A 57,032-nucleotide genomic window follows, 5' to 3' on the forward strand; every position below is an offset into this window, starting at 1 on the left:
CCGGAAATGATGCCCTTGTCGTTCACGTGCACGAGCGGGCGTATCTGCGGATCGCAGCCGGGCGCATCGAGGTAAAGCTGCTGCATGTAACCGGCAAGTGCCGACGGCGGCGTGCTCTGGTCGTTGCGGAACACCCGCTGGAACATGCCTGCGATCGCTGGGATGTCCGCGCGTTCAAGCGAACGGATTTCGCTCATTTGGGTAAGCTTCCGTCCCGGTCGTCGATTTTCCTGACGATTGCGACGCGCGGCTTGCCGTCGCGGTCGGTTGCGAACGTCACAGGCTCATAGGTCTTGATGCGCGATAGGAGGGCGGCCGCCTGTCGATCCTGGCCCTCGCCAAACTCGAAGAGCAGCCAGCCACCCGGCTTCAGAAAGGCCACGGCGTCGCGGATCAGGCGCTGGTGAATGGATATGCCGTAGGGGCCGCCATCAAAGGCTTCGCGCGGCTCGCTTTCAAGCAGGTGCGCCCGGTCTCCCTCCAGCCGTCCGGTCGAGATGTAAGGCGGATTGCAAACGATCATATCGACCGCGCCTTCGAGATTATCGCCTTCGAAGGCGGCGAAGAGATCCCCCTGCCGGATGGAAACGCGTGCGCCGGTCTCGAGCCGGTCGACGTTGCGGCGCGCCAGCGCAACGGTGCTGTCCGTGAGGTCGGCGCCCCAGACGCGGGCAGACGGGACATCGTTGGCGATACCGAGTGCGAGATTTCCAGAGCCGCAGCACATGTCGATGACGGTCGGTGCCGAAGGGCCATCCGCGAGGATCGACACGGCTTTTCTTCCGAGGAGCTCCGTTTCCTCGCGCGGGACGAGAACGTCGGGTGCCAGTTCAAGCTCCACGCCCATGAAGCGATGCAGACGGATATGATTGTCGTTGTGCGGCACGGTCACCCCCTCATGTCCTCGGTCGAATTGTTCCTGGATAAATCTGTAAACGCGCAGTGCTGCAGACTATTGTAATCGGGTAAATGAAGCTCAAATGCAATTGCGGCGCATGTGTTAACCGCGCAATCATCTCTACCTGCTACCTTGCGCAGCGATCAAAGGCGATTGCTCGCTGTCATTGAGTGCGCTTTTGCGCAATGAACGGCTGGTTGGTGTCAAAGGCAGATCGGAATGGCTTCGGAAGGTGTGAAGGAACGCGCGCACAGACCGTTCCTCTCGATGATCATGTCCTATGCTGCATCCGGCGGTAGCCTCGTCATCGGGTCCGCCGCCCAGCTTCTGACGTTTGCTATCCTGGCGCGCTGGCTCGGCGTGCATGAGTTCAGCATTTTCGTCGCAATTACCGCTGTCGCCAACATCGCAGTGCACCTGTGCGGTCTTGGCGCGATGGAGTGCCTGGTGCGCCGCGTGGCGCGCGATCGCAGCATGTACGCGCGCATGCTCGGGCACAATATTCTGCTGACCGCCGTGAGCGGCGTGATCCTGGTTCTGCTTGGCGCTGCCGTCCTGCCATTCTTCTTCACGTTGTCACCGGATCCCGCGACCAATGTCGCGTTGATCACGCTTATGCTCATCACCAACATCGTCTTCGTTCGCATCATCGTGCTGGCGGAGCAGATCTTCCTCGCGCATTCGAATTTTGCCTCGGCAAACAAGGTCGTCGTCGGCTTTGCCGTGGCGCGCACCATTGCTGCCGCGCTCGCCTGTATCGCGTTCGGAGTTGCGACGGTCGCCTCCTGGGCGGTGTGGCAGTTCATCTGTCATGTGCTCGTGGCTGTCGGTTGCTTACGTGCCGTCAAGGTGCTGGGGCGTCCGACCTATGGCATCGTCCGTGAAGAGCTGCCGCTGGGGCTCTATTTCAGCATCCCGTTCATCCTGCGTGCCGTCAGGCAGAATGCTGACCTCTTGGTTTTGAGCCTGGTGGCGACTGCCGAGGTCATGTCGAGCTACAGTGTCGCGCGGCGTATGCTGGAGAGCAGCTATCTGTCGGTCGAAGCGCTGAACCGGTTGATCTATCCCGGCTCCGCGAAAGCGACTGCAACCGGGCTGCACCATGCGTTCGAACGTGTGCGCAAGGTGCTAATTGCCGCCACGTTGATCAGTATCGCCGCCGCTATTGCGGTCTTTGTACTCGCGCCAGTCCTGCCTTATCTTTTCGGCAAGGATTACGTGTCGCTCGTTTCCTTCGTCCGCATCCTCTGCTGGGTCGTGGTGCCGCTTGCCATGTGGACGGTTGCAATGGAGGCGCTCGGCGCATCGGGTCACCATCCGGCGCGCGCCTCGGTCATGGGCCTCGGCAGCGTGCTCGGCGCCGCGCTTACGGCCTGGGCCACCTGGTATGCGCCGCCGACCGGAACGTTCGTCTCCTTCTATGTCATCGAAATTGCGATGGTCTTCGTGTCCTGGACCGTCTTCTTGCGCTTCGTGCGGAATGATCGGGAGCAGGCCGCTGGCGGCGCGTCTCTGGCGACGAGGATGGCCCATGAAGCTTGAGGCCGAAAACATCCAGGCAGCAAGGCCGCTCGGCCGGGAAGTGCCGCGCCTGGGCAACGTCCGGGCCATGGAGCCGCGGGATATTCCCGTCGTCAGCAGCATGTTCACCCGGATCTTTCGCAAGCGCCAACCGGCGGCGAGCGAAGAGCTTCAGCGGTATCTCGAGACCACCTTCTTCGGCAGCCCGCTTTATTCCCCGGAAAACGGTAGCATCGTCTATGACGATGGGACCGGCGGCATCGGCAGCGCCATACTGGCGCTGCCGATGGAGTTCACGGTCAATGGCCGACATACGGTAGCGAAACTGCTTTGCGCCTTCATGTCCGAAGGCAAGGCCGGTGCAGTCGGCGCAGCCTGCCTTGCCCGCGCCATGCGCGCCGCCAAACAGGATATGTGCTTCTCGGACAATTCGTCGCCGGTCAGTGCGGACCACTGGGTGGCAGGCGGGGGCGTCGTACTTCCGATACAGAGCCTCGATTGGCGCCGTTCCTTTCGGCCGCTCAAAGCCTGGGCTCTGACGATTGGCCGACAGGCGCCGCTCCTTCGATCGCGCGTTGTCATCGGCCCACTCACGGTCGCCGATCGAATTTTGCGCCGCCGTCGCCCCAGGACGAAGCCGGATGCCGCAGCCGGTTGCACAACGCGTGCCATCGACCTCGCGGCTTTTGTCGAGTGCGCCGAGCCGATGCTTAAGCGCTTTGCGGTCAGACCCGTCTGGTCCCGCAGTGAATTCGACTGGCTGACGGCCGTCGCCGGTTTGAACAACACGCTGGGTGAACTCCTGAGCCGGGAGATCGTGGATGAGCGCGGGCGCGTGATCGGCGCCTATCTCTATTTCGGCAAGGCCGGTGAGACGGCGACGGTGCTCAACATCGTCTGCGAGGCCGGCCGTGAGTTCGACGTCACCGCGCAAATGTTCCATTCGCTTGATGCGGAGGGCTACGCGCTTGCCACCGGCAGCGCGCAGCCTTTCCTGATGAACGCGATCTCTCGCCAGAGATGGCTCTCCTTCCATCATCGCGGCTACTTCTGCATGGTGACCCGGCACGCGGATCTCAAGGATGCCGCCCAGCGCAACGATATCTATGTCGGCGGACTGGCGTCCGAGAGCTGGAGCCGGTTGCTGACCGACTTCTGACGCCGTGCGTTAAGTGGCAATCCCTGCCGTTTAACGGAATATTCACCCTAGAACCTTAATTCTGCGATAGAAGGCGGCTCGCGGGGTCACGATCTTCGCGTCTTGATGGGCGTGCGTGAGGGATGCTTATGTACAGGCCGGACGAGGCCGAAAAACGGGGGCCCAGCCAGCCGGCGCACGATCAGCGTGCACCGGCCGCGAGAGGGTCGTTGCTCGATCTGCTGTCGTCTGACTTGCCGGAAGCGGAGCAGGTGGCCGAGAAGCTCGCAAATTCGCGGTTGCAACCCGACGAGCCCTCGGAAGTCCCAAGGCGCCAGGTCAAGGCGGCTGTGTCACCCCCACCGGTGCGTCGCGACAGGTATCTCCCCGGATTGAACGACCTCGGCAACGTCGGCGTCGATGATATCATCGGCTGGCTGCGCGACGGGCTCCTCTGGGTCGTCGTCGCAGTGATGCTCTGTGTGGCCGCCGCGCTTGCCTATGCGATGACGGCGACGCCGCGCTACAATGTCTACACCGACATCGTTGTCGACCCCTCCAACCTGAATGTCGTCAGCGACGACGTTTTCACCTCCAACCCGCAGCGCGATGCGCAGTTGCTGGAAGTCGAAAGCAAGCTTCGCATTCTCACATCGCGCAACGTGCTGTCGCGCGTGATCGACCAGTTGCGCCTTGCCGAGGATCCGGAGTTCGTGAAGCCCTCGGCCTTCGATTCACTGAAGAGCCTCTTTTCGACGAAGGCGGAGCAGCAGGCAGGAAATGCGCTTGCCGCGATGCGGGCGCTGTCGGAGCGCGTCGAAGCCCGGCGCGAGGAGCGTTCCTTCGTCGTGGTGATGAAGGTGTGGAGCGAAGAGGCGGCGAAGGCGGTGACGCTGTCCAACGCGATCGTCGCGGCCTTTGAGCAGGAGCTGTTTCAATCTGCCGCCGAGAGCGCTGGCCGTGTTGCCCAGAACCTCAATGCGCGCCTCGACGAATTGCGCCACAATGTCACCGAGGCTGAACGCGCCGTCGAGGATTTCCGCCGCAAGAATGGTCTGCAGTCGACCAACGACGGCCAGCTCGTCAGCAATCAGCTTTCGAACGAACTCAATACCCAGGTTCTCGACGCCCAGCAGCGCTTCATCCAGGCGGATACGCGCTACCGGCAGATGAACGATGCCATCGCTCAGGGCCGAACCGCGAGCGCCTCGGAGTTCGAATCCGTCAACATGACGAACCTGCGCGAGCAATATAACGTGCTGCAACAGCAGATCGCCTCGATGCAGCGCACCTATGGTGAGCGCCATCCGCGTCTCGTCAATGCCCGCTCCGAGCGCGCGACGCTGGAAGGGGCAATGACCGACGAAGCGCGCCGGATCCTCGATCGCGCCAAGGCAGATACGGATCGTGAGCAGCAGGCATTTGCCGCCTTGCGGGCCAAGGCGAGCGACGAGAAGTCGAATGTATTTTCCGACAACGAGGCTCAGGTGCAACTTCGGGATCTCGAGAGAGATGCCCGCGCCAAGGCCACCATCTACGAGACCCACCTGGCGCGCGCCCAGCAGATCACCGAGCGCCAGCAGATCGACACGACCAATGTCCGCGTCATCTCGCGCGCTTTGCCGCCGAATGCGCGGAGCTGGCCGCCGCGGACATTGATCCTGCTCGCGGGCGGCGCGATTTTCGGTCTCGCACTTGGTATCGGCCTGGCCCTAACGCTGGGGCTCTGGCGTTTCCTGCGCGGACGCCGGCCCGCAGTGGCCTGAGAGAGGGGACGGCATGACGAGCGCCGTCTATCGTGAGGAGAGCCCGGCGGACCTGCTCCGCATCCGTATAGGAACCGTGCTCTTCATGGCGACGTTCCTGTTTTTCTGGATAACAACCACGCCCTTTATCGATCTAACCGGGGCGGCGGTGTTGGATCCTTCGGCCGGCAATTCCAATCGCTTGAACCAGATCGTATCGCTTGCACTCTTTGCGGGCATGTTCGCCTATGGGCTGGCGCATCCGATGCGGCGCATCATCCTACAGCCGCGGCCATTGTTGGCCGTGCTCTACATCTGGTTCCTGTTCGTCTCGGCCATATCGGCCTATCCGATGTTTGGCATCAAGGGGACCGTGCTCGCCGTCATGGTGACGATCAACGCGAGCATTTACCTGCTGCTGCCGGCTTCGGAGCGACATTTCGCCAAGATGCTCGGTATCGGCACCCTGTTCATGCTGTCGGTCGCCTATTACGGGATTCTCTTCAAGCCGACGCTTGCAATCCACCAGGCCTCCGAACTGCGCGAACCGATGAACGCCGGCCTTTGGCGTGGTCATTTCCCCCACAAGAACAGCGCTGCGGCGGCCATGGTGATTGCCGCCTTCTTTGGCCTTTTCGTCATGAACGTCTGGTCACGACTGGCCGGGCTGGTTATCGTCGTTCTATCGTTCAACTTCCTGCTCCACACGGGCGGCAAGACTTCGACCGCCATGCTGCCGGCGATTGTGCTGCTTGCCTGGGTTTTCGAGCGGTTGCGCTACCTGCGTATCCCGATCGTTATCGGCGGGGTCGGTCTGTTCAATCTCTTCGCCGTCGGCTCCGCGGTGTTCAAGCCACTCAGCGACTTCGTCACCGAGCTTGGCATCGATGCGACCTTTACCAACCGCGCCGATATCTGGCGCTTCGCCTTCACGGCGCTCGCCGAACAACCGATCACCGGCTACGGCTTCAAGGCTTTCTGGCAGACGTCGGAACTGGTCAACAGCGGTGGCTCGATCGAGACCTGGGCTGTGGCGGCCGCAAATGGTCACAACTCCTATCTCGACATCGCCCTAACGACGGGTTTTCCCGGATTGTTGCTGACGGTGATCTGGCTTTTGGTTCTGCCTCTCCGCAACATCGCGCGCCTGGCACCGGCCGTGGAGCATTCGCATCTGACCCGGCTTTACATCCGCGTCTGGCTCTACACGATCTTCAATGCCGGCCTCGAGAGCCTGTTTTTCGAGGGCGGCAACCTCTTATGGTTCACCTTCCTCTTTTCCCTTTACGGCCTGCACCTACAATCGCGCGCGGTTCTTTCGGTGGCCCCGCAGCAGGTTAAATCCGGAGCCGTCTATGCCTGATCTCCTGCAAACCGTCGACGGCCTTGTCGATCGCGTCGCCAACCGGTTGATCTGGCGCTTCGCGGCCAAGCCGCGCGACGTTGTGACCGATGTGCCGCTCGTTTCCTTCACCTTCGATGACGTGCCGGATACTGCGCTTCATAATGGGGCTGCGATCCTCGAACGCCACGGTGCACGGGGGACATTCTACATCGCTGGCGGATTGGCCGATCGCGTCGAGGTTGATCGCACTCTGATCTCAGCGGAGGGATGCGCCGATCTGGCCGACCGCGGCCACGAAGTCGGCTGCCATACCTTTTCACATAGCAAGATCAGGCGCCTGGGTGCTGCTGGTCTTGCTCGGGATCTCGACCGCAATGCCGATTATCTGAAGCGCAGCGGTGTCGGGTCGGTAGCGACGAATTTCGCCTTTCCCTACAATGCCGCCTGGCCGCTGTCGCGCCGGGAACTGGGGCGGCGTTACCGCACCTGCCGCGCCGCTGGCGAAAGCATCAATCGCACCACCGTCGACCCGTTGATGCTCAAGGCAGTGGAGATCCGTCAGCCGGAAGCGGATGCGCGCGCACTGAGTGGTTGGATCGACGATGTGGTCGCCCGCCCCGGCTGGCTCGTGTTTTTTACCCACGACATCGCCGCGCGTCCGACGCCCTATGGCTGCACGCCGGAGACCTTCGAACGCCTCGTCGAATACGCGGTCGGGAAGGGATGCGTGGTCCTGCCCGTCGAGCGGGTGCTCGACAGGCTTGGCTGGTAGGAGAGCGCCATGTCTGGCCAACGAAACGGCAACAACAGGCTGCTCGCCATCAATAACTACTTCTATCGCCGCGGCGGCGCCGAAGCGGTTTTCTTCGACCATATGAAGATGTTCGGCGACATCGGCTGGGACGTGGTGCCCTTTGCCATGGAGCATGAGGACAATGAGCCTTCGCCATGGTCCGACTATTTCGTCTCCGAGATCGAATACGGCCGGCGCACCAATCTGCTGCGCAAGGTCGTGCAGGCGGCGAGCGTGATCTATTCGCGCGAGGCGCAGCGCAACATCGACCGGCTGATCCGGAGTGCCCGGCCCTCGATCGCCCATGCGCACAATGTTTACCATCATCTGTCGCCAGCGATCTTCTCGACGCTGAAGCAAGCCGGCATCCCCGTCGTCATGACGGCGCACGATCTGAAGCTTGCCTGTCCCTCCTACAAGATGCTGCGCGAAGGCGCCGTCTGCGAGGACTGTCGCGGCGGGCACGTCTACAACGTGTTGCGCCACCGCTGCATCAAGGGAGAGGTGACGCTGAGCGCGGTGGTGCTTGCGGAAACCCTGGTGCACCGCGCTCTCGGTCTCTACCGCAACCAGGTGGACCGCATCGTCGTGCCAAGCAAGTTCTATGTCGGCAAGCTGGTCGAGTGGGGATGGCCGCGTGAGCGCATGGTCCACATTCCGAACTTCGTCGACGTCGAGGACTATTCCGACCAATGGACAGAGGGCGACTATTTCGTCTTCGCCGGACGTCTGGCGCCGGAGAAGGGGTTGGAGACGTTGATACGAGCGGCGGCATCGTCGCGCCAGCGCCTGGTGATTGCCGGAACCGGGCCCGAGGAAGCGATGCTTCGCGCGCTCGTCGAGCAGACGGGGGCCGATGTCACATTCGCCGGTTATCTCTCGGGTCAGGCCCTGCACCGTCTGATTGGGGAAGCACGCGCCCTGGTCCTGCCGTCTGAATGGTACGAGAACGCACCGATCAGCGTGCTTGAAGCCTATGCGTTGGGACGACCCGTCATCGGCGCATCGATCGGCGGTATTCCCGAAATGATCCGGGAAGGTGAGACCGGGATGACGGCAAAACCCGGTGATGCTGACGATCTCGCGCGCGCACTGACGGGGATGGCGGCGCTGCCTTCCTCCGAACGTGCGGCCAGGGGGGCATCGGGCCGGCGCTGGGTCGCCAGTGAATTCTCGGCTGCCGCCTATCGCGACAGAACCCTGGACCTCTATGCATCGCTCGGGGCGGGGGAGGGCCGGCGCCGTTAACCGTCGCGCGCAATTTGTAGTAAAGTGGGCTCGCCGTACGGTTTCTGGTCAGTTATATAAGTGGTCAATGAAATATTTACTTGGTTGATAAGTATTTTGCCGTGAAATGCGGTACGGACAACTTTCGAGGCGACGCATGAGCAGTAACTCTGATGTCTCGCGAAGTCACCGCCAGCAGCCGGTGATTGCACAGGAGATGGCACAATCCGGGCTGTCCGAGGGACGGGCGCAGATGCCCCGGCGCGGCGCGGCTCTGTCTGGGAGGCAGCGGGCTGCGGCCGTCCAGAGTGGCGCTGTTGCCGCCAGAGGCGAGCGCAAGCGCGTGATGATGCTGGGCTTGCGCGGTATTCCGAACGTCCAAGGCGGTGTCGAGAAACACGTTGAAATGCTCGCCAGCAAACTCCTGGGCTACGGCTGGGATGTCGAGGTCGTCGGGCGTCGGCGCTATCTTCAGGAAAGCGACTGCTACGCCTGGAACGGGGTCGAGGTCATCCCTCTCTGGTCGCCGCGCCGCATGGCGCTGGAGGCGCTGGTTCACACGTTCCTCGGCGTATGTCTTGCCGCCTGGCGGCGGCCGGACGTATTGCATATCCACGCCATCGGCCCGGCATTGATGACGCCGCTTGCACGCGTTTTCGGACTGAAGGTTGTCGTCACCCATCATGGCTACGACTACGACCGGCAGAAGTGGGGCGCCTTTGCCAGGCGCACGCTCAAGCTCGGCGAGTTCTTCGGCATGCGGTTCTCGAACGGGCGCGTGGCGATATCGCAGGATATCGTCCAAACCATGCGCGCGCGCCACCATGTGTCGATGACGCTGGTCCCAAATGGTGTCGCGATTACGCTGCCCTCCGGCAACGCCGGTATCCTGCGTGAATTTGGCCTGGCGCCGCGACGCTACATCCTGCTCGCCGCACGATTGGTTCCGGAGAAGCGGCAGCTCGATCTCATCAGGGCCTTCGCGAAATGTAGGCTGACGGATGTCCGGCTCGTCATCGTCGGCGACGCGGAGTTCGAGACGCCCTATGTCCGAGAGATGAGAACCCTCGCCTCCGAGGTGCCGGGGGTGGTGCTTACCGGATTCCAGTCCGGCGATAGACTGGCAGAACTCTTCGCCAATGCCGCCCTGTTCGTGCTGCCTTCAAGCCATGAGGGCATGCCGATCGCGCTGCTGGAGGCGATGGCCTACGGCCTGCCCTTGCTGGCAAGCGATATCATTCCCAACCGGGAACTGGACCTTGCGCCCGACGAGTACTTTCCGCTGGGCGATATCGATGCGCTTGCAGCCGGCATCACCGCAAAGCTTGCTGCGCCACTCAGCGATGACGACGTGCGGGAGCGCGCGGCCCACGCGGAAGCTACCTACAGTTGGACAAACGTGGCGCAAAAGACTGCTTCGGTGTATAGCGCATTGCTGGCGAAATAGGCCGACGTTCGCGTCTGCCCGTGTCTTCGCCAATCAAGTACGACAGCGCGCCTTGCACGTTTGGATGGGCAGGCGGTCGCTGTCGTGGTCCGTTCGACGATTGCCGTGCCTTGCACGCCGCCTGGAAGACAAGCTGACAATGAACCTCAAACGCGCCGCCGGCCTTTTCGCATGGCTCCTTTTTGCCGTGATCGCCTATTCGACGATGTCTCCCCTCGAATTGCGTCCCCGCATCGGGCATCTCGTCCATCTCGAGCGGTTCGGCGCTTTCGGCCTGCTGGGGCTGCTGTTCGCGATCGCCTATCCGAAGCACCTCGTGCGTGTCTTGGTTCTCGTGCTTGCCGCCGCGATCGGCTTCGAACTTTTGCAGATGATTTCGGCGGATCGCCATGCGCGGGCGGCGGATGTCTCCGTCAAGCTTCTCGGTGGTGCCTGCGGCGTCTTCGGCGGCTGGTTCCTCTTTCGCTATCGGTTGCCATTTCTGCGCTTGCTGGGGCGGTAAACCAAAACGCAAAATATCGCGGGTAAGATCGCCGGCGACTTAGGCGCGGTTGTCGACGCGCTGCTGATATGGGGGGAATGCGTGGCAGTATCCGTCATCATCAAGACGCTGAACGAAGAAAAGCGCATCGCCGCGAACATCGAGAGTGCGCTTGTCGCGCTCAAGACGGTCGGCGGTGAGGTCATCGTCGCCGATAGCGGTTCCTCCGATAGAACCATAGAGATTGCCTCCCTCTATCCGGTCGTCATCGCCCAGATCAGCCCGCCGGCGCTTCCAAGTTGCGGGATCGGTCCGCAGCTCGGTTTCCAGTATTCCCGCCACGACCACGTCTGCCTGCTCGATGGCGACATGCTTCTGGACAGCGATTTCCTTGAGGTTGCCGAGGCGTTCCTGGCCGACAATCCTAAGGTCGGCGGCGTCACCGGTCATGTGCAGGAGATGCTGACCTCCAACCTCGAATTCGCCCGGCGGGTCACGCGCAATGCGCCGGAGAACCGCATCGGCGCAATCGACCGCATGAACGGCGGCGGCCTGTATCGCCGCTCGGCGATCCAGGCGGTCGGTTATCTCTCCGATCGCAATCTCCATGGCTACGAGGAGTTCGACCTCGGTATCCGGCTGCGCAGTGCCGGCTGGAAGCTGCATCGTCTCGACCGTCGCTTCGTCCAGCATTTTGGCCACACGGACAATTCCTACCGGCTGCTCGTCCGCCGTTGGAAGAGCAAATATCTGTTCGGCATTGGCGAGCTGCTGCGCGCATCGCTTGGCCGGCCCTATTTCCTGCAGCTCATCAGGGAGCTGCCGGAGCTCAAGCTCTGGGCGCTGGTCTATCTCTGGTGGGCGGTTTCGCTCGGCATGCTGCTTTTCATGCCCAACAGGGCGCTCGCGCTCGGCGTGGTCCTTGCGATCCTCGCCGGCGTCGTCGGGCTCATGAGCCTGCGCAAGGGAGGCATCAGCATGGGGCTCTACACCGTCGTCGCCTGGTTCTTCCATGCGGCCGCCCTGCCGGTCGGCTTCTTCCGGGCGCGCCGGAAGCCCGATGCGCCGATCGAGAGCAAGCTGCTCGGAGCCCCGGCGTGATGGGGCGTCGGCTGTTCGCTGTTGCGGCAATGCTTCTCGCATTCGGTTCGCCCATGCGCGCATCCGATCAGTGGCTTCCGGTGCGCGAAGTCTCGCTCGAACTGCGGACAGGCAGTCCGCTCGACTTCTCGTCTTTCCTGCCGAACGGGACGATCGATGCGGATCGTCGCATGGTCGCAGGCGCCAATGGCCGGCTCGCGTTCGCGAGCTCACCCGAAAAACCTGAAAGGATGCTCTGCGCTTCGCTTGCCTGGAGCCCGGCTTCTGGAGGATTCCCCGATCACGAAACGGCCGACCGCTACGCCCGGCAGTTGGCGATGCATGGCTACAATCTCTCTCGACTGCATTTCGTCGATGCAAGCCTGATGTTCGGCCGTGACCGGGATTTCGACTACGACCCCGAGACACTTGACCGCATTCACTATCTGCTGGCGGCGCTGAAGCGCAACGGCATCTACTGGATGATTGACGGCCTCTCGTCGCCGCGCGGCGTCTATGGCGGCTTTGACGACCGTTGGGACAATGGAGGAAACCTCAAGCTCGACCTGTTTGTGGATGACCGGGCGTTCGAGCACTGGAAGCGCATGCAGGAAACGATCCTTGCGCGCGTGAACCCCTATACGGGCGTCGCGCCCATCCGCGACGATGCCCTGGCTGTCGTCATTCTCGCCAACGAGAACGGGATGGAGTTCGACACTGTCGTGCACGATCGGCCGGGAAAAGCGCCTTACGATCCGTTGCTCGCCAAGCCGTTCAACAACTGGCTGGCGAAACGCTATGGTTCCACCGAAGCTTTGGCCAAGGCTTGGCCCGATCTTCGCTCCGATGAGATGATCGAGGCGAGATCGGTCGAGCTTCCCGCAGACCGCTACGGCGACAGCGCGCGTCTGCGGGAACTGCAGGCTTTCTTCATCGAGACGGAACGGGCCACAACTGCACGTATGAGCGAGGTGCTGCGCGGGCTTGGCTACCGCGGCCTGATCAGCAACTACAACAATTGGCCGACGGTCCAGGCGTCGCTCAGCCGACGCGACCTCGAAGCCGTGACCATGAATACCTATCACGACTGGGTCAGCGGCTACGCGCCGGGCAGCAAAACCACCCAGGCGAGCTCGATTGCCGACGGGGTGAACTATATCCGGATGATCGCCGCAGCGCGCTGGCTCGGCAGGCCCTTCGTGGTCAGCGAGTACGATCATCTCTTCTGGAACCGCTACCGCTACGAGGCGGGGCTGGCGATGCCGGCCTATGCGGCACTGCAAGGTTGGGACGCGCTTTGCCGCCATGGTCACGGCCCGATCGTTCTTACCTATGGCGAGCCCTTCGCACACAAGAAGGCAATGCTTCCCTATGCGATCGCGCTCGATCCTGTTGCGCGAGCCGGCGAGACGCTGGCAGCGCTGCTTTACCGCCGCGGGGACGTTGCGACATCGGACGTAACCGTTCCGTTTGCCGTGCGTGGTGAAGAGGATCTCTCCGACGACATGCAGGCGCGGGAACCGGAGCATCTGACGGATCTTGCACTCATCGGGCGGATTGGACTTGAGGATGGAAAGGATCTCGGCAAAACACCGGCCGTACTGCAACCACGCCAGCAAAGCAGCGAAGCGCTCCTCGAAAGCCTGCGCCAAGGCGGCGCGCTTCCGCGGGACAATGGCACGAATATCGATGCCGGCATCTATCAGAGCAGCACAGGCGAGATCGTGCTGAACCGCTTTGCCGGGCAATTGCGCGTTGCAACGACCGCAACCGAAGCCGCAGCCTTCTCGTCGTTGCGGGCGCCTATCGATCTCGGCGTCCTGCGCATCGAAGGGGCCGATGGCAATGGGCTCGTCGCCGTCTCGGCGCTCGATGGCGAAGCATCTCTGAGCAAGAGCCGCCGCTTCCTCTTGATCTTTGCGACCGATGCGCAGAACACCGGCATGACATTTCGCGACACCGAAGAGAAGGTGATCGAGGATTTCGGGCGTTTGCCTGTCCTGATCCGGGAAGGCTATGTGGACATTTCGATGGATCGAAGCGTTCCGAGCTGGAGCGTTTCGCCTGTTGGTCTCGATGGGACTGCGCATGCGCCCGTCTTGAAGGGGAAGGGCGCGGTGGCCTTCCGTCTCTCAAACGACGTTCCCTCCGGTCCGACGACCTATTTCCTTCTCGAGCTGCAATAGAAATCGTCTGTCGCCAGTGGATCAATGAATGGCCACGATGTCAGCTTATTCTCCGCCGCTTTCAAGCACAGGAGGATACGATGAGAATATCGGAAGCCATGCATCCCGGCGCTCGCTGGATCTCTCCCGAAACAGATATCAAGACGATCGCGCGCATCATGCGGGATGAGGACATCGGCGCCTTGCCCGTCGGCGAAAACGACCGCCTGATCGGCATGGTCACGGATCGCGACATCGCCTTGCGTGCCTTTGCCAATGGGCGCGATCCCGCTTCGATGACGGCACGCGACTTGATGACCAGGGATATTGTTTACTGCCGCACCGGTGAGACGATCGAACACGCCGTCCACCTGATGGAAGCGAAACAGGTCCGGCGTCTGCCTGTAATCGACGAGGACAAGCGCATGGTCGGCATGCTGTCACTGGGCGACATATCCCATGCCAGCAGCAGGCAGTTGTCGGGTGAACTCGCGCGGGCGGTCACCGCCCATCACCTCTGAGCTCCAACTGTTACAATTGCGGCGCCGTGAAAGGCGCCGCAAACGGTCTCGATGGATCGATGCGAGGTGGATCAGAACCGGTAGCTGATACCGGTGCCGATCAGCCACGGGTCGAGCTTGACCTTGCCGCTGACCGCGCCGGCGCCAGGCAGCGTTGCGTTGACCTCAGGCTCAAGGAACAACTTCTTGACGTCGAAGTTCAGACCCCAATGGTCGTCGAGCTTGATGTCGACGCCCGCCTGCAGCGCCACGCCGAAGGTGTTCTTCATGTTGAAGCTCGAGAAATCACCGCGGGGCTTCTCGTTGTAGAACACCGTGTAGTTCACGCCGGCGCCGACATAGGGCTTGATCTCGTCGGTGACATTGAAGTGGTACTGCAATGTCAGCGTCGGCGGCAGAAGCCATGCCTTACCGATTTCGCCGAGGCCGGCGATCGAGCCGCTGCCGCGCGCCGTGTGCGGCGTCGTGCCGAGGACCAGTTCAGCCGCGATGTTGTCGGTGAAGAAGTAGGTGATGTCCAGTTCCGGCACGACGGAATTGCTGACGCCGACCTTTTCGCCGTCAAGTGCTGCGCCGTTCAGGGAGAGCGAGGCTTTGTCGTCGGGCAGGACGGCCAGCGCGCGGGCACGGATCATCCATGGGCCGGGCTCGCTGGCGAGGGGCATTTCCGGTGCCGCGACCGCGCTCGGCTCGGAGAGATCTGCCGCCGTCGCGATCGCGAGCGGCGCCGCGAGTACGGCAAAGAAGACGGCAGATGGCAAGATGGCGCGAGTAGGCATGATTTCCGGACCCCCAGAAGAAATTGAACATCGCCGGTCAGGGCGTTCGGCCACAGGGTATCTGCGGCCGGCGGCACTATGCTCAAGATGTGCGTCTCAGGGGTTGTCCTGGATCAATGCGGCCACGAATCACCAAGTCCTTGGGGATAAAGGCGGATTCGTCTGAACCCACGAACTTCGTTCAATCCCTTGTCAGGCCGGCATGCGCGGAATGCTGGCAAGCAGCCGCTGCGTATAGGGGTGCTTGGGTGCAGCCAAAATGTCGCGGGTCTTGCCGCTTTCGACCACTTTGCCGCGCTCCAGGATGACCATTTCCTCACAAAGTGCTGCGACGACGCCGAGATCGTGGGAGACGAACACCAGCGTCAGCTTTTCCGAAAGCGTCTTAAAGAGCTCGACGATGCGGATGCGGGTCGAAAGATCGAGCGCACTGACCGCTTCGTCGGCGAGCACGATCTGCGGACGGGCGACGATCGCACGGGCAATAGCGATGCGCTGGCGCTGGCCGCCCGAGAATTCGTGCGGATAGCGGCGCATCGCGTCAAGCGGCAGGCCTACCGCTTCGAGCGCTTCGGCGACCGTCTGCGTGCGATCGCCCGGGATCCGCAACGACCTGAGCGGCTCGCCGATGATGTCGATCACCCGCTGGCGCGGGTCGAGGGACGAATAGGGATCCTGGAAGACCGGCTGCACCGCGCGTCGATAGCGCTGCATGAAGGCACTGTTGCCAGTATCGAGGCTCTCCTCGCCGAAGCGGATGATGCCGCTGGTCGGGCGAATGAGCCCGAGCATCAGCCGCAGAAGCGTCGTCTTGCCGGAGCCGGATTCGCCGACGAGGCCGACGCTGACACCGGCGCGGACAGACAGCGAGACGTCGTTGAGCGTGGTCTGCTCCCGGGAATAGCCGAAGCTGACGTTTTGAAGATCGAGCATCATGATCCGGTTGCCCCGAGCGCTTCGTCGAACAGGCGGGCGGCCTCAACTAGGGTTTTGGTGTAGTCGTCTTGCGGGTTGCCGAAGACCGTCTTGACGGGCCCTTCCTCGACAGCAACGCCGTTCTTCAGCACGATCACGCGTTCCACCACCTGGGCAACGACGGGCAGGTCGTGGCTGATGAACAAAAGCGCCATGCCGGTCTCGCGCACCAACTGGTCCAGTAGCTTGAGGATTTCTGCCTGCGTCGTGACGTCGAGCGCGGTCGTCGGCTCGTCGGCAATCAAGAGCTTCGGGCGGCAGGCGAGCGCCATGGCGATGGCGACGCGCTGGCGCTGGCCGCCCGACACTTCGTGCGGATAGGAGTTGATGATGCGTTCCGGCTGCGGCAGCGTCACCTTGTCGATGAGGTCGCGGACTTCACGGCTGACGGCATCCTTCGATGCCTTGCCGCTCTCCAGCTCCAGTCGGCGGCGAACCGGTTCGGCGATCTGCCGGCCGATCTTCATCAGCGGGTCGAGTGCTGTCAGCGGCTCCTGAAAGACGACGGCGGCGGCAGCGCCGCGCAGACGGTTCATGACCCTGTCGGTGGCGCCGACCACCTGCTGGCTGTCAAGCTCGATCGAGCCGGTGACGCTGATCGACGGGGGCAGCAGGCCGGTCGCTGCCATGGCGGTCATCGACTTGCCGGAACCGGACTCGCCGATCAGGCCGATGCGCTCGCCGGATCGGATCGAGAAGGAGAGATCGGATACCAGCGGCTTGTCGCCGGTGCGAATGTTGAGGCCCTGGATGTTGAGAAGCGCTGTCATCGCGATCTCGCGCGTGTCGGATCGGCGATGTCGCGCAGGCCGTCGGCGAGAAGGTTCATGCCGATGACAAGGGCGACCAGTGCGATGCCGGGAGCGATCGCGCCGATCGGCGCCGTATAGACGGTCCCCTGCGCTTCCTGCAGCAGCCGTCCCCAGGAAGCGTTTGGCGGCGGTGCGCCGAGGCCGAGATAGGAGAGCGACGCCTCGGCGATGACGGCAAGGCCGAACTGCAAAGCGAAATTGACCGAGAGCGTCGGCCAGATATTGGGAAGCACGTGGCGAAGGACGACGCCCGCCCAAGAGGTTCCCGATGTTCGCGAGGCGACGATATAGTCCTGGCGAAGTACCCGTTTGGCAAGGATGCGGGTCAGCCGCGCAACGATGGCGGAGATTGCAAGCCCGAGCGCCAGGATCGCCGTCCAGAGGCTGGCGCTGTCGCTTGCCGCGACCACCAGCATTGCTAGAAGCAGGGTCGGGAAGGCGATCAGGATATCGAGCGTCGCGGCCATCACGTCGTCGGCAAGGCGTGTTGCAAAAGCGGCGAGAACGCCGAGACTGACGCCGATCGTCGCGCCGATCGCCACCGCACCGGTGCCGACGAGCAGCGCGGTGCGCGCGCCGATCATCAGTTGCGTGAGCAGGTCACGCCCCAGCCGGTCGGTCCCGAGCCAATGTAGGAGCGATGGCGCTTCCAGCCGGCCGCCGGAGGCATTCAAAGGATCGTACGGCGTCCAGAACAGCGTGAGCAGGGCGACGAGCAGATTGATGCCGACGAGTGCGAGCCCGACGGTGAGTGCCAGCGAGTGTCGACGCTTCCGCGTGGAAACGGATGCTTCGACCGGGCTCATGCACTGCCTCCGACGGCGCGTTCGCGCAGGCGCGGATCGATCAGCCGCTGGGTAAGATCGGCGGCAAAGCCGATCAGCAGCACCAGCAGCGTCGAGATGAACAGCACGCCCTGGACGTTGGGATAGTCACGCTGCTCGATCGCGAGCAGCAGCATCGAACCGAGACCCGGCAGCGCGAAGACACGCTCGATGACGACGGCGCCGAGCAGGGTCGTCGCAAGCTCGATGCCGAGAATGGAGACGATCGGCACGGCGCCGTTGCGGATGCCGTGGCGGATGAGGGCTTCCGGAAAACTGGCGCCAAGGGCGCGCGCGGTGCGCAGGTAATCGCTGCCGAGAACATCCTGTGTCGCCGAACGCACGTAGCGCAGCAGCGATGCGCCCATGACGAGCCCGATCGTCAGAACAGGGAGTGCCAGCGCATAGAGCACCTGTCCCTCATTCTGCCAGCCGCGGCGGGGGAAGCCACCGGAGGGAAACAGGCGGAAGGTGACGGCAAAGATAGTGACGAGCAGGATGCCGACCCAGAAGACCGGAATGGCGATGCCGAACTGCGAGACCGTCGAGATCAATCCGCCATACCAGCGGTCGGCCTTGACGGCGGAGAGGATGCCGAGCGGCACGGCAATCAGAATGGAAAGCAGGAAGCCCATCAGCGCCAGCGGTACGGTGACCGTCAGCCGCGCGGCGATCTCCTCGATCACGGGCTTGCCACTGACGAAGGACGTGCCGAGATCGAAGCGGGCGAGGCTGCCGGCAAAACGAAGGAACTGCTGCCAGAGCGGCAGGTTCGAACCGACCTGTTCGCGGGCCTTTTCGATCTGCGCGGCATCGGCGCCGACGGACAGAAGCGCATTGGCCGGGTCGCCCGGGAGCAGGCGCAACAGCACGAACAGCACCACCGCCGCGATCAGCAGCGACAGGATGAGGATGGCCAAACGGCGGACGAGATAGGTGAGAATGGTTGCATTCCTTTCTTCTCACGGGGTGCCGTGATCAGAGAAGTTGGCTTTTGCATCAAAACAGAGAGGGAGGCTAGAGCGAAGGCCTTACTTTAGCGGGACCTGTGCGTGGCCTGGCCGAAACGGCGCGGACAGAGCCAACCACGATCGCGAAACGCAAAAGCCCCTGGATCCGATCCAGGGGCTCTCAGAGCGCCGTGCGTTCATATGAACGCACAAAGGACGCTCTGGCACTTGGTTATAGAGCATCCGGCCTCAAGTGCTTCCGCTTGAGGACGGATGCTCCAGTGCCGCGAATAGCGGAAGTCGTTTCGCTTACTGCTCGCTCTTCTTGATGCCGTTGGCAAAGAACTGCGAGTTCAGACCATTCACCGGGTAGCCGGTCACGGCCGAGCTCGAAACGACGATCTGTGGATAGAGGTAGAGCCAGTTGCTGGCAGCATCCTCGGCGATGATCGTGTTGGCTTGCTTGAGCTTGGCGGTCTGCTCGTCGGTGTTGGCGGCGGCTTCCGAGGCCTTGATCAGGTCGACGACCTTGGGGTTGTTGTAACCCCAGTAGAAGTCCGGATTGCCGTAAAAGACGATATCGCGGTGGTTGACGTGCTCCTGCAGCGTCGCCTGGAAATCATGTGCCTTGTAGACCTTCGTGTACCACTCGTTGGCGGTGATCACGTTGATCTCGACCTTGATGTTGACCTTGGCGAGTTCGCTCTGGATGAACTGCGCGACGATCGGATGCGGATCGTAGTTCGGCGTGTCGAGCTTGAACGTGAAGCCATCGGCAAAGCCCGCTTCCTTCAGCAGCGCCTTGGCACTTTCGACGTCATAGGCGTCGACGGCGGTCAGATCCACGTACCACGGATCCGTCGGCGGCACGAAAGAGCCGATCAGCGTGCCGTATTCGCCCCAGATCGAGGTCAGCAGCTTCTTGTCGTCGATCGCGCGTGCAATCGCCTTGCGAACCTTCACATTGTCGAAGGGGGCGACGCGATCGTTGAAGGCAAGCAGTTCCTTTGTGGTCGACTGGCCTGCCGTGACGGTGAAGTCGGGATTGTCCTTGAACTGGGCGATCGAATCCGGGCTCTGGACGCTGGTGATGATGTCGACGGCGCCGGTCAGAAGCGCATTGTTGAGCGCGGTCGCATCGGTGAAGTACTGGAAGACGACTTCGCTGTTGGTGGGAGCGGTGCCCCAGTATTTGTCGTTGCGGGTCAGCGCCAGCGACGAGCCGCGGCGCCATTCGTCGAGGCGATAGGGGCCGGTGCCGTCTTCGCTCGCGTTCAGGTCCTTCGCCGCGTCGTTGACGATCCAGACATAGCTCAGATTGTAGGGAAGCGAGATCGAGCGCGCCGACAGCTTGACGACGACCGTCTGATCATCGGGGGTCTCGATCGCGCTGATCGTCGCGAGACTCTTCTTGCGCGAACTCTTGGATTGCTCGGCGGTCACGCGCTCGATGCTGTACTTCACGTCGGCTGCGGTGAGCGGATCGCCGGAATGGAAGGTAACGCCGGGGCGAAGCTTGAAGGTATGGGTAAGGCCATCTTCGCTGACGCTCTGCTCGGCAACGAGACCCGGCTGCACGTCACCGGCATCAGTCAACGTAAACAGCGCCTCGTAGACATTGCCGTTGAAGGCTTCGTTGATACCCTGGCCGGCGCCGGCGGTGTTATCGAGGTTCTGCGGCTCATAGAGCGAGCCGATCGTGATCGAGGCGTTGGGGTCAAACTTGGCGTCCTCGGCGAAGACGGCTGTGCTCATCGACAGAGCGAGCGCCAGTGTGGCGGCAGCCAGAGTTGCCCCTCGTGCGCGGCGGGCTTGCCCCGCGGTCTTGCTAAAGCCGATGATAGTGCCAGTCATGTCCCAAACTCCTGCATTGTGCCTGTCACGCGGATCGCGTCGTCACCCGAATGTACGCACCGGATGATTGCGATGCATCATACTTATTCCCTAGTAATTTAGTGGGAAAATTGGTTTCTTTTGTCCCTCGAAGTTGAAAATTGTACCCGCGGCCGTGGCGGATGGGGCATACGCGTATTTCGGCCTTCCGTCGTCCGGCGCACTATCGAGATATATCAGGGAACCTTCACGGACCTGCTTGGTCCGGCGAATTGGCGCCGCCCCCAAACTCTGATTCTTGAACGGTCTTCTCCATAAGCTTGATGCAGGATTGCCGGCTTGAAATAAGGGGGCGTCGATTGTTATTCACGACCATGTTCCCTCGAAAATTGCAAAATGAAACGAGTCGACAAAAGGATTCGACACCCAGGAGATTCTGATATATCGCATGATTAATCGTTTAATCACGCGATAGCGGAAACCACTGATTTGGCGCGTTCCGGACCAAAACTGACGAGGATTGCCAGAACGCTCGGCGTGTCCGCGGCCACGGTTTCGAACGCGCTCTCCGGCAAGGGCCGCGTGTCGGTCGAAATGGTGGAAAAGATCCGCGCGACCGCTGCAGAGCTCGGTTATGTGCCGAGCCAGGCGGGGAGGGCGCTGCGCACCGGACGCACCGGTGTTCTCGGCCTCGTTCTTCCCGATATTGCCAATCCGCTCTTCCCGCAGATCGCCCAGGCGATCGAGCTTGCTGCCTCGTCGGCCGGCTACGGCGTGCTGATCGCGGACTCGCGCGGTGACGTCTCGACCCAGACCAAGGCGATCGAGCGGCTAATCGACCGCGATGTCGACGGCCTGGTGATTGTGCCGCGGCGCGGCACTCGCATTGCCGATGTCGGTTGTCCCGTCGCCGTCATCGATACCCCCTCGACACCCGGCAATACGGTTGCCGCCGACCATTGGGGCGGCGGCCAGCAGATCGCCGCGCATCTGAAGGCGCTCGGTCACCGCCGTGTGCTGATCATCGGCAACAACCCCGCCTCCAATGTGCAGAACGACCGCGCCGGCGGTATCCGTTCGGTCTTCGGCGAGGGCTGTCACACAGATACGCTCTGGATCGAGCCACTGGAAAGAGTTTCCGGCAAGGGCTGTCCGCTCGGGCTCGCCGAAAAGGTGGCGGAGGGTTACACCGCCTTTGCCTGCATTTCCGATCTCCATGCACTCAGGGCGCTGACCGAACTGCAGCGCGCCGGCATCAAAGTGCCGGAGAAGGCGAGTGTCACCGGTTTCGACGACCTGATCTGGTCGCCGGTCATCACGCCGGCACTGACCACGGCCCGCATGGACATGACCGAGATTGCCGCGATTGCCGTTGCCGCGCTCGTCAAGGCGATACGCGAGCGCGATCCGTTCGATCCCCAGATCGGCGCACCGGTCACGGCCGAGAAGTCGAAAGTGCCGATGCATCTCATCGTCAGGCAATCGGCCGCCGCACCGCCCGTGCTTCAACCCGTTCATACCACTGCCACCGCAGCCACATCCGTCACCGAAGGAGGACACCAGCCATGAAGAAATTCCTGCTTGCCTCGAGCGCGCTCTTGCTCGTCGCCCCTGCCGCGTCTGCTCAGGAAAAGACGCTCACAATTTCCGTCTACGGCTTTGCCCAGGACGCATTCAAGGAGCTGGTCTATACGCCGTTTGAACAGAAGTGCGGATGCAAGCTGGTGGTCGAAACCGGCAACAGCGTCGAGCGCCTGGCAAAGATGGAAGCCAACAAGGCAAGCCCGGTTGTCGACATGGCTGTGGTTTCGATGGCCGACGCGCTCTCGGCTTCGCGTGCTGACCTGATCGAAAAGATCGACACCTCGAAGCTCCAGAACTTCAACAAGCTCTACGACCTCGCCAAGGATCCGAACGGCGACGGCATGAGCGTCGGCTACACCTTCTACGCAACCTCGATCGTTTATCGCTCGGACAAGATGGAAGTGAACTCCTGGGCCGATCTTCTCGACGAGAAGAACGCCAGCCACGTCGCCTTCCCGAACGTCACCACCAACCAGGGCCCGCCGGCGCTCTACATGGTCGGCGAAGCCATCGGCAAGAACACGCCGGATCTCAAGGAGGCGATCGCCGCCGTCGGCGCCAAGAAGGACGAGATCGTCACCTTCTACGTCAAGTCTTCGCAGCTCGTGCAGTTGATGCAGCAGGAAGAGATCTGGGCCGCACCGATCGGCCGCTTCTCCTGGGAAGGCTTCACCAAGCTCGGCCTGCCGATCAAGTGGGCAACGCCGAAGGAAGGCCAGACCGGTGGCATGAACGTCATGGTTCTGACGAAGGGTGGCAAGAACCAGGATCTCGCGCTTGAGTTCATGGACTTCTGGCTCTCGACCGAAATCCAGACGGCGCTTGCCGAAAAGCTCGTCGACAGCCCGGCCAACAAGGACGTCAAGGTTTCGCCGGAGATCGCCGAAAATCTCACCTACGGCGAAGAGACGGTGAAGAACCTGAAGCTGATCCCGTCGGCCGTCGCCCTCGACAACCGCGAAGCGTGGCTGTCGGAGTGGAATGCGCAGGTCGGCCAGTAAGCCAAACGACTAGAACTCCACCGGCCGGCCCTGTCGGCTGGTGGACGCTGCGCGCCTGCGACGGGTAGGCCGTGCCAACGAATGCCTTGAAAGGAAGAAGGATGTTCCAGAACCGCGCCGAAGCCCTGGCGCTCGCTCTGCCCGCAGCGGTCTTTGCGGCGATCGTCTTTCTGGCGCCGGTGGTGATCCTGCTGGCGGAAGGCTTTCGCAGCGCCGACAGTTGGTCGCTCTCCGCCTATACGACCTTCTTTTCCGATCCGCTGAACCGCACGGTTTTCCTGCGCACGTTCCGGCTCGGCCTGATGGTCACCGCCGTCTCGGCGGTCATCGGCTACGCTGCAGCATTTGCCATCGTCAATCTTTCGCCGCGCAGCAAGGGACAGATGATCGGCCTCGTCGTACTGCCGCTGATGATCTCGTCGGTCGCCCGCACCTATGCCTGGATTGTCATCCTCGGCCGCACCGGCATCGTCAATCAGGCGCTGCAGCTCGTCGGCCTTTCGGACGAGCCGATCCGCTTCCTCTTCACTGAGACAGCCGTGTTCATCGGCCTGCTGCAGCTATTCCTGCCGCTGATGATCCTGTCGCTGATCAGCGCGCTTGAAAACATGCCGAAGGATGCGATCCCCGCCGCACGCGTTCTCGGCGCCAACTGGTTCCAGGTGTTCTTTAAGGTGATTCTGCCGCTCACCAAGGAGGGCCTGGTGATCGGCGGAACACTGGTCTTCACCGGTTCGCTCACCGCCTACATCACGCCGGCGATCCTCGGCGGCTCCAAGGTGCTGATGCTCGAAACGCTGCTCTACCAGCGTGTCACCGTTGCCAATGATTTCGTCTCGGCCAGCGTCATAGCCTTCATCCTGATCGTCATGAGCTTTGCCGCCAATCTGCTCTTGAAACGGCTCGCCACCGCGAGGAACAAGCGATGACCCCTCGTATTTTTTCGCCCGTCGTCCTGTTTTTGGTGATCGGCTTCCTGATCGGGCCGTTCTTCATCATTGTTGCTGCGTCGCTTTCCGGCGGCGAGACGCTGGCCTTCCCGCCGCAGGGTTTCTCGCTGCAGTGGGTCGCCAAGGTCTTCACGGTCGAGAGCTTCCGCGAGAGCTTCGCGATCTCGATGCTTTTGGCGATTGGCGGCACCGCCGCAGCGCTTGTGCTTGGTGTCCCCGCCTCCTATGCTCTTTCGCGCTACAAGCTGCCCTTCGGCGAAACCATCCGCACGATCGTGTCGCTGCCGATCATCGTGCCGGGCATCATCGTCGGCCTGGCGCTGCTGCGCTACATCGTCGTGCCGTTCGGCATCAACATCACGTTGACCCTCTTCCTCGCACATACCGCGCTGGTGCTCCCCTATGCGGTGCGGGTGGTCTCGGCGAGCCTCAACAACCTGCGCTCCGATATCGAGGAGGCGGCGGTATTGCTCGGCTCTTCGCGCGCCGGCGCTTTCTTCCGGGTGGTGATGCCGAACATCCGCAGCGGCATTCTTGCCGCCTTCATTCTCGGCTTCGTCACGAGCTTCAACCAGGTGCCGGTGTCGCTTTTCCTTTCCGGCCCCGGCGTGCGCACGCTGCCGATCGACATGCTCTCCTACATGGAGATCACCTACGATCCATCGGTCGCCGCTCTCTCCGCGCTGCTCGCCTTCATGTCCATCGGCATCGTCTTCCTTGCCGAACGCTTCCTGGGATTCTCACGCTATGTCTGACGCCGCCTTCCTCAGCCTCGAAAAACTCACGCTCGCCTATGGCGACACCGTTGCGGTAAAGGATCTCGACCTGTCGATCCGCAAGGGCGAACTGGTGGCGTTCCTCGGGCCCTCGGGTTGCGGCAAGACGACGACGATGCGCTCGATCGCCGGCCTCTTGTCGCCCGCTTCCGGCGCGATCAGGCTCGACGGCGCCGATATCACTCGCGTGTCCGCCAACAAGCGCTCCGTCGGTCTTGTCTTCCAGTCCTATGCGCTGTTCCCGCACCTAACCGTGTTCGAGAACGTCGCTTTCGGCCTGCGTCTGAAGAAGCTGCCGGCGACCGAAATCGAGAGCAAGGTAACGACCGGCCTGAAGTCGGTCGGCCTTTCAAAGTTCTCTGCCCGCAAGCCGGGGGAACTCTCCGGCGGCCAACAACAGCGCGTGGCGCTGGCACGCTCGATGGTCATGGAGCCGAAGGTGCTTTTGCTCGACGAGCCGCTGTCGAACCTCGACGCCCGCCTGCGTCTCGAGATGCGCACGGAGCTGCAGCGGGTGCAAAAAGAAACCGGCGTGACGATGATCTTCGTCACCCACGACCAGGGCGAAGCGCTGTCGCTCGCCGACCGCATCGTCGTGATGCTGAACGGCGCGATCGAGCAGATCGGCACGCCCGAGGATATCTACAACCGCCCGCTCTCGCATTTCGTTGCCGATTTCGTCGGTTTCGAGAACATCTTTGCCGTCGAGGGCGGCAAGCTTAAGGCCGGCAACGGCCCGATCGAACTTTCCGGATCCCTGCCGCCTGACACGGCAGGGCTTGCGTGGCGTCCGCGCATGGTGACCCTGGGCTCAGGTCCTTTCCAGGGCACCGTGCGCGGAGCCTCTTTCTCCGGCAGCACACGGGAGTATCTGCTCGATACGCTGCTCGGCGCCATCAAGGCGGAAGAAGATGCTGCGTGGGCAGCGCGTGAAACCGGTTCTACGATCGCCTTCGACCTGCCGGTTGAAAAGGCTGCGCGCCTGAAGAAGTTCGGTTGACGTCAGATGGGTGTCTGGATCGATACGGACATGGGGTTCGACGACATTGCCGCGGTGCTCGTCGTCCTTCATGCCGGTGAAGAAATCGACGGTGTTTCCCTCGTCTTCGGCAACACGCCGATCGATCAGGTGAAACGCAACGCCGCCGGTGCCGCGCTTGCCTTCGGCTGGGAGTTCCCCATCCATGAAGGGCGGGCCCTGCCGGTGCTCGGCAAGCTCGAGACCGCCGAACGCATCCTTGGCGAAGCCGGCATGCCGACCGCCGGGCTGACGCTGCCGGATGCCGAGCCGTTGCCGCCAGGCGATGCCTTTGCAGCACTTTGTGCCTGGCTGGATCAGCAAGGGCCGAAGCGCATCCTGGCGCTCGGGCCGCTCACCAACCTTGCGGCCCTTTGCCTTGCCCGCCCGGATCTTGCGGCGCGCATCACCGATCTCACCTGGATGGGGGGCGGCGTCACTAGCGGCAACCACACGGCGTCCGCGGAATTCAACGCCTTCGCCGATCCGGAAGCGCTCGCCATCGTTCTCGCGCACGGTTTGCCGCTGCGCATGGTCGACCTCGATCTCTGCCGCAAGGTCTTCGCCTATCCGGATGACGTCGCGCCGATCCGCTCTGCGGGTGGCGCGAATGCGGCGCTGATCGCCGATCTGCTTGCCGGATACATCTCGATCGGCACCAGCCGTGGCCGGCCGGGCATGGCGATCTATGACCCTTCAGCCGCCGTCGCTTTCGTCAATCTCGGCGCTGTCGCGTTCCGCAAGGCGCGCATTGATGTCGAGCTCGGCGGATCGCTCACCCGTGGGCGCACCGTCGTCGAAACGCGCGAAAGCCATGCGATCTTCAATGCCGAATACGCTGTCGACGCCCTTGTGGAGACGACGCGTGCGCAGATTCTGGGCGCCCTGATGAAGGAGGCTCAAAAGTGAGTTTTGTAGAGCAGCCTCAAGACTTGATGGATACGGCGCTCCGTACCCGCGCTGTGGCCGCGGCGCGTGGAGGCGAACCGTTCGACATGCTGATTGTTGGCGGTACGCTGGTCGACGTGGTGACGGGTGAACTCCGCCCGGCAGATGTCGGTGTTGTTGGGCCGCTAATCGCGAGCGTTCATGCGCCGGGGGTACGCAAGGATGCCGCGACCATCATCGACGCGACCGGTGCCTTTGTTTCTCCCGGCCTGATCGACACCCATATGCATGTCGAAAGCTCGATGGTGACGCCGGCGACCTATGCCAACGCGGTGTTGCCGCGCGGCGTGACGACAATCGTCTGGGATCCGCACGAGTTCGGCAATGTCAACGGCATTGCCGGCGTGCGCTGGGCTACGGATTCCATTGCCGGGCTGCCCTTGCGCACGGTGCTTTTGGCGCCGTCCAGCGTGCCCTCCGCACCCGGCCTGGAGGTCGCCGGCGCAGATTTCGACGCCGATGTGATTGCCGACATCCTGAGTTGGCCGGAAATCGGCGGCGTCGCCGAAATGATGAACATGCGCGGCGTCATCGACGGCGAAGCGCGGATCAGCGCAATCGTTCAAGCCGGGCTTGCCGCCGGCAAGCCGGTCAACGGCCATGCGCGGGGTCTCGCCGGCGCCGACCTCCAGGCTTTCGTCACTGCGGGCGTCAGTTCCGACCACGAGCTCGTTTCGGGTGACGATCTGATGGCCAAGCTGAGAGCCGGTCTGTCGATCGAATTGCGCGGGTCGCACGACCATCTGCTGCCGGAATTCGTCAATACCCTCAATGCTCTCGGCCATCTTCCTCAGACGGTGACGCTCTGCACCGACGATGTCTTTCCCGACGATCTCGATCGCTCGGGCGGACTCGACGATGTGGTGCGGCGGCTGGTGCGCTACGGGCTGAAACCTGAATGGGCGCTTCGCGCTGCGACGCTGAACGCCGCCACCCGTCTCGGTCGTCCTGACCTTGGCCTCGTTGCCTCCGGGCGGCGGGCGGATATCGTGATCTTCGAAAATCTTCATGGCTTTCGCGCCCGTACGGTAATCGCCGGCGGCAAGCAGGTGGCCCGGGCGGGGGAGATGATCGACGCCGTGCCGAAGGCCGACGTCGAGGCGCTTGCCGGTACGATGAAGATCGAGCCATTGCGCGAGACGGACTTCGCCATTCCCGCAACCGGTTCGAAGGTGCGTGTCGCCACGATCGACCGACCGCGTTTCACTCAATGGGACGAGGTTGTAGCCGAGGTCGAGAATGGCTTCGTCGTTCCGCCGCAGGGCGCGACGCTGATTGCCGTTGCTCACCGCCATGGCCGCGCCGACAGCAAGCCGCGCGTCGGCCTGCTGACCGGCTGGGGAGAGTGGCGCGGCGCCTTCGCGACCACCGTTTCCCACGACAGCCACAACCTCACGGTTTTCGGAGGCAATGCCCATGACATGATGGTGGCGGCCAATGCCGTCATCGCGGCCGGCGGCGGCATGGCGGTCGCATCCGCAGGCAAGATCGATGCCATCCTGCCTTTGCCGTTGTGCGGCCTGGTCTCCGATTCGCCTTTGGCCAATGTGTCATCCGGCTTTGCCGCGCTGCGTGATGCTGTCGGACGGATCGTTGATTGGCAGCCGCCCTATCTCGTCTTCAAGGCTTGTTTCGGAGCGACGCTTGCCTGCAACGCGGGCCCGCACCAGACCGATCGCGGCATTGCCGACGTGTTGACGGGAAAGATTCTCGAAAACCCGGTGCTCGAAGTGATCTGACAGGTCGAGCGGGGCGACGCTTGCCGCCCTGCCTGTGTTTGCGCTCACCGGGAAAGGCTAGCGCAGTGGCTGCTGGATATCCAAGGCGGTTGCGAGAAAGCCCGCGATCACCTCTGCCGTGTTCCGGTGAATGGTCGCTCTGTCTCGACCGCCACCATCGTCGCACACCACCCCATCACCCGGCGTTTCCGCCTCGATCAATGCTCTGGCGCCGGGCTTGCATAATTGCATGAAGGTGAAATGCGCCGCATCTGCGATCTCGAGATAGCGCGACGTACCCTGCGGCAGATGGCTTGCGGGCGCCAACCTCCACGCCGGCACCGACGACGAGCACCGGGATATGCACTGCCGCAAGACTTGCCGGCGTAAATCCGCGTGATCGAGAGAAACGACCACTTTGAACGCGTTGGCCGGTCAGTTGTCGGCCGAAGTACTCAGTTCTTGCTCCACCAATGTCGTCCAGAAGGTGACACCGGGGCCGATCGCTGCGTCGTTGAAGTCATAGGCCGTATTATGATGAAGAGCGCCATCGACGGCGGGGCCGTTGCCGAGCCAGACGTAGCAGCCGGGGGCTTCTAGTCCGAAGAAGGCGAAATCGTCGCCGGCGGTTGAAGGCGGAAACTGTGTGCGGGTTTTTTCTCCGAAGACGGCGCGGGCAGCCGAAAGCGCGCGTTCGCTTGCGTCGGCGTCATTGACGACCGGCGGAATGCGACGTTCGAACTCATAGTCTACCTTGATACCGTACATCTCGGCCGTACCGCGTGCCAGCCGGCCGATCTCCTCCTCGAGTTGATTGCGCACATGAGGTGTGTAGGCGCGAGCCGTGCCGCCGATCTCGACCGTATCAGGGATGACATTGAGCGCCTTCGGGTCGCCGGCGCGCACCGAACAGGCGCTGACGACGGCCGGCTGCAAGGGATCGACGACGCGGCCGACGATCGATTGCAGCGAGGCGAGGAAGGTGCCGGCAGCGGTCACTGGATCGCGACCGAGATGCGGTTTGGCGCCGTGGGTGCCGACGCCGCGGAAGGTCAGCCGCCAGCTGTCGGACGAGGCAAGCTGGGGGCCGGCAACGACGGCCATCTCGTCCGGATCAAGGCCGGGCATGTTGTGCAGGCCATAAACGGCGTCGCAGGGAAAAAGTTTGAACAGCCCGTCCTCGACCATGCGCTTTGCGCCGCCGCGTCCTTCTTCCGCAGGCTGGAAGATGAAATGCACGGTGCCGGAGAAATTGCGGGTCTTTGCCAGATGGCGGGCGGCGCCGAGCAGCATCGCGGTGTGGCCATCATGGCCGCAGGCATGCATCTTGCCGGCTTCGCGGGACTTGTAGGGACGGTCGGCGATTTCAGGCATGGCGAGTGCGTCCATGTCGGCACGAAGACCGATCGAGCGCGTGCCGTTGCCCACCTGCAGGGTGCCGACGACGCCGGTTTTTCCAAGGCCGCGGTGTACTTTTAGTCCAGCTTCCTCGAGCCATTTGGCAACGAGGTCGCTGGTGCGCTCCTCCTCGAAGCCGAGTTCCGGATGAGCATGCAGATCGCGACGGAAGTCGGTGAGAAAGGCGAGGTCGTCAGCAATTCCGTCTGGCAGGCGCATCTTCTGGCATTCCCGTGGTTCATCTGGCGAAGGGCTTGTGAATTCCGCGCGCTTTGCTCGCTGCGCGGTGCCCTTTCGGTTTGATCGAAGTCGCAAACGGTATAGACGAAAACCACCGGGATCAGAACAGCGAACCGGCTTTTTTGGTCGCCTTTCAATCCGGGCGAAATGCGCAGACGAGGACGGTACCGATGCAGCCTCACGACTTCTGGCAGGAGGTCTACCCGCCGAAAAGTTTCGACATTCAGGTGGGTTATCGCGATTTCTTCCCGGCAACGCTCGGCGATGGCCGCCAGATATTGCTGCCGGTCCGTCCGCTCTCGGATGGCAGGCACGCGCTCGCCTCGCTGATCGTCAACCAGGCGAGCTTTGCGGTCGAAGATGCGCTGGCAACCGAACTAGCGGCAAAGCTTGCCGCCTTCGAGCCCGAAGTCGTTGCCGGTCTCCCGACATTGGGCCTGACGCTTGCTTCTGCCGTTGCGCGCAAACTCGGCCATAGCCGCTACGTGCCGCTCGGTACTTCAAGAAAATTCTGGTACGTCGACGACCTGTCGGTGCCGCTGTCCTCGATCACAACGCCGGACCAGAAGAAGCGGCTCTATGTCGACCCACGCATGCTGCCGTTGCTTGAAGGGCGGCGCGTAGCGCTGGTCGACGACGTCATTTCGAGTGGTACATCTATCCTTGCGGGCCTAACGCTGATGAACACCTGCGGCATCGAGCCGGTCGCGATCGGCGCCGCCATGCTGCAGACCGAGCGCTGGCGGCAGCCGCTAGCCAATCTAGCGCCGAGTTGGCCCGAGCGCGTCGTCGGCGTGTTCCAAACGCCGATGCTTCAGCGTGATGAATACGGCAGTTGGCACGCCGCCTGAATTCCTTTGCGTCGTGCGTCGGCCGCGATAGGTTTTGCGACAAAGCGTCACGAAAGGAATTCCATGCGATTTACTAATCCAATCCCTTTCGTCCGAGACATCAGCCGATCCAAGGAATTCTACGAGGAAAGGCTTGGCCTTACGGTGCTGGAGGACTTCGGAAATTTCGTCCTCTTCGAAGGCGGTTTCGCCATCCACGAAGGACGATCGCTGCAACAAACGGTCTGGCGAGAAGAACTGGCTTCGGCGGAACCCTACGGGCGGCGAAACTTGCTGCTCTACTTCGAGCACGAGGATGTCGACGCGGTCTTTGAACGCATCGCGCCGCATATGGAGTGTCAGGCATGGGGCCAGCGCGTGTTCCGCTTCTACGATCCGGACGGACATGCGATCGAAATCGGGGAGCCGCTGGACTTCGGATCCTCGAGCAAGGGAGAAGCCTAGCTTTCTTGATTGGATACTTCAGCTCGGAAGGCACCTCCACACCGTAGAAGCGCCTTCGATCTCCTGGCCCCGAACCACGCCCTGGGGCCGAAGTGCTACTTTGTCATTGCGCTACTTCACCGGCCGGACCTGATAGTAAACCGTCGACTTCGCGCCAGTTGCCTTGGCGATCGTATAGACGTCGTACGACGCCTGCGGGTCGTTGCCCATGCCGAGCGAGCCTGAAGGCATGCCGGGCACGGCGATCCCGGCGATATCGGGCCGCTCAGAGAGAAGCTTGCGGACCGCCTCCAGCGGCACATGCCCCTCGATGACATAGCCGTCGATGACGGCGGTATGGCAGCCTTCCACGTCGGCCGGCACCGCGAAGAGGGTCTTGATCACCGACATGTCGGCCTCGTCGTGCACCTCGACCTTGTAGCCGGCTGCCTCCATCGCCTCGGCCCATTGCTCGCAGCAGCCGCATTGCGGATCCTTGTAGATGGCCATGGTGCCTGCCGCAGCCGCGGCGGCTGTCGCAAAGAGGGTGATGCCTGCGATTGCGCCTACAACGAAATGTCTGCGTAACACGTCCATTGGACGCTCCTTTCCGGTTCTGCCTGACTATAGCATCGTGACGGCCCGGGCGGCGTGATTTCGACCCGGGCCGTTTGTCGCAGCTTACTTGACTTCGGTCACGGTCAGCTTGCCGTTGACCCGGTCGGCGACGAATTCGATCGACGCACCCTCCCTGAGCTTGGCGAGCAGGGCGTCGTCGCCGACGCGAAACACCATGGTCATGGCCGGCATCTCGAGGTTTTTCAGATCCTCGTGGTCGATCGTCACCTTTTTGGCCTTGGTGTCGATCTTCTTGACGACGCCCTTGGTGAACTCCGCCGCCTGGGCGGGAAGCGCGAACGGGACGGCGGTGACAGCGAGCGCAAGCGTTGCGAAGAGGGTACCTATAGTCTTCATGGTTTCATCCTTTGCTGTGATCGGGGAGTTACTTCTTCACGACGTCGAGCGGGCCATGCATGCCGGCGTCGTAGTGGCCGGGCACCAGGCAGGCGAACTCGAAGGTGCCGTCATTGGTGAAGGTCCAGTAGATGTCGCCGAACTTGCCCGGCTCGAGCCGGATCGCGTTCGGATCGTCGTGCTCCATATCCGGGAACTTCTCCATGGTGACCTTGTGCTCCTGGATCGTCGCCTTGTCGTCTAGGACGAATTCATGCGCGAGCTCGCCGGCGTTCTTGATCGCGAAGTGGACCGTCTGGCCCTGGCGGACTTTGATGATCGCCGGCGTGAAGATCATCTTGCCATCGTCGGTTTCCTTCATGGTGACGCGGATCGTCTGCGTCGACTTGTTCTTGTCGCCGGGCTCGCCGACGGAAACCTTGTCGTGGCCGCCGGCATGGCTGCCGCTGGCAAGCGCCTGGGAGGAAAGGGCAGAGGCGGCAACGAGCGCCAGAGCGAATGCTGTTTTCTTCATCGTATGTTTCCTGGTGGATTTGAGAGAGTTCATAACAATCAGTCGTGTCGTCATGGTTTGGGCGTGATCACGGTCTTGGCATCCTTTGCCCGCGTCGCTTCCGGCAGTTCGCCGGTCCACTCCCAGGCCTGCGTTCCTGGTGGGTTCTCGTACCAACCGGGATCGCTGTAATCGCCGGCGGAGATGCCTTCGCGCACCTTCACCACCGAGAACATACCGCCCATCTCCAGAGCACCGTGCGGACCCCAGCCCGTCATCATCGGGATCGTGTTGTCGGGGAGCGGCATTTCCATTTCGCCCATGTCGGCCATGCCGGCGGTTCCCATTGGCATGTAGTCGGGCTTGACCTTGCGGATCTTCGCCGCGACCGATTCTTTGTCGGCGCCGATGACGGTCGGGATATCGTGGCCCATCGCATTCATCGTGTGATGCGACTTGTGGCAATGGATCGCCCAGTCACCCTCATATTTGGCGTCGAACTCGTAGGCGCGCATGGCGCCGACGGGAATGTCGATCGTCACCTCCGGCCAGCGCGCCTCTGGTCTGACCCAGCCGCCATCGGTGCAGGTTACCTCGAAGTCGTAGCCGTGCATGTGAATCGGATGGTTGGTCATCGTGAGGTTTCCGACCCGCACCCGCACCCGGTCGTTCTTGGACACGACCAGCGGGTCGATGTCCGGAAAGATCCGGCTGTTCCAGCACCACATGTTGAAGTCGGTCATTTCCATGATGCGCGGAACGTAGGTGCCGGGATCGATGTCGTAGGCATTGAGCAGGAACACGAAGTCGCGGTCGACGCGCATGAAGTCCGGGTCCTTCGGATGCACCACGAAGAAGCCCATCATGCCCATGGCCATCTGCACCATCTCGTCGGCGTGCGGGTGGTACATGAAGGTACCCGACTTCACGAGGTCGAACTCGTAGACGTAGGTCTTGCCCGAGGGGATGTGCGGCTGCGACAGGCCGCCCACGCCATCCATGCCCGAAGGCAGGATCATGCCGTGCCAGTGAATGGTGGTGTGTTCCGGCAGCTTGTTGGTGACGAAGATCCTGACGCGGTCGCCTTCCACCGCCTCGATCGTCGGGCCCGGCGATTGGCCGTTGTAACCCCAGAGATAGGCGGTCATGCCGTCGGCCATTTCGCGTTCGACCGGCTCGGCGACGAGGTGGAACTCCTTGACGCCGTTGTTCATGCGGTGTGGCAGGGTCCAGCCGTTGAGGGTGGCGACCGGGTTGTAGTCGGGTCCACTCGTCGGCACCAGCGGCTTCTGCGTCTTGGCGTTGTCCATGCTTGCCGCTTCGGGCAGGCTGGAGTTGGAGGTCTGCGCCCAGGCGGCGGTCGAAACGAGAGCCGCGCCGGCACCGAGGAAGTGTCTTCTGTTGAACATCTTCTGCAATCCTTCTTAGTGTCCTGCGCCGCTGGCTTCGGCCGCTGCCGGTGCCGCCGCTGCTTCGGCCGATCCACCGGATCCGCCGCCGTTGATCGCCGTCACCAGGTCGGCATCGGCCAGCCAGAAATCACGCTTCGCGTTAACGGAAAGCACGGTCGAATTGACCTTGGCCCTGACGTCGGCGAGCAGTTCGAAGGTGCTGGTGATCATGCCGTTGTAGCTGAGCGTCGTTTCCTCCTCGATCTTGGTGCGCAGCGGCACGACGTTGTTGCGATAGTGCCGGGCGATCTCGTGGCGCGAGCGATAGGCTTCATAGGCTGAGCGCGCTTCCGAGCGGATGTTGACCGCCTTTTCCGCAAGCAGGTTTGCCGAGCGCATGTGGGCGAGCTCGGCCTTGCGCATGCGCGCGCTGCCGCTGTCGAAGATCGGGATGACGAATTCGAGCTCGAACTGGCCCGTCGTCTCGACCTTGGTGCCGTGATCCTCTTGCTCCCGCTCCGCTTCCGCACCAGCGACGAGTTCCAGATCGGTGACAAGGCGGGTCGCCTCGGTCAGCTTGTAAGATTTCGCCACCGCTTCCAGATCGAGGCGGGCGATCTGGAGATCGACGCGGCGTTTCAGCGCTTCCGCTTCGATGCTGTCCTTGCGGGCGAGCGCCTTCGGCAGGTCCGGCAGACGGTTCGGGACCTGATAGTCCACATCGGCGCCCCACAGACCCATCAGCCGCGTGAGGTTTTCCTTGGCAAGCCGTGCGGAAAGCCGCGCCTCGGCCGCCTGTCCGGCAAGTTCCGCATTGAAGACATGCTCGCGCGCCTGGTTGCCCTTGCCCATGGCACCGGTCTCACCGAGCTTTGCGGCGAGTTCGGAGGAGGCATCCGCCGCCGCCTGAGCCTGGTTGAGCTGTCCGACGGTTTCCCATGCGGCGACCGCTTCGATCCAGGCGCGGCGGGTTTCGGCGGCCAGCTGCAGGGTGCTGAGAGCCGCTGAAAGCTGCGCCTGGCGGAACCTTGCGTCAGCAATGGCGATGGTCTTGTCGCGCGTCAGGAGCGCCAGGATGTTGGTGGTGACCAGGCCCTCGATCGCGCGATAGGCTTCGAGTTCCGGCGCGCCGATCCCGGTCGTTCCGATCGATACCGTCGGATTGAGGAACAAAGTCGCCTGCCAGGCGTCCGCCGAGGCATCGCCAAGATCGGCGTAGGCCGCTTGAAGACCCTTGTTGTTGAGAAGCGCGATCTGGACGGCGGTATCGGCGTCGATCGTCTTGCGCTTCAACAGCGCCTTGACCTCGGCATTGACCTTGTCGGCCTGCGCGCGGTTCTGGATCCAGACGCTTTTCTTGGCCGCGGCGGTAGAGACCTTGGCATCCACGGTCGCAAAGCCGGCGACCTTGGTCGAATATTCGGCATTGGTTGCGCAGCCGGCGAGTACGAGCGGCAGGCCGACCGCCGCCGCGAGATTGAAACTGCGGAGCCTCATGACGCGTCTTCCTTGGCGGTCGACTGTGCGTCGTTGAGTGGGCCCCAGGGCTTCGGACCTGTCGGCTCGCGGTGCGTGTAGCCCGAGATGGGGCTCCGGTATTGCATGCCGCGAAGTTCGCTTGCGCTGTCAGCGGGATCGCCAAGGCCTGAGACCTCGGCAGGCAAGGTGGCAGCGCATCCGCCCAGGATCATGGGCAGGAGCGCCATGGAAAGCAATCGTTTCATGGTCAAACCTGAAATGTGAATGGCAGAGGTCGGCGACCGACCGGCAGTGGTCCGGGCGGGCCTCATCGCTGACCGTGCTATGGTGCCTAGCGTTTCAGTTGACGCGCAAAAGGCGGCCACAGCGCTTTGCTCTGCTGCGTGGTTTTGCTCTTCAATCGGCGACGATCAAAGGCAACATGCAGCAGCGGTCACGGCTTCACAAAGTCAGGCTTTTGGAGGGCGATGCAGCCCGTCAAGCTCGCCGGGCGCGAGTTGCGACTGTGGCCTGAAGGGGAGGGTCGAACGCAGGACGACAGGGTGGTTACTGCCGGTATCGGCAAGAACGGCCACAGCGGCGCAGAAGGTCTTGCAGCAATCCTTCTTGTCGGCCTTGCCGCTTTCCTGGGTCGGCTTCACCTTGCCCTTGTCGAGGCTCGGGCAATGCTCGGCCGCTGCTTGGATCGGGTTGTCTGAGGACACCTCGATCTGCATCGAGCCGTGCGCGGCCGCGTGCGTCATGCCGGATGCGGTGGAATAGGGCAGCAGGGCAAGCGACATCGCAATCGCCAGCTTCAACACAATCAGCAAACGCAGATATGTGGTTCGCACCTTTTCCATGATCGATCCGTAGAAACGCTGCCGATTCCTGTCAATGCCGCGTGCGCTGCGCAACGTCACGAATGCGTGAGAGTTTGCCAGGCGCATGGAGCCACGTCATCCGTGACGCCGGTTGCGAACCGGATCGATGCCGCCGGCACCGAAACGGGCCGGCTCGGCCTGCTTCGCCGGAGCGTTCCCGGCATCGGCCAGATCGTCGAGGATGGGACAGTCCGGGCGCCCGTCGCCATGACAATGGGCGGCGAGATGCTTGAGCGTCCGGCTCATCGCTTTCAGCTCCTCGGCCTTGCGCTCCAGGATCTCAACATGTTCGAGCGCGATCTTTTTGACTTCGCCGCTTGCCCGCGACCGGTCGCGCCAGAGCGCCAAAAGATCGGTCATCTGCTCGACGGTGAAGCCGAGATCGCGCGACCGGCGGATGAAGCGCAGCGTATGGACGTCGTTGTCTCCGTAGTTGCGGTAGCCCGACCCGCTGCGATCTGCCGGTGGAATGAGGCCGATGGTCTCGTAATAGCGGATCATTTTCGTCGAGACGCCGGAGGCGCGTGAGGCTTCGCCGATGTTCATGATTTCATCCTTGTTAACGCGTTGCGGCCATTCCCTGCGAATATAAGGGCTCTCCCGGGCCTCTGCCATGCCGACGCGAGGCGGGGAGAATGCCGAACCTAGGCAGCCCGTGCCGCGGCCACCGGGCGAAATGCTCTCAACCGCAAGGCGTTGCCGAGCACGAAGACGCTCGATAGCGCCATGGCGCCGGCCGCAAAGATCGGCGACAGCAGCAGACCATAGGCCGGGTAGAGCGCGCCGGCGGCAACCGGGATCAGCACCGCATTATAGGCGAAGGCCCAGAACAGGTTCTCCTTGATGTTGCGGATCGTCGCCTTGGACAGTGCGATCGCGTTCGGAACACCGAGAAGGTCGCCGGACATCAGCACCACGTCGGCGCTTTCGATGGCGACGTCCGTACCGGTGCCGATCGCAAGCCCGACATCGGCTTCGGCCAGCGCTGGCGCGTCATTGATGCCGTCGCCGACAAAGGCGACCGCGCGTCCGCCTTGCTTCAGCTTCTTCAGCGCTGCGACCTTGCCGTCGGGAAGGACCTCGGCGATGACCTCGTCGATGCCGAGCTTGGCGGCGATGGCGTCTGCGGCGCGGCGGTTGTCGCCGGTGATCATCGCGACCTTCAGGCCGAGATCGTGCAGCATACGGATCGCCTGCGGCGTCGTTTCCTTGATCGGGTCGGCAACGGCGATGATCGCCGCGAGCTGGCCGTCGATCGCTGCATAGAGTGGGCTCTTGCCTTCCGAGCCGAGGCGGGCCGCCTGCTCGGCGAAAGCGGAAACGTCGAGCTTCAGCTGCGCCATCAGCCGGTCTGCGCCGACATGGACGGTGCGGNCCGAAGCCGGGGATGGCCTCGAACTTTGCCGGTTCAGATATCGACAGGCCTTTTGCCTTAGCCGCCTGGACGATTGCCTCGGCGATCGGGTGCTCGGAGCGGGTTTCGACGGCGGCGACCAGTGCCAAAACGGTGTCACGATCGAAGCTTGCGGCGGTTTCAAGGTCGGTGAGCTCCGGCCGTCCCTTGGTCAAGGTACCGGTCTTGTCGACGGCGATGACGGCGGCATTGCGCAGCGTCTGCAGTGCCTCGCCCTTGCGGAAGAGCACGCCCATTTCGGCGGCGCGGCCGGTGCCGACCATGATGGAGGTCGGGGTGGCGAGGCCCATGGCGCAGGGGCAGGCGATAATCAGAACTGCGACGCCGTTGACCAGAGCGAAGGTCAGGGCCGGATCGGGGCCGAAGACCAGCCAGATGACGAAGGTCAAAAACGCAATGGCGATGACGGCGGGCACGAACCAGGCGGTGACGCGGTCGACCAACGATTGGATCGGCAGCTTCGCGCCCTGGGCCTGCTCGACCATGCGGATGATCTGCGCCAGCACCGTGTCGGCGCCGACCTTGGTTGCACGGAAGGTGAAGGAGCCGGTCTTGTTGATCGTGCCGCCGACCACCTCGCTGCCGGCGGTCTTTTCGACTGGAACCGGTTCGCCCGTGATCATCGATTCGTCGACATAGGAGTTGCCGTCGATGACGCTGCCGTCGACCGGTACCCGGTCGCCCGGGCGTACGAGTACGGTGTCGCCGGTGGTGACGTCGGAAAGCGAGACTTCGATCGTCTCGCCGTTACGGACGACGCGGGCGGTCTTTGCCTGCAGGCCCACCAGATGCTTGATCGCTTCTGATGTCCGGCCTTTGGCGCGCGCTTCGAGCAAGCGGCCGAGCAGGATCAGGGTGATGATGACGGCCGCCGCCTCGTAGTAGACGTTGGCAGTGCCGTCAGGCACCAGGTCCGGTGCAAAGGTTGCTACGACCGAATAGATCCAGGCGGCGGACGTGCCGATCGCGACCAGCGAATTCATGTCCGGCGCCAGGCGGAAAAGGGCGGGAACGCCCTTTTGGTAGAAGCGCAGGCCTGGGCCGAAGAGCACCAGCGTCGTCAGCACGAACTGCAGATACCAGCTTTCCTGCATGCCGATATTGTTCATGACAAAGTCATGCACGGCCGGGATGAGGTGCGAGCCCATCTCGAGCACGAAGATCGGCAGCGTCAGGACGCCGGCGATCAGCAGGGAGCGTGCGAGGTTGCGGGTCTCCTGTTCACGCTTCTCGCCCTCGCGGTCGACGCTTTCGTCACCGGTGATGTGCTTGGCAGCATAGCCGGCAACGCGGACCGCCTCTTCGAGCGCCGCGGCCGTGGCGATGCCCTTCGTCACGCGGACCGACGCGCGCTCGGTCGCCAGGTTGACATTGGCCTCCGTGACGCCCGGCACGGTCTTCAGCGCCTTCTCGATGCGCGCGACGCAGGAGGCGCAGGTCATGCCTTCGATGGTGAGTTCGATCGTATCTTCGGCGGCGCCGTACCCTGCATTTTCGATCGCCTTGACGATGTCGGCGGGCTTGGTGCTGGCATCGAAGCGAACATCGGCGCGTTCCGTTGCGAGGTTGACCGAGGCTTCGGTGACACCGGGTACGGCGCGGATCGCCTTTTCAACGCGGGAGACGCAGGACGCACACGTCATGCCCTCGACGGGTATGCTCGCACTCAGCGCGGCGGCGGAAATCGCTTCAAGATTGTTCGTTCTAATGGGGGTCACAGATCCCATGATCGTGCTCCTTTCGTTGTCTTTTGTCACAAGATGGAGCTTCCAACGATGGGAAGGTCAAGGGCGCTGCCGAACTTTCTGTGCGATGAAGTGAGATGATGGGCCAAAACTAATTTGAAGCGGCGCCAAAAAACACACGACACAAACCCAAAAAATCTTGGTGTTTCCGTTCGCCATTCCGACCTCGCGGGCCGCCGCTGGGTGCAAGGGCGCTAGTAAGACTTCGGGGTAAGAGAGGGATGGATCCCAGAGCGCTTCTTCGCTTGGGGCTGGGAGCGCGCTCTGGGATCACTAGCGCAAACGGTGGTTGGGCCAATGCCAGTTGATGCTTCAGTACCATGGCGGCGGAACGTAGATTCGGCAATGCAACTAGGACCTTTGTCACTCTACTTCAGACCAAAGCCCAGGTTGAATCGTCCTGCCGTCTCATTCCTTCCCATCGACGATAATCCGAAGGATCCGGATCATATCGGCCGCGTCGAGGAGCGCGGCTTTCACGTGGTCATCGGTTCGCCTTTCGATGCCCACCGCGGTGGTCTGCGGATCGATCACAGGATCGGCTGCTATGCGGCTCGGAGGGATTCCGACTTGGGCGAGCATCTGCCGCATGGTGACCACGGCACGCTCGATCAGCCGGCGCTTTTCCAGGGCGGTACCGCCCCGCCTGGCGCTCGGCAATTAGGCTTGCTTTGAGGGTGGCCAGATCGCGGGCCGATGCTCAAAGCAGAACCGATCACGTTCTGGGCTAAAAGGATTGCATAAGGCATCGTCATGAACTCTGATGGCGAAATTGGTTCGGGTCGCTTCCGCTGTGTTCAATGGAAGTCCCGATGCGGGCGCTTTTCTCGCACCTTCGAGAAGGAACCGTCTTGGCAATGCTTCAGACGTCCTACCCTAGGGAGCCAGCAACAGCTTGCCGGTGGTCCCCCGGTTTTCCAAGTCGGCATGCGCACGGGCGGCATCAGAAAGCGGGTAGGTTCCGCCGACGTGCAGCTTGAGAGACCCATCCTCAATCCACCGGAACAGTTGTCTGCTACGGGCGCGAAGAAGGTCCGGAGTGCTGATGTGATCGAAAAATGTCGCGTAACCGATCTTGATGCTCTTCGGCAGGCTCATGATGTCGAGCGGCCCCGGACCGCCAAGCACCGGTCCGTACCAGCAGAACGTGCCGGAGCGACGAAGCGCGGCGAGCGACCCCTGAAACGTCTTGGGGCCTGAACCGTCATAAACAACGCTTACACCTTGTCCGCCTGTGAGATGCAATACCTCATCGGCGAAGGCTCCCTCCATGTCGACGATAACGTGGCTCGCGCCAACTGCCTTTGCGATTTCAACCTTGTCGGTGGACGAAACGCGTCCAATCACCGTTCCGCCCCTCAGCCGGATGATCTGTGTCAGAAGCAAGCCGACACCACCGGCCGCCGCATGGACGAGCGCGGTGTCTCCAGGCTGGACCGAGTAGAAATCGGTGGCGAAGTGGCTCGCAGTCAGTCCTTGCATCATGACGGAGGCCGCCGTCTGGTCATCAACCGTGCCGGGAAGTCGTACGAGCGCGTCCGCTGAAATCAGGACGTGCGAAGCGTAGCTTCCAGGCGCGTAAACCCAGGCGACCCGGTCTCCGATGGCGAAATCACCTACCCCATCGCCAAGCGCAACGATGCGTCCCGCACCTTCGACGCCGAGGACTTTCGGGTTCGGCCTGTCTGTCCATGCCATACCCTCGCGTACTCCGATATCCATGAAGTTCACGCCTGCTGCGGCGACTTCGACCACCACATGGCCCGGTGTGGCGACCGGGTCGGGAAGATCGACAAATTCCATCACATCGGTGCCACCGATTCCATTCATAACCACGGCTTTCATGGTCTTCCTTTCTTGACTAATCATTCCAGAAATGAGCAAAAAATTTTGCCTTATGTCAGCGCCTGAAGCGCGAGGTGGGCGAGGGTCTTGAGCGCTCCAGGGTCCGCGCCGCCGCGCGCTGCGACGCGCATACCGGCGATGTTCGCGAAGAGGAAATTGGCGGCTTCCCCCGTGGAAAGCGTCGCATTCAAATCCCCGTCCGCTTGAGCCTCGCTGATGCGTTGCTTGGCAGCATGCTTCAGTCGTCGGTCAGCGACCTGATGAATTGCTGTAAGATCAGGACGGCTCTGACCGAACTCGCAGATTGAGCTCACGCCAAGACACGGCTGGGAGGCATTCTCAGCCACTCGCTCCATCATCTCCCGGATTCCGTCCCGGGCACGCGGCGCGCCATGCAGCATCGCGATGTGGGCGTCCGTTTCCGCGGCGGCGTAGCGCTCCACGGCAAGGCAATAAAGCCTCCATTTGTCGCCGAACGTATCATAGAGACTCTGCCGGCCAATCTTCATTGCCCGTACGAGCATTTCGGTGGACGTGCCCTCGAAGCCATGTTCGCGAAACACCTGGATGGCGTCGTCCAGGGCCTGTGTCCTATCGAATTCCTTTGTCCTTGCCATGTGCGTGATTTAGGTATTCTGGAACGAGCTGTCAAGAAAAACATCGCGAACCGTCGAACCAATATGAGAGCTCAGTGAAGGGATGCTCCGTTTGGGATAATCCTCAACATCAGGATGGAATGTTGCTCAATCGCTTTCGCCGGGGACGAGAGTCATGGGCCAGAGGATACGCGCCGACGTCGACGGGTAGATGTCTGCAAAGGCAGGCATCGTTGCGAGCAGAGACTCGGCAAGCGCAATCCCGACGTCGCGTAGCGACAGGCTGAAGGATGTCAGGCGGGGCGACAGGAATTGCGAATGCGGGCTTTGGCGGCCTATGATCGCCATGTCTCGCCCGGGTCTTATCCCGGCTTCCACAAGCCCCCGATAAAGGCCAACCGTGATCGCTTCGTTGATGAGCACGATTGCCGTTGGTCGGTTCGCAAGCGCGCTCAGTTGGCGCGCGATCTGGTATCCTCCCGCCTCGTTCGGGGTTGAACGAAAAACGTGACGCTCGTCGAGGTGAAGCCCGTGTCGGGCTAGGGTCACCCGGCACTGATCCTCGAAAACGTAGCCGAGATTCATGTCGTCGTGTGGTCGTGTAACGGCGATGTGCTTGTGGCCGCGGGAGACGAGCCGATCGATAGACGCCTCGGCCATGCCCTCGAAATCCAGATCGAGCCAGGGCTGACCAACATCGGTCAGGCTTCGTCCCAGTGTGATGAAAGGGATCTTGCGCTTGGCCAACAGTTCGAAGCGAGCGTCGTGGCGCCGGGTCGCCGAAAGGATAATGCCGTCGGCAAACCCACGCGCAACGACGCGTTTCAAATAGTCGTTCGGATCCTCCTCGGAGGAGCACAGCAGGGCGACAAGATCGAGCTTGTGACGGGCAAAGACGGTCTGAACACCGTCGAAGACGCTCATGAAGAACGTGTCGCCCTGACCGGTAATTTCGGAGCCGGTCTGCATCATGAAGCCGATGACGCCAGTCGCACCCTTCCTGAGCGCACGCCCCGATTGATTGGCGACATAACCAAGGGATTCTGCTGCTTCAAGAACCCTTTTTCTCGTCTCCTCGTTGACGTCGGGCTTGCCGTTCAGCGCGCGCGACACCGTACCGATCGAAATATCGAGGTGTTGGGCAAGTTCGCGAATTCCTTTCATTTTTCCGCGTTCCTCCCCAGACCCGCGACTGGTCATATTCACACCTCTTGACATAAAAACCCGTTGCCGCATAGTATCGTAAACGTTTACGGAAGCCAATTGAGGAGTTGGTACTTCCGCGTCTTGGAGGAAATCACGTGAGACACAGGGCCGTTTTGTGCGGGTGCGGAGCTATGGCCAAAGGCTGGCTGAGAGCTCTGACTGAGAGCAGTGTTCTTCGCGAGAAGGTAGAGATCGTCGGCCTTGTCGATCTTGATCAGGCGACCGCAGAAGCTCTCGCCGCCGAATTCAACCTTCGTAACATCCTGATCGGCACGGACCTGCCGGAGGTTCTTCGCGAAAGTCGGGCTGATTTGCTCTTCGACATCGTCGTTCCCGCGGCGCGGCGCGCGGTGGTGGCCGCCGGTCTTGCGCATGGTTGCCACGTTTTGAGCGAGAAGCCGATGGCCGCCACGCTCGATGAAGCGCGCGAATTGCGCGGACTTGCGACCGCGGCCTCACGCATTCATGCCATCGTGCAAAACCGCCGCTTCATCGGCGGTGTCCGCCGCATCCGTCGCCTCATCCAGTCAGGCGCTTTGGGTGAGCTGACAGCTTTGCATTGCGACTTCTTCCTCGGTCCGCATTTCGGAGGATTTCGCGAGCAGATGGACAATGTCCTGCTTTTGGACATGGCCATCCACACCTTTGACGCAGCGCGCTTCATGTCGGGTAAGGAAGCTCTCGCGGTCTATTGCCACGAATCCAATCCACAGGGCTCCTGGTATCGCCACGGCGCAGCCGCGAATGCGATCTTCGAATTTTCCGACAATGTGACCTTCACCTATCGCGGTTCCTGGTGCGCTGAGGGCGCCAACACGAGCTGGGAAAGCGCGTGGCGCATTATCGGTTCCGCCGGAACTTTGCTCTGGGATGGCGGCGATTGCTTTGTGGCCAATGTCGTCACCGGTCGCGAGGGTTTCCTTCGGTCCGTCGCGCCGATCGCGGTGCCTGAGGCCGAAGATCGTACGGATACGGACGGGCACGCGAGCGTTATCGAGCATTTCATCCGCGCGATCGACGCGGGAACCGTGCCGGAAACCGACGGCAGCGACAACATCAAGAGCCTTGCCATGGTCTTCGGCGCGATCGACAGCGCGCGCGACGGCAAACGCGTCACCATTGCAGCCTAGGGAGCCAATTTTGAAGAACCCCAGCAAATCCATCCGCATCGGCACGATGATCTCGGCCACCAAGGGCGGCGCAGACAGGCGTATCAGCCAGATCGCAGACATGGGCTTTGAAAGTTTCGAGCCCTTCTTCTGGCAGACGACCAACGGTCAGGATCTCGCCGAACTTGGCAAGCGTTGCGTGGAGGCGATTGGCGATCGCGACATCACCATCTCTACCCTCGGCATGTTCGGCAATCCGTTGGAGACGACGGAGATTGACGAGCAGACCCTTAAGGGCTGGCGAGACTGCATCGACAACGCTCACCACTTCGGCGCCACCTGCGTCGCCGGTTTCACCGGCCGCCTTCGCGGCAAGCCTCTGACCGACAGCCTGCCGCGCTATCGGAAAATCTGGTCAGAGCTATCAAAGCGTGCAGCCGACAGGGGCGTGAAGATCGCGTTTGAGAACTGCGCCATGGACGGCAACTGGCAGAGCGGTGACTGGAATATCGCGCACAATCCGGACGCCTGGGAGCTGATCTTCAACGAGACGCCGGACGATCATATCGGGCTCGAATGGGAACCATGCCATCAGATGGTCTACCTGATCGATCCGCTGCCGCAGATCCGCAAATGGGCGAAGAAGATCTTCCACGTGCACGGCAAGGACGCCACCATCCGTTGGGACGTCATCCGCGAGCACGGGATCTTCGGCAAGGAGAAATTCGTCTTAATGCGCACGCCCGGCTTCGGCGACACCAATTGGACCGACGTGATTTCCGAACTTCGGCTGGCCGGCTGGTCCGGTTCGATCGATATCGAAGGCTGGCATGACCCGGTCTATCGCGACGATCTGGAGATGACCGGCCAGGTCCATGGCTTGAATTACCTCAAGACCTGCCGGGGCGGTGACTTTGTCATCGACCCGGCCTGAGACGTGCATGTCGGCCGGCATGGAGGATGCCGGCATGGGGATAACCAAAGGAGGAGAAAATGGCTATCCGCGGATCCGCAATCCTGGGCGCTCTCGCCCTTGCAGGTGTCTCTTTATTCGGACTTTCAGCCAAGGCGGAAGATGTCACGATCAACGTCTGGTCGCTCGATCGCGACATCCAGCCCGCACCCAACCTGATATCGGACTTCAACAAGCTGAACACGGGCATCAAGGTCGAATATCGCCAGATCCAGTTCGACGATGTCGTCAGTGAGGCGATGCGTGCCTATTCGACCGGGCAGGCACCCGATATCATCGCCATCGACAACCCGGAACATGCGCTCTTTTCGTCACGCGGCGCCTTCCTCGATCTGACCGACATGATCGCAAAGTCGAGCGTGGTGAAGATCTCGAGCTATTTTCCGGGACCTCTTGCCTCCACCATGTGGGACGGCAAGAACTATGGCCTTCCCAAGGCCACGAACACGATTGCGCTCTACTATAACAAGGACATGTTCAAGGCGAAGGGGCTCGATCCGAACAAGCCGCCGCAGACCTGGGATGAACTGGTTGATGCGGCCCGCAAGCTGACAGATCCTTCGGCGAACGTTTACGGGCTCGCCTTCTCGGCCAAGGCCAACGAGGAGGGAACATTCCAGTTTTTGCCCTGGGTCCAGATGGCCGGTGGCAGCTACGAGCACATCAATTCGGAAGGTGCCGTCAAGGCGCTCGACATCTGGAAAACCATCATTGCCGAGAAACTGGCCTCGCCGGATACGCTGACCCGCGGCCAGTGGGACTCGACCGGCACGTTCAATTCCGGCAACGCTGCCATGGCGATCTCCGGTCCGTGGGAACTCGACCGCATGGTGAGTGAAGCGAAGTTCGACTGGGGGGTCGCGCTGCTGCCGGTGCCCGAGGTCGGTGCAGAGCGCTCGTCGGCCATGGGCGATTTCAACTGGGCGATCTTTTCCAACACGCAGCATCCTGCCGAAGCGTTCAAGGTGCTGGAGTACTTCGCCTCCCAGGACGACCGCATGTTCAAGGATTTCGGACAACTGCCCGCTCGATCCGACATTGCGATCCCTGAGACTCGTGTGCCGCTGAAGGATGCGGCCCTCAAGGTCTTCATCGAGCAGCTCAAATTCGCAAAGCCGCGTGGACCCCATCCGGAATGGCCGAAGATCTCCAAGGCCATCCAGGACGCAATCCAGGCAGCCCTGACCGGACAGATGACGTCGAAAGATGCCCTCGACCAGGCGGCTGAAAAGATAAAGGCGGTCCTTGGCTAAGACCTATCGCAAGGCGGCTGGCGCTAGCCGCCTTGCGATCAAGGGGTGCTGGTTCGCAGGCGCTAGAGCGGAAACCCGCGAAGCATGTCGGCACCTTTCCGGTCATTCTAATGTGCAGGCCGAACAGTGCGACACCCATGTGGCCGTCACCCCGGCGGCGGAGGAGCTCATGAAACGAATCTTGTCCAGCATGATCGACGGCCGTGGGTTCGATATCGGCCTTGTCGGGTTGCCGCTCGCATTCCTGCTTACGCTCTCCGGTCTTCCGCTACTCTACAATATCGCCATGAGCCTCCAGGAGGTCGACATGTTCAGCCTCGGGAGCTTCTGGCGGCCTTTCGTCGGCCTCAAGAACTACCGTGATCTGTTCGCTCAGCCGGAAACGTGGCCGATCCTGGCCAACACTGCGACCTTTGTCGTCGCCTCGATCGCCGGCCAGTTTCTCGTCGGTTTCGGCCTGGCATTGTTCTTCTGGACGAACTTTCCAGGCGCCTCATGGCTGCGGGGCCTTTTTCTGGTGTCGTGGGTGATGCCCGGGCTTGTGGTCGGTGCGATCTGGAACTGGATCCTCTCGGGCGACTTTGGCGTGCTCAACTTTATGCTGCGCGAAGCGGGCCTCATCGACGGCAACATCTTCTGGCGCTCAGACCCCGGCTTCTCGCTCTGGGCCGTGATCATCGCAAATATCTGGCTCGGCACATCCTTCAACATGATCCTTCTGTCCGTTGGCCTGTCGGCCATCCCACGGGATCTTTATGAGGCATCCGAACTGGACGGCGCCAATGTCTGGCAGCGCTTCTGGACGATAACCTTGCCGATGATGCGCTCGTCCATCGGGGCAATTATCGCACTCGGACTCATCTTCACGCTGCAGCAATTCGATCTTTTCGCCGCCATCACCTCGGGAGGGCCGAACAATGCTTCGAACGTCACGCAATACTGGGCCTGGGATTTGTCGTTCCGACAGTACGATTTCGCCAAGGGCGCGACGATTTCCGTGATCATGATCGTCTTCGTGATGATCGCCTCAGTCGTTTACGTGCGCTCCACACGGCACGAGGTGCGCGGATGAGCCATCAAACCCGCGACCGTCTGCTGCTCGCAATTGCGATCATTCTCGCCGGCATTTATCTGTTTCCCCTCTACTGGATGTACATAACCACGATCAAATCGGGATCGGAGATGTTTGCCACCCCGCCGACCTTCTGGCCGACCGATCCCCAATGGCAGATCTTTGGCAACGTCTGGCAAAGCCGCAACATGGGCCGGTACATCTGGAATTCTCTTGTCATCGCTTGCGGAGCGGTCAGTGTCATCACCGTACTCGGTGTCGGCTGCGCCTATGTGCTCGCGCGCTACCGTAACATCTGGGTCGATATCGGGCTCTTCCTCATTCTAATGTTGCAGGTGCTTCCGGCCTCACTGATGGTCACGCCGATCTTCGTCGGCTTTTCCCAGATCGGGCTGCTCAACTATCCCCGCCTTGCGGTGATCCTTGCGATTGCGGCCAAGAGCATGCCGTTCTTCGTCGTTCTGGTGCGTGCGACCTTTATGAGCGTGCCGCAGGAATTGGAGGAAGCAGCCCTTGTCGACGGCAACTCGAGGGTAGGCGCCTTCTTCAACATCGTCCTGCCGCTGGCACGAAACGGTATCCTTGTCAGCGCCATCCTGATCTTCATGCAGGCGTTCGGAGAGTTCGTCTATTCGAAGTCGATGATCCAGGCGGTGGAGCTGCAGCCGGCAAGCGTCGGACTGAATTCCTTCATGGGACCGAACACCAACGAATGGAACAACATCATGGCCTATGCGGCGATCTACGTGACGCCGATCCTCGCCATTTTCGTCCTCCTGCAACGTCGCATCGTCTCTGGCCTTACCTCGGGAGCGCTCAAATGACCGCCCAGATCCAACTGACCAACGTCAACAAGTATTATGGTGCCTATCATGCATTGAAGGACATCGAGCTTTCGATCCGCAAAGGCAGCTTCACGGCGCTTGTCGGTCCCTCCGGCTGTGGGAAGTCGACGCTGCTGCGGTCGCTAGCCGGCCTGGAGAGCATATCGTCCGGCACCCTGAGAATTGCCGGGGAGGTCATGAACGCTGTGCCCCCACGCAAACGTGACGTGGCGATGGTTTTCCAATCATACGCGCTCTATCCGCACATGACGGTCGAGGAGAACCTCACCTACAGCCTGCGGATCAAGGGTGTCCCAAAAGCTGAACGCAAGAAGGCGGCCAATGAGGTCGCCGCGGTGACCGGGCTTACGCCTCTGCTCGGCCGCTATCCGCGTGAGCTTTCCGGTGGACAGCGCCAGCGGGTGGCGATGAGCCGGGCGATCATCCGACATCCCAAGGCGTTTCTGTTCGACGAACCCCTTTCGAATCTCGATGCGGCACTTCGCGTTCATATGCGCAAGGAAATCCGTGCGTTGCACGACCGTTTGGGTGCCACTTCGGTCTATGTCACCCACGACCAGGTCGAGGCAATGACGATGGCGGACCATGTCGTCATCATGCGCGATGGCGTCATCGAACAGCAGGGCAGCCCGCTTGAGCTCTATGACCGGCCGGACAACAAGTTTGTGGCCGGGTTCATCGGATCTCCGGCCATGAATTTTCTGCCAGCAGTCGGCGGTCCGGATGGCCGGTCGATCATTCTCGATCTCGGTATGAAACAAACGGTCTCTCTCGAACGCGCCGTGCAGTCGGGGCGGGCCTTGATCGTTGGCTTGCGCCCGGAGAACATCGAACTTGCCCCGGCGGATGAGGGCGTCGTCTCGGCACAGGTGGCGCTGGTCGAATCGACCGGGGCGACATGCTTCTTGACCATGGCAACGACGCCTGAGCTTTCGGTGGTCTTCAACGGGCGATCGCAGGCGCAAGCCGGCGATCGTGTCGGACTGAACTTTGCACCCGCCAGCATTCATCTTTTCGACGCAGATACCGAACGGCGTTTGCCGGACTGAGGGCAGATACTGACCGCCCGACAGCGCGTGCGTTGCTTGGATATGCGACTTTCCGGCCCGCCTTTGCCTAGATAAATGGTCGCAGCGCTCGCAACAATTATCGATGGCGCATTGGTTTTGCTGCTGACTAGCGTCGGCCTCATCGCCGCCTCTGTCATCCGTGGGCGCGGCATGCAGATTACCCGCAGTTGGCTGTCAATCACTGCACTTCGTCGCGGTCCATATTGGCTGTGTCGGCGGACGGCAGATACCGGTTCCCGAAAGGACCTGATCCGAGCACGGACGATCGGAGGGAACTTGTACGCGAACAGGCCCTCTTCACCAGTCAGCAGGCCGCTTGTTGGCGTGAATTCATGTGCTTATGCAACGATTTGAGGAAACAACTTCGACGCATTTCCTCTTCGCGGTAGTCTTCAAACGACGTGTGCCTCAGGGACGCCCCAGCGCATTCCCGTCCGCTTCTTTGAGATAGCTAACAACGGCGTCGGCTATCATGGTCCGATGCCTGCCGATCGTATGTGGCTCTGAGAGGTCACGGCGAAAGATCGTGCCGAATGTGTAGCGGTTGGAAACCCGGAAGAAGCAGAAGGCACTGATCAGCATGTGCACGTCGATCGGGTCGGCCCTTCGCTTGAACACGCCTTCAGCGATACCGCGCTCCAGAATGCCGGCGATCGTCTCGATGACCGAGACATTCAGATCGCGGATCGCTTCCGAACGCAGCATATGTGCGGCGTGGTGGATGTTTTCGATGCTGACCAATCGCACGAAATCGGGATTGGCCTCGTCGTGGTCGAACGTACTGGAGATGAGGGTGCGCAGCGCCTCTTCCGGCGCAAGGCTTGCAAGCTTCAAATCCTCCTCAAGTGTGCGGATCTTGCGATAGGCGCGCTCCAGCACGGAGAGGTAAAGTCCCTCCTTGCCTCCGAAATAATAGTAGATCATGCGCTTGGAGGTTCGCGTCCGTTCTGCGATAGCATCGACGCGCGCGCCAGCCAGACCATGCGTCGAGAACTCCTCCGTGGCGACGACAAGGATGTCTTCCTTGGTCCGTTCTGGATCGTTCTTTCGACTTGCCTCAGCCCGCCCAGCCATTCTTTCGTCGCCACTCCTCCGGCGTTAACCGAAATTTACTCAATAAAACCAATTCGAAACGGGCGGGCCACAGGGACTCGTCATCTCGCCTCCGTTGAAAGTCATATTGAGGTTGCAGGGGTCTTTCAAGAGACTCCTCTTGACATACGTACTAGTTCGTACATTTTGTTGTGAGCGATTGCGCCTGGAGGAGGTCGTGGTCGCGCCGTGCCCCTGATGCGCATACCGAAGCCGATACAACGCTCGGGCGCGAAGACGGCACTCTGCTTTGGGAGGAGCGCATGACCCGCATCATTGATTTCTATTTCTTCGCGCTGAAGGTGGCGATTGCCCTGCTGCTCGCAGGCATGGTTGTCCTCGTCTTCGGCAATGTCGTTCTGCGCTATGCCTTTAATCAGGGGATTACGGTTTCCGAAGAGCTGTCACGCATCTTCTTCGTCTGGCTTACCTTTCTCGGTGCCGTCGTCGCCATGCGCGAACACGGTCATCTCGGCGTCGATACGCTCATCAAGCGCCTACCGCCGACCGCCGCAAAAGTCGCGGTTCTGCTCGGCCATGCTCTGATGCTTTATGCGACCTGGCTGATGATCAGCGGCAGTTGGGCGCAGACGATGATCAATCTCCACGTTGGCGCGCCGGCGACCGGGCTTTCGATGGGTTTCTTCTACGGCGCCGGTCTCGCCTTCGGCATTCCCGCTTTCCTGATCCTGCTTGCCGACGCGTTGGCGATTGCCACCGGTCGCATCGACGTGACCACGGCCGAACTCGTGCGCGAGAGCGAAGACGAGTTGGCCCTCGACGATCTCCCAGAGCCGGTACTCGGCCCCGTTTCAGTGAAGCGTTGAGGAGCTGGCTATGACCGTTACGATCTTCCTCGGTTCACTTCTTGGACCCATGGCGCTCGGCGTGCCGATCGCCTTTGCACTCATCCTCAGCGGCGTGGCGCTGATGCTTTACCTCGGTCTCTTCGACGCACAAATTGTGGCGCAAAATGTCTTGAATGGTGCTGACAGTTTTCCGCTGATGGCCGTGCCCTTCTTCCTGCTCGCAGGCGAAGTCATGAACACAGGCGGGCTTTCCAGGCGCATCGTCACGCTGGCGATGGCGATGGTCGGCCATATTCGCGGCGGCCTCGGTTTCGTCGCGATCTTCGCCGCCTGCATTCTTTCCAGCCTCTCTGGCTCGGCCGTCGCGGACGCGGCTGCCCTCGGAGCGCTGCTTTTGCCGATGATGCTGAAGAGCGGTCATGACGCAGCGCGCGCTGGCGGGCTGCTCGCCTCCGCATCGGTGATCGGACCGATCATCCCGCCGTCGATCGGTTTCATCCTCTACGGCGTCGTTGGTGGCGTCTCGATCACCAAACTTTTTCTCGCCGGCATCTTCCCGGGGCTGATGATCGCGGCTGCGCTTTGCATCACCTGGCTGATCGTTGCCCGCAAGGAGCAGTTCGAGCTGCCGCCAAGGCAGAGTGGGGCCGTGCGGCTCAAGGCGCTCGTCGACAGCATCTGGGCGCTGATGCTGCCCGTGATCATCATCGTCGGTCTGAAGTTTGGGGTCTTCACGCCAACCGAGGCCGGCGTTGTTGCCGCCGTCTATTCGCTTTTCGTCGCCATGGTCGTCTATCGCGAACTGCCGCCGGCACAGCTCTTTCACGTCTTTGTGTCGGCGGCAAGGATCACCTCCGTCGTCATGTTCCTGGTCGCCTGTGCCGCGGTCTCCGCCTGGCTGATCACGGTGGCCGACGTCCCCGGTGCGCTTGCCTCGCTCATCGAACCGCTGATGGACAACCAGACGCTTCTCTTGATTGCGATCATGGTTCTGATCGTGCTCGTCGGCACTGCGATGGACATGACGCCGACTATCCTCGTGATGACGCCGGTGCTGATGCCCATCATCAAGCAGGCGGGGATCGACCCGGTCTACTTCGGTGTCCTGTTCATCATCAACAACTCGATCGGTCTGATCACGCCGCCCGTCGGTACGGTTTTGAACGTCATCTGTGGCGTCTCGAAACTGTCGATGGAAGACCTGATGAAGGGTGTTTTGCCTTTCTTAGTCGCCGAGTTGATCGTCCTGTTCCTGCTCGTCCTGTTCCCCGCTTTGGTGACCGTTCCGGTCTCCTGGTTCGGGCACTGACCGAAACTTCAAGCTTCAACACGGCCGGCGGAACTGCCGGTCAAATCTGGGAGGAGAACATGTTGAAATTGACGAAACTGGCCTTGGGCCTTGCTCTGCCGCTCGCTTTGCTGACAGCAGGACCGACGCTTGCCGAGATCCGCGATCAGACGATCAAGTTCGCTTCGGCCAACAACAAGGGTCACCCGCAGGTGACCGGCATGGAGAAGTTTGCCGAACTCGTGAAGGACAAGAGCGGCGGCAAGATCGAGGTAAAGCTCTTCCCGGGCGGCACGCTCGGTGGGGACGTCCAGACTGTCTCTGCCCTGCAGGGCGGCGTCATCGAGATGACGGTGCTGAACGCCGGCATCCTCGCCAACAACGTAAAGCAGTTCGGCGCCGTCGACCTTCCCTTCCTCTTCGACAGTGGTGCGGAGGCGGACAAGGTCATGGACGGTGCTTTCGGCAACAGTCTCCTCAAGCTTCTGCCCGATACCGGCCTTATCGGTCTCGGCTACTGGGAGCTCGGCTTCCGCAATCTCACCAACAATCGCCATCCGGTGACGAAGCTCGAGGACATCAAGGGTCTGAAGATCCGCACGATCCAGTCGCCCATCCCGATCGAACTCTTCAACACGCTCGGCGCCAATGCCGTGCCGCTGCCCTACACCGAACTCTATACCGCGCTCGAGACAGGGACGGTCGACGGGCAGGAGAACCCGGCCGCAAACATCCTGAACGCCAAGTTCTACGAAGTGCAGAAGTACATGACGCTGACCCGTCACCAGTACAATCCGCAGATCGTGCTCGTCAGCAAGAAGTTCTGGGATGGGCTGAATGACGAGGAAAAGGCCGTCCTTGAGGCGGCCGCGACCGAAGCGCGCGACTACCAGCGCAAAGTGTCACGCGATGCGGACGCCGCGGCGCTGGAGGAAATTCGCAAGACCGGCATGGAGGTCAGCGAATTCAGTCCGGAGGAAACGCAGAAGCTGCGTGATGCCGTCAAGCCGGTGATCGAGAAGTTCAGTGCCGAGATTGGCGCTGAGACGGTTCAGGCCCTCTTCAAGGAGATCAGCGTCGCCCGAGGCCATTAACTATTGCGAACCTCCGGCCCGCCTTCAAGACAAAGGCGGGTCGGGCTGGGGCGGCAGCTCGGTGCTGCGGACAGAAAAATGGAAACGGAAACCATGACCGAAACGCTTGTAAGACCCTTGAAGGCCGGTCTGATCGGCGCGGGCATTCAGGCCTCGCTGACCCCGGCGATGCATGTGGCCGAGGGTGCCGCACAGGGGCTCCGCTATCAGTATGAGCTGATCGATCTTCTCGAACTCGAAGCGACGCAGGACGACCTGCCGCGCCTGCTTGCCGATGCCGAGCAGGACGGGTTCGCGGGCCTCAACATCACTTACCCCTGCAAGCAGGCGGTGATCGCCCATCTCGATAATCTTGCTCCCGACGCGCAAAGGCTGGGTGCCGTCAACACGGTCGTTCTCAAGGACGGCCGACGCTACGGTCACAATACCGACTGGTGGGGTTTCGCGGAAGGTTTTCGGCGCGGCTTGCCGGATGCCGACCTTTCCTTCGCTGTTCAGCTTGGCGCTGGCGGCGCGGGTGTGGCGACGGCCTATGCCGCGCTCTCACTTGGACTGAAGAGCCTCATGGTCTTCGATCGGGAACCGGAACGGGCAGAGTCGCTCGCCTCGATGCTCTCCCGCTTCTTCCCTGAGGCGGAAATCGCGGCCGGCACGGATCTTCCGGCGGCGATGCGATTGGCGTCGGGCTTGATTCACGCCACACCGACCGGGATGGCGAAGTATCCCGGACTGCCACTCGACAGGGACCTTATCGACCCGCGTCATTGGGTTGCGGAGATTGTCTACTTCCCGCTCGAAACGGCGCTGCTTGCCGAAGCGAGGCGACGCGGCTGCCGCACGCTCGATGGGGGAGGAATGGCCGTATTTCAAGCGGTAGGCGCCTTTCGCCTGTTTACAGGGCTCGAACCCGACGCGGCGCGGATGCTGAACCATTTCAAGACGATGACCGGCTGACGCCGAAAACTCCAGCGAGGAACGAAGCATGAAGACCTCGATAGCAACGGTTTCGCTGAGCGGCGATCTCAAGGACAAGCTGCGCGCCATCGCCAAGGCCGGCTTTGCCGGTGTCGAAATCTTCGAGAACGATTTCCTTGCCTTCGACGAAAGCCCGCGTGACGTCGGCCGAATAGTGCGCGACTATGGCCTGGAGATCAGTCTGTTCCAGCCGTTCCGCGATTTCGAGGGGATGCCGGAACCACTCCGGACACGAACCTTCGACCGCGCCGAGCGCAAGTTCGACCTGATGCAGGAGCTCGGCACCGACCTCGTCCTCGTCTGCTCCAATGTCTCGCCGGCTGCCATCGGCGGCATCGATCGGGCGGCGGCCGATTTTCGCGAACTTGGCGAACGCGCGGCGAAACGCAACCTACGCGTTGGCTACGAGGCGCTCGCCTGGGGGCGCCATATCAGCGACCATCGCGATGCCTGGGAGATCGTCCGACGCGCCGACCACCCGAGCATAGGCCTGATCCTCGACAGCTTTCATACCCTGTCGCGCAAGATCGAGATCAATTCGATCCGCTCCATCCCGAAGGAGAAGATCTTCATCGTCCAGCTTGCGGATGCTCCGCTGATCGACATGGATCTGCTCTACTGGAGCCGGCACTTTCGCAACATGCCGGGCGAGGGTGACCTGCCGGTGACCGACTTTACCCGCGCGGTGGCGGCAACCGGCTATGATGGCTATCTGTCGCTTGAAATATTCAACGACCAGTTTCGCGGCGGCAATGCCAATGCCATCGCGGTCGATGGCTACCGCTCGCTGATCTATCTGGGGGACCAGGTTAAGCGCGCCGAGCCGGACGTCCGCCTGTCGGTTCCTGAGATGCCCGCGCGCGTCGACGTCAAGGGAGTGGCCTTCGTGGAGTTCAGCGCCTCGGAGGACGAGGCGGGCGAACTCGAAGCGCTGCTCGTCACCATCGGCTTCAGGAAAGCGGCGCAGCACCGGTCCAAGCAGGTGGTGGTCTACCGCCAAGGCTCCATCAATGTGGTGATCAACACCGAGCGGGAAGGCTTCGCCAACGCTTCCTATCTGGTGCACGGAACGTCCGCCTATGCGGTCGGCCTTACAGTGGACGACGCCACGGCGACTGCTGAGCGGGCGAGGGCGCTTGGCGCCGAACCCTTCGAGCAGGCTGTTGGACCGGAAGAACTGCTGGTACCGGCCATCCGCGGCGTTGGCGGTGGACTCGTCTATTTCCTCGACGAGAAATCCGAGCTCGCCAGGATCTGGGAGATTGAATTCGATCTGGTGCCCGACGAAGGCTTGGTGATGCCGGCCGGATTGACCACCATCGATCACATTGCCCAGACGGTCAAATATGAGGAGATGCTGACCTGGCTGCTGTTCTACACATCGCTGCTCGATGTGCGAAAGACGCCGATGATAGACATCGTCGATCCGGCCGGCATTGTTCGCAGCCAGGTCGTTGAGAATGATGCCGGCACGTTGCGCCTGACGTTGAACGGCGCGGAGAACCGCAACACGCTTGCGGGCCACTTCATCGCCGAGACCTTCGGCTCCGGTGTGCAGCATCTTGCCTTTGCCACCAACGACATCTTCGCAACGGCTGAGGTGCTGCGTGCAAACGGCTTCAACGCTTTGCCGATCTCACCGAACTACTACGATGACGTCGAGGCGCGCTTCGGCCTCGACGCCGAACTGATCGAGCGGCTGAAGTCCGAAAACATCCTCTATGATCGCGATGATGGGGGCGAGTATTTCCAGCTCTACAGCCCGACCTTTGGCGAAGGCTTTTTCTTTGAGATAACGGAAAGACGCGGCTATCGCGGCTACGGGGCCGCCAACGCCATCTTCCGCATCGCCGCGCTGAGAAAGTCCCTGAGGCCAGCGGGCCTGCCGAAAGACTGATCGCCGGGCGATAGCCTTGTGTCGGCGCCTGGGACCGCTCAGACAGCCGCAATTCCCGAAAGATCGCACGCAAAAGAGCACATCGACTTTCGCGCGATCCTTGTTCA

54 protein-coding genes and 2 pseudogenes (1 of these 56 running past the window's edge) are annotated in these 57,032 nt (G+C 61.7%); 31 read left to right on the forward strand and 25 right to left on the reverse strand.

Annotated elements, in window-relative coordinates; translation table 11 throughout:
* Positions 1-197, reverse strand: a pseudogene (locus tag ACTJKM_RS24925) (hypothetical protein); the annotation flags it as partial.
* On the reverse strand, positions 194-847 hold the full coding sequence (locus ACTJKM_RS24930) for a N5-glutamine methyltransferase family protein (RefSeq protein WP_082663677.1): 654 nt from the start codon (positions 845-847) through the stop codon (positions 194-196). The gene ACTJKM_RS24930 and the pseudogene ACTJKM_RS24925, both read right to left, overlap by 4 nt.
* A 270-nt stretch (positions 848-1,117) precedes the next feature.
* Between ACTJKM_RS24930 and ACTJKM_RS24935 the strand changes: the two genes are divergently transcribed.
* The 11 genes from ACTJKM_RS24935 (at position 1,118) to ACTJKM_RS24985 (ending at position 14,361) form a co-directional block, all read left to right on the forward strand.
* Complete coding sequence (locus tag ACTJKM_RS24935; protein WP_113512610.1) at positions 1,118-2,440, forward strand: lipopolysaccharide biosynthesis protein; 1,323 nt, start codon at positions 1,118-1,120, stop codon at positions 2,438-2,440.
* A complete protein-coding gene (locus ACTJKM_RS24940; RefSeq protein WP_058328898.1) occupies positions 2,430-3,578 on the forward strand; it encodes a hypothetical protein in 1,149 nt (382 codons plus the stop codon). The genes ACTJKM_RS24935 and ACTJKM_RS24940 overlap by 11 nt, the downstream gene beginning before the upstream one ends.
* 128 nt (positions 3,579-3,706) lie before the next feature.
* Positions 3,707-5,323, forward strand: a complete 1,617-nt coding sequence (locus tag ACTJKM_RS24945) for a GumC family protein (protein WP_113512606.1) — start codon at positions 3,707-3,709, stop codon at positions 5,321-5,323.
* A 13-nt stretch (positions 5,324-5,336) separates the two neighbouring features.
* Complete coding sequence (locus ACTJKM_RS24950) at positions 5,337-6,665, forward strand: O-antigen ligase family protein (protein ID WP_113512604.1); 1,329 nt, start codon at positions 5,337-5,339, stop codon at positions 6,663-6,665.
* Complete coding sequence (locus tag ACTJKM_RS24955; RefSeq protein ID WP_113512603.1) at positions 6,658-7,419, forward strand: polysaccharide deacetylase family protein; 762 nt, start codon at positions 6,658-6,660, stop codon at positions 7,417-7,419. Before ACTJKM_RS24950 ends, ACTJKM_RS24955 begins: the two co-directional genes overlap by 8 nt.
* 9 nt (positions 7,420-7,428) lie before the next feature.
* Positions 7,429-8,688, forward strand: coding sequence for a glycosyltransferase family 4 protein (locus ACTJKM_RS24960; protein WP_058328895.1), 1,260 nt, complete (start codon positions 7,429-7,431; stop codon positions 8,686-8,688).
* A 325-nt stretch (positions 8,689-9,013) separates the two neighbouring features.
* Entirely contained in the window at positions 9,014-10,114 is a 1,101-nt protein-coding gene (locus ACTJKM_RS24965; RefSeq protein WP_440637736.1) for a glycosyltransferase family 4 protein, read from the forward strand.
* A 139-nt stretch (positions 10,115-10,253) separates the two neighbouring features.
* A complete protein-coding gene (locus ACTJKM_RS24970; protein WP_440661173.1) occupies positions 10,254-10,616 on the forward strand; it encodes a VanZ family protein in 363 nt (120 codons plus the stop codon).
* 81 nt (positions 10,617-10,697) lie between these two features.
* Entirely contained in the window at positions 10,698-11,696 is a 999-nt protein-coding gene (locus ACTJKM_RS24975; protein ID WP_440661175.1) for a glycosyltransferase, read from the forward strand.
* Positions 11,696-13,861 carry a glycoside hydrolase gene (locus ACTJKM_RS24980; protein ID WP_440637705.1) on the forward strand — a complete coding sequence of 722 codons (2,166 nt, stop codon included), beginning with the start codon at positions 11,696-11,698 and terminating at the stop codon, positions 13,859-13,861. The genes ACTJKM_RS24975 and ACTJKM_RS24980 overlap by 1 nt, the downstream gene beginning before the upstream one ends.
* Before the next feature lie 80 nt (positions 13,862-13,941).
* Entirely contained in the window at positions 13,942-14,361 is a 420-nt protein-coding gene (locus ACTJKM_RS24985) for a CBS domain-containing protein (protein WP_058328891.1), read from the forward strand.
* Between the two features lie 71 nt (positions 14,362-14,432).
* Here the strand turns inward: ACTJKM_RS24985 and ACTJKM_RS24990 are convergent, their stop codons facing one another.
* From ACTJKM_RS24990 to ACTJKM_RS25015, 6 genes are all read right to left on the reverse strand, one after another.
* Positions 14,433-15,140, reverse strand: a complete 708-nt coding sequence (locus ACTJKM_RS24990; protein WP_113512595.1) for an OmpW/AlkL family protein — start codon at positions 15,138-15,140, stop codon at positions 14,433-14,435.
* A 192-nt stretch (positions 15,141-15,332) separates the two neighbouring features.
* On the reverse strand, positions 15,333-16,079 hold the full coding sequence (locus tag ACTJKM_RS24995) for an ABC transporter ATP-binding protein (RefSeq protein ID WP_058328889.1): 747 nt from the start codon (positions 16,077-16,079) through the stop codon (positions 15,333-15,335).
* Positions 16,073-16,885, reverse strand: coding sequence for an ATP-binding cassette domain-containing protein (locus tag ACTJKM_RS25000; protein WP_440661176.1), 813 nt, complete (start codon positions 16,883-16,885; stop codon positions 16,073-16,075). The genes ACTJKM_RS24995 and ACTJKM_RS25000 overlap by 7 nt, the downstream gene beginning before the upstream one ends.
* Positions 16,882-17,733, reverse strand: a complete 852-nt coding sequence (locus tag ACTJKM_RS25005; RefSeq protein ID WP_440661177.1) for an ABC transporter permease — start codon at positions 17,731-17,733, stop codon at positions 16,882-16,884. The genes ACTJKM_RS25000 and ACTJKM_RS25005 overlap by 4 nt, the downstream gene beginning before the upstream one ends.
* Positions 17,730-18,695: an ABC transporter permease gene (locus ACTJKM_RS25010; protein WP_058328886.1), complete on the reverse strand. Its 966-nt coding sequence runs from the start codon at positions 18,693-18,695 to the stop codon at positions 17,730-17,732. Before ACTJKM_RS25010 ends, ACTJKM_RS25005 begins: the two co-directional genes overlap by 4 nt.
* A gap of 315 nt (positions 18,696-19,010) precedes the next feature.
* Positions 19,011-20,456: an ABC transporter substrate-binding protein gene (locus tag ACTJKM_RS25015; protein WP_156436993.1), complete on the reverse strand. Its 1,446-nt coding sequence runs from the start codon at positions 20,454-20,456 to the stop codon at positions 19,011-19,013.
* A 567-nt stretch (positions 20,457-21,023) separates the two neighbouring features.
* Between ACTJKM_RS25015 and ACTJKM_RS25020 the strand changes: the two genes are divergently transcribed.
* The 7 genes from ACTJKM_RS25020 to ACTJKM_RS25050 all read left to right on the forward strand — a co-directional run bounded on the left by ACTJKM_RS25020 (position 21,024) and on the right by ACTJKM_RS25050 (position 28,550).
* Complete coding sequence (locus ACTJKM_RS25020) at positions 21,024-22,103, forward strand: LacI family DNA-binding transcriptional regulator (protein WP_113512587.1); 1,080 nt, start codon at positions 21,024-21,026, stop codon at positions 22,101-22,103.
* A complete protein-coding gene (locus ACTJKM_RS25025) occupies positions 22,100-23,119 on the forward strand; it encodes an ABC transporter substrate-binding protein (RefSeq protein WP_058328883.1) in 1,020 nt (339 codons plus the stop codon). Before ACTJKM_RS25020 ends, ACTJKM_RS25025 begins: the two co-directional genes overlap by 4 nt.
* 101 nt (positions 23,120-23,220) lie before the next feature.
* Positions 23,221-24,048, forward strand: a complete 828-nt coding sequence (locus tag ACTJKM_RS25030) for an ABC transporter permease (protein ID WP_113512585.1) — start codon at positions 23,221-23,223, stop codon at positions 24,046-24,048.
* On the forward strand, positions 24,045-24,824 hold the full coding sequence (locus ACTJKM_RS25035; RefSeq protein ID WP_058328881.1) for an ABC transporter permease: 780 nt from the start codon (positions 24,045-24,047) through the stop codon (positions 24,822-24,824). Before ACTJKM_RS25030 ends, ACTJKM_RS25035 begins: the two co-directional genes overlap by 4 nt.
* Positions 24,817-25,845: an ABC transporter ATP-binding protein gene (locus ACTJKM_RS25040; protein WP_113512583.1), complete on the forward strand. Its 1,029-nt coding sequence runs from the start codon at positions 24,817-24,819 to the stop codon at positions 25,843-25,845. The genes ACTJKM_RS25035 and ACTJKM_RS25040 overlap by 8 nt, the downstream gene beginning before the upstream one ends.
* 6 nt (positions 25,846-25,851) lie before the next feature.
* A complete protein-coding gene (locus ACTJKM_RS25045; RefSeq protein WP_113512581.1) occupies positions 25,852-26,772 on the forward strand; it encodes a nucleoside hydrolase in 921 nt (306 codons plus the stop codon).
* A 26-nt stretch (positions 26,773-26,798) separates the two neighbouring features.
* Entirely contained in the window at positions 26,799-28,550 is a 1,752-nt protein-coding gene (locus ACTJKM_RS25050) for an adenine deaminase (protein WP_440661234.1), read from the forward strand.
* A gap of 57 nt (positions 28,551-28,607) precedes the next feature.
* Here the strand turns inward: ACTJKM_RS25050 and ACTJKM_RS25055 are convergent, their stop codons facing one another.
* Both ACTJKM_RS25055 and ACTJKM_RS25060 read right to left on the reverse strand, forming a co-directional pair.
* Entirely contained in the window at positions 28,608-28,856 is a 249-nt protein-coding gene (locus tag ACTJKM_RS25055; RefSeq protein ID WP_058328877.1) for a hypothetical protein, read from the reverse strand.
* A 108-nt stretch (positions 28,857-28,964) separates the two neighbouring features.
* Positions 28,965-30,146, reverse strand: coding sequence for a M20 aminoacylase family protein (locus ACTJKM_RS25060; protein WP_058328876.1), 1,182 nt, complete (start codon positions 30,144-30,146; stop codon positions 28,965-28,967).
* A gap of 191 nt (positions 30,147-30,337) precedes the next feature.
* Between ACTJKM_RS25060 and ACTJKM_RS25065 the strand changes: the two genes are divergently transcribed.
* Positions 30,338-31,018, forward strand: coding sequence for a phosphoribosyltransferase (locus ACTJKM_RS25065; RefSeq protein WP_058328902.1), 681 nt, complete (start codon positions 30,338-30,340; stop codon positions 31,016-31,018).
* Positions 31,019-31,081: 63 nt separating this feature from the next.
* Positions 31,082-31,462 (forward strand): VOC family protein, encoded by a 381-nt coding sequence (locus ACTJKM_RS25070; protein ID WP_440661178.1) that lies wholly within the window; start codon positions 31,082-31,084, stop codon positions 31,460-31,462.
* Between the two features lie 111 nt (positions 31,463-31,573).
* Here ACTJKM_RS25070 and ACTJKM_RS25075 read toward each other — a convergent pair whose 3' ends face one another.
* The 13 genes and pseudogenes from ACTJKM_RS25075 to ACTJKM_RS25135 all read right to left on the reverse strand — a co-directional run bounded on the left by ACTJKM_RS25075 (position 31,574) and on the right by ACTJKM_RS25135 (position 43,406).
* The gene (locus ACTJKM_RS25075; protein WP_440661236.1) at positions 31,574-32,032 is read right to left on the reverse strand and encodes a DUF411 domain-containing protein; all 459 of its coding nucleotides are present in this window, start codon (positions 32,030-32,032) and stop codon (positions 31,574-31,576) included.
* A gap of 90 nt (positions 32,033-32,122) precedes the next feature.
* Entirely contained in the window at positions 32,123-32,416 is a 294-nt protein-coding gene (locus ACTJKM_RS25080) for a copper-binding protein (protein WP_058328874.1), read from the reverse strand.
* Between the two features lie 28 nt (positions 32,417-32,444).
* On the reverse strand, positions 32,445-32,930 hold the full coding sequence (locus ACTJKM_RS25085) for a cupredoxin domain-containing protein (protein ID WP_058328873.1): 486 nt from the start codon (positions 32,928-32,930) through the stop codon (positions 32,445-32,447).
* Positions 32,931-32,980: 50 nt separating this feature from the next.
* A complete protein-coding gene (locus ACTJKM_RS25090) occupies positions 32,981-34,318 on the reverse strand; it encodes a copper oxidase (RefSeq protein ID WP_113512569.1) in 1,338 nt (445 codons plus the stop codon).
* 15 nt (positions 34,319-34,333) lie between these two features.
* A complete protein-coding gene (locus ACTJKM_RS25095) occupies positions 34,334-35,797 on the reverse strand; it encodes a TolC family protein (RefSeq protein ID WP_440661181.1) in 1,464 nt (487 codons plus the stop codon).
* Positions 35,794-36,024, reverse strand: coding sequence for a hypothetical protein (locus ACTJKM_RS25100; RefSeq protein ID WP_058328870.1), 231 nt, complete (start codon positions 36,022-36,024; stop codon positions 35,794-35,796). Before ACTJKM_RS25100 ends, ACTJKM_RS25095 begins: the two co-directional genes overlap by 4 nt.
* 204 nt (positions 36,025-36,228) lie before the next feature.
* The gene (locus ACTJKM_RS25105) at positions 36,229-36,621 is read right to left on the reverse strand and encodes a hypothetical protein (protein ID WP_156436989.1); all 393 of its coding nucleotides are present in this window, start codon (positions 36,619-36,621) and stop codon (positions 36,229-36,231) included.
* Between the two features lie 96 nt (positions 36,622-36,717).
* Positions 36,718-37,188 carry a Cu(I)-responsive transcriptional regulator gene (gene cueR / locus ACTJKM_RS25110; RefSeq protein WP_058328868.1) on the reverse strand — a complete coding sequence of 157 codons (471 nt, stop codon included), beginning with the start codon at positions 37,186-37,188 and terminating at the stop codon, positions 36,718-36,720.
* A 98-nt stretch (positions 37,189-37,286) separates the two neighbouring features.
* Positions 37,287-39,699, reverse strand: a pseudogene (locus tag ACTJKM_RS25115) (heavy metal translocating P-type ATPase).
* 510 nt (positions 39,700-40,209) lie between these two features.
* Positions 40,210-40,461, reverse strand: a complete 252-nt coding sequence (locus ACTJKM_RS25120) for a hypothetical protein (RefSeq protein ID WP_113512563.1) — start codon at positions 40,459-40,461, stop codon at positions 40,210-40,212.
* A 216-nt stretch (positions 40,462-40,677) separates the two neighbouring features.
* Positions 40,678-41,646, reverse strand: coding sequence for a quinone oxidoreductase family protein (locus tag ACTJKM_RS25125; protein WP_440661238.1), 969 nt, complete (start codon positions 41,644-41,646; stop codon positions 40,678-40,680).
* A 50-nt stretch (positions 41,647-41,696) separates the two neighbouring features.
* On the reverse strand, positions 41,697-42,263 hold the full coding sequence (locus tag ACTJKM_RS25130) for a TetR/AcrR family transcriptional regulator (RefSeq protein WP_440661183.1): 567 nt from the start codon (positions 42,261-42,263) through the stop codon (positions 41,697-41,699).
* Positions 42,264-42,389: 126 nt separating this feature from the next.
* Positions 42,390-43,406 (reverse strand): LacI family DNA-binding transcriptional regulator, encoded by a 1,017-nt coding sequence (locus ACTJKM_RS25135; RefSeq protein WP_440661185.1) that lies wholly within the window; start codon positions 43,404-43,406, stop codon positions 42,390-42,392.
* A gap of 137 nt (positions 43,407-43,543) precedes the next feature.
* On the opposite strand from ACTJKM_RS25135, the gene ACTJKM_RS25140 reads away from it, so the two are divergent.
* The 6 genes from ACTJKM_RS25140 to ACTJKM_RS25165 all read left to right on the forward strand — a co-directional run bounded on the left by ACTJKM_RS25140 (position 43,544) and on the right by ACTJKM_RS25165 (position 49,749).
* Positions 43,544-44,578 carry a Gfo/Idh/MocA family protein gene (locus ACTJKM_RS25140; protein WP_082663577.1) on the forward strand — a complete coding sequence of 345 codons (1,035 nt, stop codon included), beginning with the start codon at positions 43,544-43,546 and terminating at the stop codon, positions 44,576-44,578.
* A gap of 10 nt (positions 44,579-44,588) precedes the next feature.
* Complete coding sequence (locus ACTJKM_RS25145; protein ID WP_058327947.1) at positions 44,589-45,491, forward strand: sugar phosphate isomerase/epimerase family protein; 903 nt, start codon at positions 44,589-44,591, stop codon at positions 45,489-45,491.
* 59 nt (positions 45,492-45,550) lie between these two features.
* Positions 45,551-46,783, forward strand: a complete 1,233-nt coding sequence (locus ACTJKM_RS25150) for an ABC transporter substrate-binding protein (protein WP_440661186.1) — start codon at positions 45,551-45,553, stop codon at positions 46,781-46,783.
* A gap of 169 nt (positions 46,784-46,952) precedes the next feature.
* Complete coding sequence (locus tag ACTJKM_RS25155) at positions 46,953-47,855, forward strand: carbohydrate ABC transporter permease (protein ID WP_058327945.1); 903 nt, start codon at positions 46,953-46,955, stop codon at positions 47,853-47,855.
* Positions 47,852-48,679 (forward strand): carbohydrate ABC transporter permease, encoded by an 828-nt coding sequence (locus ACTJKM_RS25160; RefSeq protein ID WP_058327944.1) that lies wholly within the window; start codon positions 47,852-47,854, stop codon positions 48,677-48,679. The genes ACTJKM_RS25155 and ACTJKM_RS25160 overlap by 4 nt, the downstream gene beginning before the upstream one ends.
* Positions 48,676-49,749, forward strand: a complete 1,074-nt coding sequence (locus ACTJKM_RS25165) for an ABC transporter ATP-binding protein (protein WP_058327943.1) — start codon at positions 48,676-48,678, stop codon at positions 49,747-49,749. Before ACTJKM_RS25160 ends, ACTJKM_RS25165 begins: the two co-directional genes overlap by 4 nt.
* A gap of 429 nt (positions 49,750-50,178) precedes the next feature.
* Here ACTJKM_RS25165 and ACTJKM_RS25170 read toward each other — a convergent pair whose 3' ends face one another.
* Entirely contained in the window at positions 50,179-50,844 is a 666-nt protein-coding gene (locus tag ACTJKM_RS25170; RefSeq protein WP_058327942.1) for a TetR/AcrR family transcriptional regulator, read from the reverse strand.
* 281 nt (positions 50,845-51,125) lie between these two features.
* Between ACTJKM_RS25170 and ACTJKM_RS25175 the strand changes: the two genes are divergently transcribed.
* From ACTJKM_RS25175 to ACTJKM_RS25195, 5 genes are all read left to right on the forward strand, one after another.
* Entirely contained in the window at positions 51,126-51,689 is a 564-nt protein-coding gene (locus ACTJKM_RS25175) for a TRAP transporter small permease (protein WP_058327941.1), read from the forward strand.
* 10 nt (positions 51,690-51,699) lie between these two features.
* Positions 51,700-52,980, forward strand: coding sequence for a TRAP transporter large permease subunit (locus tag ACTJKM_RS25180; protein WP_113512553.1), 1,281 nt, complete (start codon positions 51,700-51,702; stop codon positions 52,978-52,980).
* 59 nt (positions 52,981-53,039) lie between these two features.
* Positions 53,040-54,053: a TRAP transporter substrate-binding protein gene (locus tag ACTJKM_RS25185; RefSeq protein ID WP_058327939.1), complete on the forward strand. Its 1,014-nt coding sequence runs from the start codon at positions 53,040-53,042 to the stop codon at positions 54,051-54,053.
* A gap of 93 nt (positions 54,054-54,146) precedes the next feature.
* A complete protein-coding gene (locus tag ACTJKM_RS25190; protein ID WP_440661239.1) occupies positions 54,147-55,007 on the forward strand; it encodes a shikimate dehydrogenase in 861 nt (286 codons plus the stop codon).
* A gap of 28 nt (positions 55,008-55,035) precedes the next feature.
* Entirely contained in the window at positions 55,036-56,925 is a 1,890-nt protein-coding gene (locus tag ACTJKM_RS25195; RefSeq protein WP_113512551.1) for a sugar phosphate isomerase/epimerase and 4-hydroxyphenylpyruvate domain-containing protein, read from the forward strand.
* Between the two features lie 104 nt (positions 56,926-57,029).
* Here the strand turns inward: ACTJKM_RS25195 and ACTJKM_RS25200 are convergent, their stop codons facing one another.
* Positions 57,030-57,032: the 3' portion of an aspartate aminotransferase family protein gene (locus ACTJKM_RS25200; RefSeq protein ID WP_058327938.1), read on the reverse strand. Its footprint extends 1,314 nt past the window's final position; 3 of the gene's 1,317 nt are visible here — the last part of the coding sequence; the start codon falls outside the window, past its right edge; the stop codon is at positions 57,030-57,032.

It is taken from the genome of Ensifer sp. 22460, from assembly GCF_052044935.1.
Classification (GTDB): Bacteria; Pseudomonadota; Alphaproteobacteria; order Rhizobiales; family Rhizobiaceae; genus Ensifer.

Bases quoted from the DNA above. Each gene is read 5' to 3' on its own strand.
- ACTJKM_RS25170 (WP_058327942.1), bottom strand. From the start codon at position 50,844: ATGGCTGGGCGGGCTGAGGCAAGTCGAAAGAACGATCCAGAACGGACC.
- ACTJKM_RS25130 (WP_440661183.1), bottom strand. From the start codon at position 42,263: ATGGCAAGGACAAAGGAATTCGATAGGACACAGGCCCTGGACGACGCC.
- ACTJKM_RS25100 (WP_058328870.1), bottom strand. From the start codon at position 36,024: ATGAAACGATTGCTTTCCATGGCGCTCCTGCCCATGATCCTGGGCGGA.
- ACTJKM_RS24930 (WP_082663677.1), bottom strand. From the start codon at position 847: ATGGGCGTGGAGCTTGAACTGGCACCCGACGTTCTCGTCCCGCGCGAG.
- ACTJKM_RS24935 (WP_113512610.1), top strand. From the start codon at position 1,118: ATGGCTTCGGAAGGTGTGAAGGAACGCGCGCACAGACCGTTCCTCTCG.
- ACTJKM_RS25005 (WP_440661177.1), bottom strand. From the start codon at position 17,733: ATGAGCCCGGTCGAAGCATCCGTTTCCACGCGGAAGCGTCGACACTCG.
- ACTJKM_RS24950 (WP_113512604.1), top strand. From the start codon at position 5,337: ATGACGAGCGCCGTCTATCGTGAGGAGAGCCCGGCGGACCTGCTCCGC.
- ACTJKM_RS25190 (WP_440661239.1), top strand. From the start codon at position 54,147: ATGACCGAAACGCTTGTAAGACCCTTGAAGGCCGGTCTGATCGGCGCG.
- ACTJKM_RS24985 (WP_058328891.1), top strand. From the start codon at position 13,942: ATGAGAATATCGGAAGCCATGCATCCCGGCGCTCGCTGGATCTCTCCC.
- ACTJKM_RS25030 (WP_113512585.1), top strand. From the start codon at position 23,221: ATGTTCCAGAACCGCGCCGAAGCCCTGGCGCTCGCTCTGCCCGCAGCG.
- ACTJKM_RS24990 (WP_113512595.1), bottom strand. From the start codon at position 15,140: ATGCCTACTCGCGCCATCTTGCCATCTGCCGTCTTCTTTGCCGTACTC.
- ACTJKM_RS25065 (WP_058328902.1), top strand. From the start codon at position 30,338: ATGCAGCCTCACGACTTCTGGCAGGAGGTCTACCCGCCGAAAAGTTTC.
- ACTJKM_RS25015 (WP_156436993.1), bottom strand. From the start codon at position 20,456: ATGAGCACAGCCGTCTTCGCCGAGGACGCCAAGTTTGACCCCAACGCC.
- cueR (WP_058328868.1), bottom strand. From the start codon at position 37,188: ATGAACATCGGCGAAGCCTCACGCGCCTCCGGCGTCTCGACGAAAATG.
- ACTJKM_RS25070 (WP_440661178.1), top strand. From the start codon at position 31,082: ATGCGATTTACTAATCCAATCCCTTTCGTCCGAGACATCAGCCGATCC.
- ACTJKM_RS24945 (WP_113512606.1), top strand. From the start codon at position 3,707: ATGTACAGGCCGGACGAGGCCGAAAAACGGGGGCCCAGCCAGCCGGCG.
- ACTJKM_RS25125 (WP_440661238.1), bottom strand. From the start codon at position 41,646: ATGAAAGCCGTGGTTATGAATGGAATCGGTGGCACCGATGTGATGGAA.
- ACTJKM_RS24955 (WP_113512603.1), top strand. From the start codon at position 6,658: ATGCCTGATCTCCTGCAAACCGTCGACGGCCTTGTCGATCGCGTCGCC.
- ACTJKM_RS24980 (WP_440637705.1), top strand. From the start codon at position 11,696: ATGGGGCGTCGGCTGTTCGCTGTTGCGGCAATGCTTCTCGCATTCGGT.
- ACTJKM_RS25060 (WP_058328876.1), bottom strand. From the start codon at position 30,146: ATGCGCCTGCCAGACGGAATTGCTGACGACCTCGCCTTTCTCACCGAC.
- ACTJKM_RS25000 (WP_440661176.1), bottom strand. From the start codon at position 16,885: ATGACAGCGCTTCTCAACATCCAGGGCCTCAACATTCGCACCGGCGAC.
- ACTJKM_RS25105 (WP_156436989.1), bottom strand. From the start codon at position 36,621: ATGGAAAAGGTGCGAACCACATATCTGCGTTTGCTGATTGTGTTGAAG.
- ACTJKM_RS25160 (WP_058327944.1), top strand. From the start codon at position 47,852: ATGAGCCATCAAACCCGCGACCGTCTGCTGCTCGCAATTGCGATCATT.
- ACTJKM_RS24970 (WP_440661173.1), top strand. From the start codon at position 10,254: ATGAACCTCAAACGCGCCGCCGGCCTTTTCGCATGGCTCCTTTTTGCC.
- ACTJKM_RS25040 (WP_113512583.1), top strand. From the start codon at position 24,817: ATGTCTGACGCCGCCTTCCTCAGCCTCGAAAAACTCACGCTCGCCTAT.
- ACTJKM_RS24965 (WP_440637736.1), top strand. From the start codon at position 9,014: ATGATGCTGGGCTTGCGCGGTATTCCGAACGTCCAAGGCGGTGTCGAG.
- ACTJKM_RS25175 (WP_058327941.1), top strand. From the start codon at position 51,126: ATGACCCGCATCATTGATTTCTATTTCTTCGCGCTGAAGGTGGCGATT.
- ACTJKM_RS25185 (WP_058327939.1), top strand. From the start codon at position 53,040: ATGTTGAAATTGACGAAACTGGCCTTGGGCCTTGCTCTGCCGCTCGCT.
- ACTJKM_RS25090 (WP_113512569.1), bottom strand. From the start codon at position 34,318: ATGTTCAACAGAAGACACTTCCTCGGTGCCGGCGCGGCTCTCGTTTCG.
- ACTJKM_RS24960 (WP_058328895.1), top strand. From the start codon at position 7,429: ATGTCTGGCCAACGAAACGGCAACAACAGGCTGCTCGCCATCAATAAC.
- ACTJKM_RS25135 (WP_440661185.1), bottom strand. From the start codon at position 43,406: ATGAAAGGAATTCGCGAACTTGCCCAACACCTCGATATTTCGATCGGT.
- ACTJKM_RS25045 (WP_113512581.1), top strand. From the start codon at position 25,852: ATGGGTGTCTGGATCGATACGGACATGGGGTTCGACGACATTGCCGCG.
- ACTJKM_RS25035 (WP_058328881.1), top strand. From the start codon at position 24,045: ATGACCCCTCGTATTTTTTCGCCCGTCGTCCTGTTTTTGGTGATCGGC.
- ACTJKM_RS25085 (WP_058328873.1), bottom strand. From the start codon at position 32,930: ATGAAGAAAACAGCATTCGCTCTGGCGCTCGTTGCCGCCTCTGCCCTT.
- ACTJKM_RS25095 (WP_440661181.1), bottom strand. From the start codon at position 35,797: ATGAGGCTCCGCAGTTTCAATCTCGCGGCGGCGGTCGGCCTGCCGCTC.
- ACTJKM_RS25025 (WP_058328883.1), top strand. From the start codon at position 22,100: ATGAAGAAATTCCTGCTTGCCTCGAGCGCGCTCTTGCTCGTCGCCCCT.
- ACTJKM_RS25080 (WP_058328874.1), bottom strand. From the start codon at position 32,416: ATGAAGACTATAGGTACCCTCTTCGCAACGCTTGCGCTCGCTGTCACC.
- ACTJKM_RS25155 (WP_058327945.1), top strand. From the start codon at position 46,953: ATGAAACGAATCTTGTCCAGCATGATCGACGGCCGTGGGTTCGATATC.
- ACTJKM_RS25165 (WP_058327943.1), top strand. From the start codon at position 48,676: ATGACCGCCCAGATCCAACTGACCAACGTCAACAAGTATTATGGTGCC.
- ACTJKM_RS25150 (WP_440661186.1), top strand. From the start codon at position 45,551: ATGGCTATCCGCGGATCCGCAATCCTGGGCGCTCTCGCCCTTGCAGGT.
- ACTJKM_RS25050 (WP_440661234.1), top strand. From the start codon at position 26,799: ATGGATACGGCGCTCCGTACCCGCGCTGTGGCCGCGGCGCGTGGAGGC.
- ACTJKM_RS25180 (WP_113512553.1), top strand. From the start codon at position 51,700: ATGACCGTTACGATCTTCCTCGGTTCACTTCTTGGACCCATGGCGCTC.
- ACTJKM_RS24940 (WP_058328898.1), top strand. From the start codon at position 2,430: ATGAAGCTTGAGGCCGAAAACATCCAGGCAGCAAGGCCGCTCGGCCGG.
- ACTJKM_RS25195 (WP_113512551.1), top strand. From the start codon at position 55,036: ATGAAGACCTCGATAGCAACGGTTTCGCTGAGCGGCGATCTCAAGGAC.